Consider the following 57,671-nt stretch of genomic DNA (forward strand, 5'->3'; position numbering starts at 1 on the left):
TTTACTCATACCTAGATTCTACGTCAGTACTTCAAAAAGCATAATCAAAGCCTTGATAAATATGCATTCCTTCGAAATTCAGCTTTCACCCATTGGGTGAAAGAAAAGTGCTCAACATAAAATACTCGAAGAAGATTTAGGCATAGATGTATATTTCTGTGACCCACATTCACCCTGGCAAAAAGGCACATGCGAAAATATGAATGGTTTAATTAGGCAATATTTACCTAAAGGGATTGATTTAAATCAGGCAGATCAGCATTATTTAAATCAAGTTGCCATGTCACTGAATACTCGTCCTAGAAAGGCGTTAGATTGGCTTACACCATTAGAGAAATTTGCTCAGCTTGTTGATTATCATATGGCTTTTGAAACTGTCGCACCTCATGTTTGAATTCGCCCCATATTTTTGCTACAGTGAACCAAATTAAGATCATCTATTTACTAGGCCTCGCATTTGCGGGGTTTTTAATGCTGAATAAAAGGAAAACTTGATGGAATTGCCCAATATTATGCACCCGGTCGCGAAGCTGAGCACCGCATTAGCCGCTGCATTGATGCTGAGCGGGTGCATGCCCGGTGAAATCCGCCCGACGATTGGCCAGCAAATGGAAACTGGCGACCAACGGTTTGGCGATCTGGTTTTCCGCCAGCTCGCACCGAATGTCTGGCAGCACACTTCCTATCTCGACATGCCGGGTTTCGGGGCAGTCGCTTCCAACGGTTTGATCGTCAGGGATGGCGGCCGCGTGCTGGTGGTCGATACCGCCTGGACCGATGACCAGACCGCCCAGATCCTCAACTGGATCAAGCAGGAGATCAACCTGCCGGTCGCGCTGGCGGTGGTGACTCACGCGCATCAGGACAAGATGGGCGGTATGGACGCGCTGCATGCGGCGGGGATTGCGACTTATGCCAATGCGTTGTCGAACCAGCTTGCCCCGCAAGAGGGGATGGTTGCGGCGCAACACAGCCTGACTTTCGCCGCCAATGGCTGGGTCGAACCAGCAACCGCGCCCAACTTTGGCCCGCTCAAGGTATTTTACCCCGGCCCCGGCCACACCAGTGACAATATCACCGTTGGGATCGACGGCACCGACATCGCTTTTGGTGGCTGCCTGATCAAGGACAGCAAGGCCAAGTCGCTCGGCAATCTCGGTGATGCCGACACTGAGCACTACGCCGCGTCAGCGCGCGCGTTTGGTGCGGCGTTCCCCAAGGCCAGCATGATCGTGATGAGCCATTCCGCCCCCGATAGCCGCGCCGCAATCACTCATACGGCCCGCATGGCCGACAAGCTGCGCTGAGCCATGGCTGACCACGTCACCCCCAATCTGCCATCGCGCGATTTCGATGTGACAGAGGCGTTTTATGCGAAGCTGGGCTTTGCGACGAGTTGGAAGGATCGCGGCTGGATGATCCTGCAGCGCGGCGGTTTGCAGCTCGAATTCTTCCCCTATCCTGACCTCGACCCAGCTACGAGCTCGTTCGGCTGTTGCCTGCGGTTGGATGATCTCGATGCCATGGTGGCATTGGTGAACGCGGCGGGAGCCGAGGAAAAAAGCACCGGCTGGCCGCGCTTCAAAGCTCCGCAACTGGAGGCGAGCGGCCTGAGGATCGGCTACCTGATCGATCCCGACTGCACGCTGGTGCGGCTGATCCAGAACCCCGACTGACCGCATGCCCGCGAAAATCAAGATTTGCGGGATCAGCACACCCGAGGCGCTCGATGCGACCATCGCGGCGCGGGCGGACTATGCCGGGTTGGTGTTCTATCCAGCGTCGCCCCGTGCGGTTACGTCGAATGTCGCGGGCGCTTTGACATCGCGCGCAGCTGGCCAGATCGCCATGGTCGGTTTGTTCGTCGATGCGGATGATGCTGTCATCGCCGACGCACTGGTGGCAGCCAAGCTGAACGCGCTGCAGCTGCACGGTTCGGAATCGCCCGAACGCGTGGCCCAGTTGCGCGCGCGGTTTGGCAAGCCGGTGTGGAAGGCGCTGCCCGTCGCCAGCGCCAGCGATGTCGCACGCGCCGCAGCCTATGCCGGGGCGGCGGACTTGATCTTGTTCGACGCCAAGACCCCCAAAGGCGCGCTGCCCGGCGGCATGGGGTTGGCGTTCGACTGGTCGCTGCTGGCCGGATATCGCGGTGCCTTGCCGTGGGGGCTGGCAGGCGGGCTAAATCCGACGAATGTTGCCGAGGCGATTGCGCGCACCGGAGCGCCGCTGGTCGATACCTCCAGCGGCGTCGAAAGCGCGCCGGGCGTCAAGGATACCGACAAGATTACCAATTTCGCCTTTGCGGTGCGCTTGGCCTAAATCGCGTCGATCAATAGGCGTCGTTCAGCGCAAAGATCGGCTTGCGGGTGCGCCACTGCCCTCGGGTGAAGTCGGGAAAATCTAACGTGCGATTGCCCTCAGCAATCGATTGTTCCGACAGAGGCGTGATCGCGCTCCAGGCCAGCGCGTCGTAAATGTCGATTGGCATCGGGGCCTTGGCCTTCAGCGCCTCGACAAAAGCGTGGATCACGAACCAGTCCATCCCGCCATGCCCGGCCCCTGCCGCCAGATCGGCGTAGCGTTTCCATAGCGGGTGATCGTATTTCGCAAACCAGCCCTCGGCAGGCTCCCAGCGGTGCGGCTGTGGGCTCTTGCCCTCCAGATAGATCGACTTGTTGACGTCCATCCACAGCCCCTCGGTGCCTTGCACCCGAAAGCCGAGAGAATAGGGGCGCGGCAGCGAGGTGTCGTGGCACAGCATGATCGTTTCACCATTAGTGCAGCCGATCATGGTGTTGACCACATCACCCAGTGCGAATTTCACCTCGGCGTTGGGATGATCGGCAGAGCCGTTCTTGACGACATAATCATGCAGCCCGCGCGCCTTACAGCCGAAGCCGCCAGCGCCCGCTTCGCCCGGCAACGCGACCTTCAGGGTGCGGGTCTGCGGCGGGTAGCACACGCCGGCATCGGCGCAGCCCTGGTACTTCACGGTCAGGGTGGTCGCGCTCGCGCCGGCCGCGGGCGTGCCGGTGAGGGTGCCGAGCAATTCCTTGCGGTAGGTTTCGACGTCGCCGAAGAATTCGTCGCTTTTATCGTGACGTTTCTGTTCAGGGGCTACTCATAATCTCGTGGCTCGGCGGTTCCCGGCACACCATGACAGTAAGGAAGGACCCTGTGTCTCAACTCTCCCAGCTTCGAAGCCCCGCCGCCGTGCAGGCTGCCATCGATGAGTTCGTGCAACTGGGCCGCACGAAATTCCTGGCGCGCCACGGCTACGGCAAGTCCCGCGACTTCCTGGTACGTGATCCGAAGACCGGCACCGATTGCGATTCCAAGGCCATCGCCGGTGTGGCCTTCGGCAAGCAATTTCCCGAGCAGGGCCCGCTCACTGCTGACAGCTTCTCCGGTGGCGAGACGACCGTCGTTCCGGCGCTGACGCGGCTCGGGTTTCGCATCATTCGCATCGGCGAAGACTGGTCCGAAGAAGAGGTCCTGGCCACGGTCGAAGACTATTTCGACATGCTGCGTGCCGAGGCGGCTGGGGAGCCGTACCACAAGTCCGAGCACAACCAGGCACTGCGCCAACTGCTGAACGGTCGCAGCAAGTCTTCAGTCGAGCTCAAGCACCAGAACATTAGCGCCGTACTCGATGCCCTGGGCCTGCCCTATATCAACGGCTACAAGCCACGCGGCAACAGCCAACTGCTGCTGCGTAAATCCGTACACGCCTACGTTCTGGAACATCAGCAGACGGTCGGCGCTCTTGTCGATGCCCTGGAGGAGGTAAAACTTCCGGGTGACAAAACCTACCGAGCGGCTTTGGTAGAACCACCCGCCCGTGAAGTGCTTGTGCGTACCCCGGCATCTCTACGGCAACGCCTACCGCGAAAGTTCGATTATGCCGCTCGCGATGAAGCCAACCGCAAGCTGGGCCGGGCAGGGGAGCAGTGGGTGATTGGCTACGAACAGCAACGCCTGACCGAGCTCGGCCACCCAGAGCTTTTTCAGCGGCTGGATTGGGTGTCCGACACCCAGGGAGACGGTGCGGGGTTCGACATCCTGTCGTTCGAAGAGGACGCCCATGAGCGCTTCATCGAGGTGAAAACCACCAATGGCGGGGTAGGCTCGTCTTTCTTGGTCAGCCACAACGAACTCGAATTCTCCAAGGAGGCGGGCGATCAATTCCATCTGTATCGCGTGTTCCAGTTTCGGGACGGTCCGCGCCTGTTCACGCTACCCGGCGACCTCAGCCAACATGTGCATCTCAAGCCGACGGACTACCGGGCGAGTTTCCGGAGTTTGGTGGGGTAAAGGCAGGGTTCTGTTGAGCCGAATGGCTGTGTGCGGCCGATTCTGTTGAAAAAGTAGCGGCCTCCCCATGCCGTTGGCAAAATTGCTTTGTCAGCGAGCGTGGGGGCGAACAGCATGATGGGACAGTTACCGGGAGGACAGCAGCGCCTGTTCTACTCGTTCAATCTGGAAGATCACGTCCCGGCCCAACATCTCCTGCGCAGCATCGACCAGTGCTTGGATCTCAGTGATCTACGTGCCTACCTGGCAGATTTCTATAGCCCCATCGGGCGTCCCTCGATTGACCCGGAGTTGATGGTGCGCATGCTGGTCGTCGGCTACTGCTATGGCATTCGTTCCGAGCGGCGATTGTGCGAAGAGGTGCACCTGAACCTGGCCTATCGCTGGTTCTGCCGGTTGGGTCTGGAAGACGAAGTCCCCAATCACTCGACCTTCTCGAAGAATCGCCATGGGCGTTTTCGTGACAGCGATCTATTCCGCTGGTTATTCAATGAGGTGCTGCGGCGCTGCATGGCAGCCGGCCTAGTCAAGGGTGAAGGTTTCGCCGTCGACGCCAGCATCATTAAGGCGGATGCCAGCCGGCAACGTGGGGTGGCGGGAGATGAGGTCGATTGGAACGATCCAAAGCTCAGCAGCCGCGCAGTGCGCGAGTACCTCGAAGCCCTTGATGAAGAGGCGCTGGCTGAGGCTCTTCCCAAGAAAATTTCGCTCACTGATCCTCAGTCCCGTTGGACAGCAGCGCCAGGTGGCCCGGCCTTTTTTGCCTACTCCACGAATTACCTGATCGACACTGAGCACGGTGTGATCATGGACGTGGAAGCTACCCCGGCGCACCGTACCGCCGAAGTCGATTCGACTAGGACGATGGTCGAGCGTGTCGAGGCGCAGTTCGATCTCACACCGGAACGCCTTATCGGCGATACCGCTTATGGCACCGCCCCGATGCTGGCCTGGATGGTCGAAGAAAAGGACATCGAACCGCATGTGCCGGTGTGGGACAAGACCGAGCGCAAGGACGACAGCCTCTCCAGTAACGACTTTCACTGGAGTCAGGACGCCAATGAATATCGCTGCCCAGCCGGCAAACCGCTACGCAGTGAATGGCGCGCCTTCACCCAGCAAAGGTCGCGGGTAACTAAGGCCAAAACCGTCATTTACCGCTCCAGCCAAACCGACTGCGCCACCTGCCCGTTGAAAGCGAAATGCTGCCCCAACACGCCGAATCGGAAGATCGTCCGCAGCATCCATGAGGCTGCCCGCGACGTGGCTCGACGCATCGCCAAGACACCGGAGTACCTCGTCTCTCGCTGCGAACGAAAGAAGGTGGAGATGCTTTTCGCCCACCTCAAACGGATCATGAAACTCGACCGTTTACGACTGCGTGGCCTAACGGGTGCCACTGACGAATTCACCTTGGCTGCGATGGTGCAGAACCTGCGCCGCATGGCCAAGCTTTTGCCTCAAGGGCCACCGCTGACGGGATAGGTATGCCTGCTACGAGCAGAAACCCTCAAATTAACCCTTAAACCTGAGCAAGGACGCTCAGTGAAACGCCGGAAGGCAACTTGAAGTGGCTTGCAGCCACTTCGACAGCAGGCACACCTGATCGGCAGGCTGCCGCTAAAGCTACTTTTTCAACAGAATCGGCCGATTTGTGCCGGTCGTCAAGGACCGCTTCGGATCACTCTCAACCGGATCGCGGGCCAGCTGATTTGCTAAAACCCGCGCCAAACTCAACGAAGGATTTCGCATGATCCGTTTTTTTTGGCGATCACGCTCGGCCTGATGGTTGGCTGCTCGTCGAGTTCAAGTTCGATCTGATCAGTGAGCGGTAGCGCAAGTGGATCGCCTCAGCCAAGCAGCGTTGTTGCCGGCGGCCGGAAGAAAGCCTTGAACTAGTAGCGGAAAGGATGAAACTTTATTTTTACGATTCTCAGCATTTTCCAAGGTTGAGCGAAAATTAGGATGATACTTTAATGATTCCGGCCTCCATCCCCACAAAACGCTTGCAGATGGCAGAATTGAAATAAGTCATTGTTTTAAATGGATTTTTGCAGGAATTGCTACGTTGCAGGGTCCTGTAGTTAGGATGACACTTTATTTTCCTCCCACAGGCCTCGTGATACGCCTATTTTTATAGGTTAATGTCATGATAATAATGGTTTCTTAGACGTCAGGTGGCACTTTTCGGGGAAATGTGCGCGGAACCCCTATTTGTTTATTTTTCTAAATACATTCAAATATGTATCCGCTCATGAGACAATAACCCTGGTAAATGCTTCAATAATATTGAAAAAGGAAGAGTATGAGTATTCAACATTTTCGTGTCGCCCTTATTCCCTTTTTTGCGGCATTTTGCCTTCCTGTTTTTGCTCACCCAGAAACGCTGGTGAAAGTAAAAGATGCTGAAGATCAGTTGGGTGCACGAGTGGGTTACATCGAACTGGATCTCAACAGCGGTAAGATCCTTGAGAGTTTTCGCCCCGAAGAACGTTTTCCAATGATGAGCACTTTTAAAGTTCTGCTATGTGGTGCGGTATTATCCCGTGTTGACGCCGGGCAAGAGCAACTCGGTCGCCGCATACACTATTCTCAGAATGACTTGGTTGAGTACTCACCAGTCACAGAAAAGCATCTTACGGATGGCATGACAGTAAGAGAATTATGCAGTGCTGCCATAACCATGAGTGATAACACTGCTGCCAACTTACTTCTGACAACGATCGGAGGACCGAAGGAGCTAACCGCTTTTTTGCACAACATGGGGGATCATGTAACTCGCCTTGATCGTTGGGAACCGGAGCTGAATGAAGCCATACCAAACGACGAGCGTGACACCACGATGCCTGCAGCAATGGCAACAACGTTGCGCAAACTATTAACTGGCGAACTACTTACTCTAGCTTCCCGGCAACAATTAATAGACTGGATGGAGGCGGATAAAGTTGCAGGACCACTTCTGCGCTCGGCCCTTCCGGCTGGCTGGTTTATTGCTGATAAATCTGGAGCCGGTGAGCGTGGGTCTCGCGGTATCATTGCAGCACTGGGGCCAGATGGTAAGCCCTCCCGTATCGTAGTTATCTACACGACGGGGAGTCAGGCAACTATGGATGAACGAAATAGACAGATCGCTGAGATAGGTGCCTCACTGATTAAGCATTGGTAACTGTCAGACCAAGTTTACTCATATATACTTTAGATTGATTTAAAACTTCATTTTTAATTTAAAAGGATCTAGGTGAAGATCCTTTTTGATAATCTCATGACCAAAATCCCTTAACGTGAGTTTTCGTTCCACTGAGCGTCAGACCCCTGTTCCGGCCCTTCGGGCCGGGGCGGCGGCGGTTTTGCAGGGGTAAGGTGTGAGCCTGATGTCGGGTTCTGGCCAGAACGGGACCCGGCGCTTGCGACGGGGGGAAGCTTTGATTTTATCTGAGCGCGTGGCCGTCAGGCCGCTGCATGCGAAGGCATTATTCATATCCACAAAGTGGCAGAAGACAAAGATCCACTCTGGAATGTAATGAACAGAGCGATAAAAAAGGGGGGTAAGATAATTTTGCGGGTTCCCTGTTTTTCATTTCCGGAAAGCACGACTTATCCCTTTGCGGATTTCTGTGGAAAACCTGGATGATCGATATTCTGTGCCGTCAGGATGGGAAGTTTTACTTCTGAATACTCAGGCAGACAATATGCAGTGAATAATAAATGCGCGACTTTCCCGGAAAAAACCAGCACAAAAAGCCCCGGTCAGGGGCATGTATACAGAGAGAGCTTAGCGGTTTGTGTCGCTGTTAATCCGGCGGTGACAGAGCCAGATCCAACTGATACAGATGCTGTACGGCCAGCTGGGTCAGTCGTTCAGGCGTACACCAGTAGGCTTCATCATGTGAAAGGGTTTTGAAAATCCATTTTTCCATGACATGAAGACGTTCATCTGCCGGTAGCTTAATCAGGTTGTTGGCTCGCTTGCGTTCAGCCCCTTTCTTCCGGCGGTAAGTTAGGGCATCACGCCGCTTCTGACCTGACCAGCACTGTCGGGCCTTATGCGGGGTAATATCATCATGTTCGGTCATCGCACCTTCATGAATCAGTCGTTCACGCTCAGGGCTGAGACGAAGCTTCTTCTCCTGCTCTTTCAGCAGTTTGTCCATATTGACACCCAACATCTTAAAACCTGCGGGAGTGATATAGACATAAACAGGGAGCCAAGAGCGTGATTCACGATCCCAGATACGTTCTTCTGCCAGACCCAGTACGCCAAAGCGCACTTGTTCTTCAATAAGGCGTGATAAGCGTGACACCGTCACCTCGGTTTCCGGTATGACGTTGCCTTTAGCGTCTTTCATGCTCAGTTCTTTCGCCAGGCGAGAAATACACATGCCGACCGTGTGCTTGCCGGCATCGCAGAAACTGACGAGCAGGGGCCAGAGGGCATCAATAAGGCGCTGACGTTCGGGACGGAAACCGTATTTTCGGCCTGCCTTCCGGCGACCGGTAACGTAAAGAGGATGGCGCGAGACGTGACTACGCAGCCGGGACTGCCCAGTCGTCCTGTCAAACATCACCAGCCGGTTGTAAGCATGACCCAGTTCCCCGGAAAGCTTTTTATAATGCGCCGGGCGATACCACACGGGAAATTCACATTTGGAGCGAGTTGAATGGTCACCGCGCGTACGGCGGGTCCGTTTTTTGGCTGGTACGATGAGAAAATCATCCTGAGTTCCGTCATCGACTCCCTGCCAGAAACGGGTTAACTCATCGGCCGGAAGTTCAGACCAGTGGACAGGTTTTTGATTGTCATTCACGGCGGCCTGTTCTTAAGGCGGCCGGGTGTTGTTTTCTATGGTGCATGCGTTATAATCCTTCACAGGCATCGCGCCTGCTTTTGGACCCCCTGATATCTGACGATTCCGCCAAGTTTCAGACAGATTTCGGGGGGTTTGTGCATTCAGGCTCCGGAAAACCCCGTCACCTGCTCCTGAACGTTTTAACGGACACGTCCTGTCTCTGTTTGTTTACGGAAGTCCGCATTTCTTCCGTAAAACCATCTTCTGCCACCCGCCTGCCTCACCACAAAGCAGTCAAACCGTCAGTTTGAGTTAGGTCACAAAAGTAATCTGAATCAACAATCTGTCCCACCACAAGACGATCGCTGACGATCCGAATACTACCTTCTCGTCAGTTAATTTTCCAGATGTTAGACAAGATTACCATCCATCGTCTGCTTGCTGATTGCCCTTAAGGCCTTTTTAAGAGGCTGAGTTCGCCTTAGCCAGGGCGTTAGGTGTAATCAGGTAAGCCTGCAGAGAGAACAGAGATTTGCAGGCAGGACGTTTAACTCAAATAGTTAAAAGGCAGATATTTCGGATCATAACTGCACTGACAAAAATGTGTATAGCTTTTGCTATACACTATTACTGTGTTATGCTTGTAAAGCAATTGCTATACAAGGAGTGCACTAATGAAATCAGATGTTCAACTCAATCTTAGGGCCAAAGAATCTCAAAGAGCACTCATCGATGCTGCTGCAGAGATCCTCCATAAATCACGTACGGACTTCATTCTGGAAATGGCGTGCCAGGCTGCGGAGAATGTGATCCTCGATCGGCGCGTATTCAATTTTAACGATGAGCAGTATGCAGAGTTTATCGACATGCTCGATGCGCCAGTTGCGGATGACGCTGCAATCAATAAACTCCTGGCAAGGAAACCTCAGTGGGACGTGTAACAGCACCGGAACCGTTATCCAGCTCACATCAACTGGCTGAGTTCGTCAGCGGGGAGGCCGTTCTCGATGACTGGCTTAAACAGAGAGGGTTAAAAAATCAGGCTCTTGGTGCTGCCAGAACGTTCGTTGTTTGTAAAACAGGTACCAAACAGGTTGCCGGTTTTTACTCTCTGGCCACCGGTAGCGTAAACCATGTTGAAGCCACTGGAAGTCTCAGGCGCAATATGCCTGATCCAATCCCAGTAATCATACTTGCGCGCCTGGCTGTCGATGTCTCATTCCGAGAAAAAGGGCTGGGTGCTGATTTACTCCACGATGCAGTATTGCGCTGTTATCGGGTCGCAGAGAATATAGGCGTCCGTGCGATTATGGTTCATGCTCTGACAGAAACAGCCAAAGGTTTTTATCTTCACCATGGTTTTAAGGAATCGCAAACCCAGGAGCGAACTCTGTTTCTCAAATTACCACAATAGAAACTAACTAAAGAAAGGAAACTTGGGTGATGCGTAACTCATTGAATATAAATTATTATTTTCGTGTATTTAACATAATCTTTGTTAAGCGAACTGGGTATGTAATAGCTAAATTGAGATGTCCGTCTCTGACTAGATACATGTCCACGCTACAGTTTCACGCCAGCGATCACTGCTTTCAAAGGGTGAGACTTATGACGACATACGGAACGGAGTTTTCTCTATGAACGATGTGAACCGACTCAGGATCCTTCAGGATGTTATCGACCAGCGTCTCGCGGCCAGTCGGCTGGAAGTTTCTGACAGGCACTGTCGCCGTTTGCTTGGGCGTTACCGCGAACACGGGCCACTTTCGCTGGTTAACAGTCGGAGTGGCCAGCGTGGTAACCGGCAGCTGATGCCAAGCCTCGCTGAACGTGTACTGCGTATTATCCGCGAACACTACGCTGATTTGGTCCTACTTTAGCCTGTGAGAATGATGCAACTAGTTGGCTGATGCAGCTTCTGTTCGTCAGTTCTGACTCCACTTTCACCTATTTTGAAGCCACCCGGGCTATCTGGAGCGTTACGGTAAGCCTCTTGCGTTCTACAGTGACAAGGCCAGCGTTTTTAGGATCAACAACAAGCAGGCCACCGGCGGAGATGGCCAGACTCAGTTCGGCCATGTCATGAACGAGCTGAACCTGACCGGTATCTGCGCCAATACCAGTTCAGCCAAGGGCCGTGTTGAGCGGGCTCACCTGACGTTGCAGGACCGCCTGGTCAAGGAGCTGTGGCTGTCCCGAGGCCGCAAACGCCTTTGCAGAAGAGTTCATGGCTGACTACAACAGCCGTGACGGGTAAACGTCGTCCAGCTGTTTACCTCGTCGAGAATTTCCGTGATTTTAGGTCGCGGTAGCATGCTGTAAACCAGTTCTGCCAGAGGTGAAACCTGCACCGGAACGCAGTTATTCAGCGGAGAGACTTTTACGCCCTTGTCGGATATTTCCACATCAGGCAGTTCACCAAGGGCAGCCATGGCATTGACCTCTTCAAGTCTGGACTGAAGAAGAGTCATACGGCTGGCAATGTACTCATGATAATCAGCAGATACGGGCAGTGGCAGCGCCGGTGTGAGTTTGTCAAAGTCCTTTTCGGGAATGAGGTAATCATCAAAATTTTTGTAGCGGCGTGAGCCTTTAACCCAGATGTCCCCGGAGCGTAACGCCCTCTTAAGCTCGCTGAGCGCACAAAATTCATAGTACTGCCGGTCAATACCCGCAGGTGTAATCACCACCCTGCGCCAGCTTTCAGGGACAAACTCAAGCGGCGTAGTCGCCGGAACTTTACGTGACTGCTTCCGGTACATATCCTTGATCACAACCAGCGCATCGGCCAGAGGTTGTGCTGCCGGGGGTGCGACTAACTGTAAAGCGGACAGCATGCGCGGGGCATATTTCCGTAATGTGCTGTATTTCTCAGTAATAATATGCAAAGGGTCAAAATTATTTTTTCTGGCGAGATGGCGTGTTTCCTCCAGACTGGCGACAAATTCGGGCCACGGGGGTATGTTTTCTATTGCGAGCCATGGATCGCCACCGGAATCGCGGGCATCAGACAGCACCTGACCGACATCGATGTACTGCCTCAGTTTAAACTGGATCAGCTTTCCGGTCTGTTGAAGGCGCTCAGCCTGTATTCTTTTGGCTTTGCTGAACAGGCTGTTCAGCATTCGCTCATGTAGCTCAATCACTTCGTCTGTCAGTGTGGCTCTGGCTTCTTCCAGCACGCAGACCAGGATTGCATGACGGCGGGCTGCTGAAAATCGGATCAAATCCCGGCTACTCATCTTTCGGCCTTCCCACGCCAGTCTCAGCAACCGGTTCTGATGAATGGTACGATCTATAATGTACAGACGGAAAACGTGAATTATACCGGTCTCCCTTAACCTTCCGTCCACCACAAGACATCAGATCAGGTCTGCACGCTGATTTGAGATAAGGCCATAATTCAAAGTTGTAGCAATGAAAACGCCTCACCACAGGGTTCTCATAACTAGATGAATCTACCCAATTGATGCGTAACTTTCTAGTGACATGAATCGTTTTTCTTGGTCTCTGAATGCATAGATATTGTCAAAGGATGCTAACTTTATCCTCTTCGAAGAATAGCGTCTTTCAGTGATAAGAAGTCATCCCAATACCTGAAAAGGACAGGTTGTCCTAAGTTAGCTATTGGGAGAGCAAAAGCTAACTTGAAGTTAAGGAGTACGTATATATAACGCCAATTCCAGCACTCCTTTTTTTGGACTTCTCAGGGAAATCATAAATAGCGCCAACCTGTTTTTTTGGTTCATTTTTATGATAATTATTAATTAGGAATATACAAACCCCTACGGCTGAAGGCTTTGTACCTATGGGTGTAATTACGACTTTGGAATTTGTATAGGCCAAGTTGTCTAATAATTCATTTACTGCATAAGGATTGGAGCCAGGGTGTATTATTAATTCAGAGTTGAGATAATCAAAGTATCTTAGATGCTTTCTAATTGAAATGTTTTCCCACCCAGGTTTATAGGCTGGTAAAGAAATATGAGCTGAAAGCCTCTTATAACTCGCTCCATCATCATTTTCAATGATTTGTCCTAGTCGAGAATTTTCAAAACCAAGAAAAGTAACAAGAACAGCTTTGTCAGACGAGCTTGACTGGTTATCTATGCTAAATGCAGGCAAAGCTACAAAAGAGTGACGCCTGTCGCTCAACATAAATTCAATCTCAGTGCCAGCATCCTTTTCTTTAGAGTACTCTAGAGGTTCTACATACAGAACCACAATTTGAGTTGCAATGCCTGACCTATTTATTGAATCAAGTAAATATAATAGCTCAGGGAACCCAAGAGAGGTTGCATCTATTAAAACTCGTCCGAATCTTTTGTTTATGAAAAATTCATGCAACTTAAATATTTTATAATGAGTTCCGTTTACAATTACAGAGTACTTATCTTTATCATATAGTATATTGAACCTAGGGTTGATTTTGATTGAAGTCTCTACAGTTGATGTGCGATCATCAAGCGTTTCACCAAAGAAAAAAGCATCGAAAGACTCACTGCATATAGATTCAAGATTTTTCTCTTTCTTGATTTTATCAATGTTTATCATAATAGACCTATCTGCTTTCCGAACTCACCTTTGGCTATGTCCGCCAATTCAATGCCTTCATCAACACCCCAGTTTTTACCAAACTTTTTGAGTAGGTCGTTGAATTTATTGTCATCAGCTGTAAAGATAATAGATACTTCTTCTCTGCTTAATTTTAACTTTTTCTTTTTTCTAAAACTTATCCCAAAATGTGCTGAGAGAACAGGGTGAAGCAAATAGTCTTTGGTTTCTATAGTGTCCGGGGCTTTTGATTTGGTGCTATCCTCATCAATCAATACGGACCAAATTAGAGCCTCATTGAGCAATTGTCTAGTGTGAGAGTCAAGCTCTAGATGTTCAGATAGGTCCATTGTGAAATGATTTATCTCGACCTCACTTTGGGTCTTCCGGGAGTGACTATAACTGAATATTTTTCCTAATCTATTCGCTATTCTTTTTAAATGGGCTCCATGTGCCCCCAGGTCAGATATTTTTTCAAGCTCTAAGTCACTAGTACGTTTTGTAGCTGATGCTTGTATTTCAACTGGCAATGGATTCAATGCATGTTCAATAAGTATGTTATTTTGTTCTCCTTTTAGTACTGACTGATGACATAGCTCGAGGAAGTGTCTGATGTTGCCTTTTGATAAATGTACGTATTGTTCATATCCAGCATAGAGTGGGCATGGTTTTTCTGGCGTTTTTTTGTATAAAAATAATATAACTCCCACTAGATTATTCGGAATCCATGAGTTGTATTTACTGTATTGTTTAAGTTTGTATTTTTCAAATTCCTTCAGAATTTCGGCAGGAGTGTCTCTTGTTCTGTTTAACAATACCGCATTAACGATTGAAGCTTCTGGGAAATCCTTATCAATAAAAACACCCACAGCGGGATTTTTTTTCAGCTCAAAATTCTTCAGTCCATCCAACATCAATTTCTTCAAGTGCTTCATGAAAACTTCAGAATTAATTATCTGAAATGCTATATCTTTATAGCTTAAGCTTGGTAAAAATGTGGTTCCTATCTCTCTGATTTTACTCTTATATTTTGGGTTGTTTCTTTGGGACGTATTGCTTTTATTTCGCATGAATTCATCAAAATACTGGTCATGAAGATGTTCAGCAAGTCTCATCATCAATATTTCGCCGGCAAATATGTCAAAGTCCTTTATGTAATGCTCATCTAAATTTATAGTTCTAAAGTCGTTTCGTTCAACGACCTTTTCCCTACTCAGCGTTTCATGCGACACCTCAGCATTTCTTTTATGGGCAACACTAAATATCAATGGGGGTCGACCATGCTTCATGAGAGTATTTATTATCTTTTGCTGTTGAAGTGTCAGATTTTCAAATTCATCAATAAACACATGATAATTTATATGTTTAAGTTCAGGGATTTTTTCTTTTATACTTGATATTAAAATATCTAGTGTGCTCTTAACATCAAGACGAACAGGAGGTATTTCTTGAATTGGTGCATTTATCCAATTACACAATGTAAACATTGTGTTTCGAAGTTCCTCTTCCGCATCAATTACTTTAAGGTGTAATTTGGTATTTATAAGGGATTTGGATATTATTCCAGGTAACGCATATGATTTAACGGTTTCTTTGTTTTCAACTGGTGATGAACTAGTTATAAGAGTCCGCATCAGTCCGCAAAACTCAAATAAAAGAGACAAAGTCATATACGAATGGAACGCCGATGCCCAGTGCTTGCCCAGCCAGTTTTCAGATAAATGCTGTGTAAAAGATGTGTCTGGCCTCCAATATATACCTATATTTTGAATATTACTTAAATCAACTTTTTCATCTTTCTTTTCGCTAAAAATAGTAGGGTAACAATGGTATTTGAGATACATTGTTTTTCCTGAACCACGACCACCAACAATAACGCATGCTTTTGTGGCATCACTAATATCCATAGCTTCGTATGCCAATGGCAAAACATACTTATCATACACATCGTCAGGAAATTCTTCAGTTCTGTTTTTAGCAAAAGCTTTACTTAGTTTTGTCATGATTTCACCTTTTAAACAAGCCTGACCATCCGTTGCCTTTATGCATAAGCATAGCTAAGTTATTATTCGGCGTGGAGGCATTAAAAACATAAGTGAGCTCTAACTTCCCAACTCCCAAATTACCATGTAAATTTATCCTGTTTTCTTTACAAAGATTAAGATAAAAATCCCTAAACAATTCTGGTGTTAACCCTGGTGTATATCTTAAGAAATCATTTGATCCGCAAAAAAAACTATTCGAAGGTTCTATTTTTTCAATGGGTAGGATAGTTAGATTGTTGTATTTATTTTGTAGGGTTTCAACTGCCTCCAAAACCGCAGCAAATGGGATGTAAATAATATGAGCATTCAGTTTCGAGAGTTCCCGAACCCGATAAAAAGTATCAAACTGCTCTCCTGTTCCTATAATGTCATCAAAAAATATTATAGCTTCAATCCCTTTTTCGACATGTTCTTTTATATTATGTGAGTTTATTGTCAAGTTACTATCGAAGAACTTACTTTTTAAAAAAGAAAGAATAGTACTACTACTTTTAACCCCTTTATCGTCAATATCTTCTATTGCACTGAATCTAAAACGTAAGTTGCGACATTTCGTTGAATTGATATCGACTAACCATTCTTTGATACTCTTGAAATCGTATATACCTTTTTCCTCTAAGATTTGCGGTAATACTATTTGGAAAATATCCTGCCCAATGGTAAGCATCGAATTTTGATTTCTAAATATCAAAGAATGTAATATTGCAGCTGCTAGATACCGCTCTTCTCGTTCTTTAAAATTTTCTATCCAGGCATCAAGTTCTCTTTGTGTAATATTATCCCAGTATTTTAATTCTATAAGTTTTCTGGCTCGATTGAATACCGTTTCAATATGATCATCTAAGGATTTATTTATTTTCATATTATACGCCTATAAATATGGGTATTTTTTTTATTTCTTGTATTGTTAAATGTAACGCGCCTACACCTTTAGCCGCAGCACCTATCCATTTCCTCCCAAAATCCGAGCTCAAAGTGTTGATGATAAGATTCCGATTATTTTCATTAAGCGGTTTTATCAAAACAACACAATCCGATATTATATAGTAGCCTTTTTTAACAATGCCAAATCTTCCTATTACTCTGGTGCCAACACGTGCTAAAACAATGTCGCCTGGACCTGCAATAGTATGTACTGAATCTTTAATTTGCTCTGCGCCCATGTCAAACAACTTATTCATACCGTTCATTGACGTTGTATGAATGATAGGTATTTTTGTTGGCTGGCTGTTACCGTTATACTTGCCTCGTTTTATTATATAACATAATGTTTCCATCGGGGCGGTATTTATATGTTGAGGTTTAGAATTGTATCTGTAATCTCCTCTGAAGCAAAAGCTCTCGTTAGGAATATTTATTTCTTGCGAATTCATAACAAAACTTTTTATGATTACTGTATCAGATGGTTTTGCTTTTTTTAATACTATAATATGCGTTCTGGCTTCGGTTCCAATAAAACTTGATTCAGGTATTTCGCAAACACTTATCAGATTATATTTACTGCATAATATTTTACGTAAATCCGAAAAGCACTTATTTGTTATAATTCCATCTGGTACGATAAAGGCCAGCACTCCATTTTCTTTCAATAGATTAATTGATTGTAAAATGAAAACAACCTCGGCCCTTACCGTTTTTGATGTCAATTTCAAAGAAAATGATGCAAATAACTCTTTAATATATTTGTTAGTTTTGATCGACTTAAACGGAGGATTCCCAAGAACAAGACAATACTCTTTACTATATAATTTTGCTTGTTGATAACAAGAAAGAGTTGTCGAATCAGTTAGGTGGGAGATGTATTTCTCTTTAAGAATTCCTACGTTGCGCTCATCAATATCAAACCCTACAATTAATGCATCTTTAAATTTTACACTCGCCGAGTTTAATAAAGCACCTTCACCAGCACTCAAGTCAATTATATTTTTATACTTTATATTTTGGGGGATTGAGTTCAACAAGAAATCCCCCAGACTTTCTGTTGTGTAATATTGAGAATGTTTTTTTTTAAGATATGGATCGGGGCTTAAAATCATATATTATGCCTGAGGGGGTATAGCTACCGCACGGATTCTACATTTTAATAACATTATACCATTTTAAAGTCAATTAATCTTTCGTTTGAGTACTTGTTATCTGTGCTTTACCACGTTTAGTAAACATCCCCAGCTTTTCATATCGCGCTACAATATTTTAGAACATCTACTTTTTAAAATGTACCTTTGAAAAAGTAGACTTTCTGCGGTACGCTTTGCGGGACTGATTACCCCCGATTTTCACGCAGCGCGCCGGACCGTTTCCGGCCGGACCGGAGCCTGACATGACCCTGATGACGGATGACGAACAGGACCTGAATCCCTTCCCGGGATCACTTTCTTCTGACCCAGCGTATTTCCCGGCCCTGTCAGGCGCTGACGCGCCCGTGAATCCGGCCCGGGCCTATCTGCTCTCCCTGAATTCCCCCCGCAGCCGGCAGACCATGGCCTCGTTTCTCGGGATTGTGGCCGGGATACTCGGTGCCGCCAGCCCCGACCTCTGCAGCTGGGGCAGCCTGCGCCGGCATCACGTCATGGGCATTACCGAGCTGCTGCGCGACACCGGCCGGGCCACGGCCACCGTCAACACCTACCTGTCAGCCCTGAAGGGGGTGGCGAAGGAAGCCTGGATGCTCCGGCTCATGGACGTCGAGAGCTTCCAGCACATCCGGGCGGTGCGCAATCTTCGCGGCAGCCGGCTGCCTAGCGGCCGGGCCCTGCCGCCGGAGGAGATCCGCGCCCTGTTTGCTGTGTGCAAGGCCGACCGGAGCTGCCTCGGGCCGCGGGATGCAGCCATGCTGGCGGTGATCCTTGGCTGCGGCCTCCGCCGGTCCGAGGCCGTAAGCTTGGATCTTCGTGACGTTGTCACGCAGGACCGGGCCCTGCGGGTGCTGGGCAAGGGAAACAAGGAACGGCTGGCCTACGTTCCGGTCGGGGCGTGGCAGCGGCTGCAGTTCTGGATCGATGAAGTCCGGGGCGAGACGCCCGGGCCGCTGTTCACCCGCATCCGCCGCTTCGGGGATGTGACCATGAACCGGCTCACCGACCAGGCGGTGTACCATATCCTGCAGGTGCGCCAGGGTCAGGCCGGAATAAGTAAGTGCTCGCCGCATGACCTTCGCAGGACTTTCGCAACAGCCATGTTGGATAACGGGGAAGATTTGATTACGGTAAAAGATGCGATGGGCCACGCCAGCGTCACCACCACCCAGCAGTACGATCGCCGCGGGGAGCAGCGCCTGCAGCTCGCTCGTGATAGACTCAACCTTGTGTAATTTTTTAGGGCTAAGCAAACACTAATAAGGGGACTGCGCCCCCTCTAATTTCATATTAACACGATACTCGGCAGACTTTCCCTGTCGTAGTCAACAGCCATCGCCCGATGGAGGCAGGGATAAACGCTGACTGCCCGACGTGAAGCAAAAGGCTCTCGCCGCTGGCATGACTTAATGTCGCGTCCCCCTCAATCACTAACACAATTTCAGCGCTGGATGTCATTACCATTTGATTGTCCACCGCAGTGAAAATACTGAAGCGGAAATCCTCAACCGGAACAGGATAGCGCGCTTCTGCGGCATGCTGCTCCGGTAACATACGCAGCGAGGCTGCCGCGGTCGGTGTGAAGTTGGTGCACTGAATCAACTCGTCCAGATTGATCTTCTTCGGGGTGAGTCCAGCGCGTAGCACGTTGTCGGAACTGGCCATCACCTCAATTGCCGTGCCGTGAACATATGCATGCAATGTACCCGGAAAAAGAAACATCGCTTCGCCGGGTTGCAGAGTAATACAGTTGAGGAACAGCGGCGCCAGCACGCCAGTATCATCCGGATAGTGTTGCTGTAAGCGCCGGAAAATCCCGCCAGTCACCTCACCGTAAAGCGCCTCTCCCCGCGCGACCGCCTGCGTGATGGCCTGCGTTTTGAGGGCGGGAGGGAGTTGCATTATGGCGGTGAAGAATGTGCGTAATCCTTCACTGTCCGGCTGGGCGAGCAAACTTGTGGCGATGATCTTTAGCTCGGGGATATCCAGGGCAGCCAGGTTCGCGGCAATCGTTTTCGCATCACGAAAGCCGTTCATCGCCACAAATGGGGTGATGGCGTAGACCAGCTCCGGTTTGTGGTTCGCGTCGTTATAATCCGGCGTTCCACCATCCTCTACCTGCTGCACGCGCGTAAACCCACGTTCAGCCTGCGCTTTAGTGGGGTGAACCTGAATGGACAACGCCCTTTCAGCGGCAAGGATTTTCAGCAAAAAGGGTAAGTCTTTAAAACGCTTATGCGCTACCTCGCCAAGCATTGCCACTGGTTCTGAAGCCAGTAAATCAGAAAGCGCCACCATTCCCTGCGCGTTATTCACATATGAAATCCCTGCCGGATGAACCCCCATCCACAGTTCGGCCTGTGGTTGATTGTCCGGATTCAGAATGTTGAAACGCTGATTTAGCGCGTGTCGGCTTCCCCAGGGATAATTTTTTACTACATTGGTAAGCGGATAAAAGCAGGCCCGACTCATGAAGGCGTGTCCTCGCTGCTGAACTGGTTGCTAAGCGCCAGCTCCCGGAACCACAGGGCATTGCGCTTTATGCTGCGCTCACCCGTTTCGAGATCCAGCCGATAAAATCCGTAGCGGCGCTTGAAGGCATTTATCCACGACCAGTTATCGATAAACGTCCACTGATGAACGCCAAAGCAGTTTGCTCCATCGCGAATGGCATGGTGAAGTTGAACCATGTGTTCTTTCATTAAATCGATGCGGAAACTGTCATCAATGACACCGTCGGCTTGTACCGGACCTTCTGATTCCAGATCCATCGCGATACCTATCTCAGCGAGATACCACTTAATATTGCCGTAATTGTCGCGAATATTGCGGGCAATATCATAGATAGCAACAGGAAGGATTTCATTATTATCGCGGTAAGGGTTAAAGCGTCCGTTCGGATCAACGTAGTTTTCGAAGTAATATTCCGGGGAGAAGTATTCGAGCGTGTAAGCTGATTCTCGCGCCTGAACGCGTCGCGGTACGTAATAGTTCACGCCGAGAAAATCAATTCTGGAGTCGGTAATCAGGCGAGCGTCTTCCGGGGTGGCTTCCGGCAGGCAATGATGAAACGCCAGAAGCTCACACAGCTCTTTTGGGAACTGGTGTTTAACCAATGGATCAAGGAAGCTGCGGTTAAACAGCAGGTCTGCATACCAGGCCGCTTTTTTATCTTCCGCTGAATCACTACGTGTGTAGGTCGGCGTCAGATTCAGCACCACGCCAATTTCACCGCTCTCTGCTCGCTCACGAAACACCTGCACCGCTTTCGCATGGGCCAGCATAATGTTAAATGCTACCTGTGCCGCCAGCTTTCCGTCCTTTTTGCACGGATAGTGGAAGTCATACAAATATCCGCCTTCCACCGGGACAATCGGCTCGTTGAAGGTGATCCAGTATTTCACTTTGTGGCCGAACAAAGAGAAAGCGGTACGCGCGAAACGGGCAAACAATTCCGCTACATGCGCAGATTCAAAGCCACCATATTTTTTCTGCAGTATCTCTGGCATATCAAAGTGATACAGGTTGACCATCGGCTCGATACCGTTGGCGATCATCTCATCGAGATAGTCGTTATAGAAGCGAACGGCATCGGCGTTCGGCTCTCCGGATTCAAAGTCGTCGATCAGGCGTGACCACTGGATAGAGGTCCGGAAAGAGTTAAACCCTGTCTGCTTCATCAGGGCGACATCTTCTTTATATTTGGTGTAAGTCTCGCAAACACGTTGGGGGCCTGTTTGCTGATAAAAACGCTGTGGTTGTTCGGAAAACCAACTGTCCCAGATGGAACAGTGCGGTTTACCAGCCGTGCCTTCGGTTTGTGGGCCAGATGCCGCAGCACCCCATAAAAAACCTTCCGGGAATGTATACCGGGTCATAACTCCTCCGCTAATAAAAAAACCGCGCCCGATGGACGCGGTCAAAATAACTACTCTGCATTTATTTCGATAGATTTGATAAACATGTAGCCCCAGTCGCCGGCGAAACGACCAAAGTCAATGCTGTTTTTACCGGCTTTTAGCGTCACCGGGATCTCTATCTGATGGCCTTTTTCGTCAGTCTGAGGGAACTCAATAGCAACTGGTGCCCCCCCGTTCACCACGAAAGAATTCTTTTTTCCACCCCACTTAGCATTAAAATTGACGCGCAGGGTATACAGTCCTTCCCATGGCGCGTTCACCTGCCAGTTCACCTTATCCCCTTCGTTGGCAAAGGGGCCAAGGAAGCCGTCATCGCCGATGGAGAGTACATTTTCCTTACTCTTTACCGCATACAACTTCCCTTTTTGTACTTCCAGCACACCTCCGGCAAAGTTGCAGTAATCCGCAGGGGTTTGACCCTCCGCCTTTTTAACCGAGACTTTGACGGTTTTGCTGCTTTTCAGCAGTCCATCATCGGCGGTAAAGGTGAGAGTATAGTCACCAGGAGCCGAGAACCATGCGCGGGTTTGCGCTTTCGTCGCATCACAGAAATGTACGTTCGCATCATCCCTGCCAGCCCAGCCAACCTTTACCTCACGGCCCGGCAGGTTGTCGTCCGTCCACTCTGCATGCAACAACACCCCTTTATCCTGAGAAGTTGTCAGCGAATCTTCCACAGTGACTATTGGAGCCTGGTTCTGCTTTGTGTGTTTCACACCGATCACATTGGAGGGCTCAGATGCTCCACTCTCGTTCTTGGCAATCACACGGTAATAGTAAGTCTTACCCAGTTGCAAACTGCGGTAATCATCACGGAACAGATTCATGGTTGCCGGGTTCCACTCATTTACTCCGTCTGAGATGTTCTCTCCAACCCGCGTCCATGGACCGGTCTCCGCCTCGGAACGTTCAACGTCATAGCTACGACCAACGGCTGCCCCCATCCAGTTGATGGCGAACGGAGAATCTGTCGCACGTAGTGCGGGTGCATCAGGAACCGGCAACGGCGGAACCTGGCTCAGGCCTGACATTTGCGCTGACGCCTTCCTTACCAGATCCACTACTTCCGTTTCCTGGTTGGCTTTCCCTTCGATCGGGAAGCCAGGCAGGTGGTAACTGTAGTGGCCGGTATACTCTTTGTGCCAGTAGAATCCGCCGTCATGACGATGTCCACGGAAGCCCCAGATGAAGCCTCCCACTGCTTGCGCACCATTCACGTCGGTGTGGACAATTGCCTGCATGATGTCATTAAGCTGCGTATGGTCGAGCAGGCCAAATTCCCCGACCAGATAGGCTTTCTTACCGCTAATAGCGGTCAGGTCTTTACGCACCTGATCGGGATGATTGTTATCGGCATTGGTGTAGTAATGATTGCTGACGATATCGACGTTCGGATCGCTTAACGCAAATTCGTTAATCTTCTTGTAGGTACCATCAACGATCAGCTGATTTGGCGCCCATTTGCGGATCCACGCCGCCGTCTCATGCAGGAACGCGGCATTGGTGTCCTCCAGTTCGTTGCCTGTTTCCCAGGCCATGATCGCCTTCTCATCAGAATAAGCACGCCCCGTCACGGTGTTCGTACGGGTGATAACCTGGCGGATAACGTCCTGATAGGCTCTGTAGGTTTTGCTGTCGGTGCGGTAAAAATCTTCTGGCTTTTCATTGTAGAAGGCCGCAAGTTGCTCACGTCCTCCCCACCACCACCAGTGATCGATAAAAGGTAAAATCAGGCGTAACCCCTGTTTGTCGGCTTCGGCGATCATGTTGTCATAGACCTTCATCGCTTTTTCATTAAGCCGAGGCATACCATCCGTGCTTTGCGGGGCCAGGATGTGCGTTTCGCGTTCACAGGCAGTATCGTTTTCCTGTTGAACGGAGAGCACATAAACACGCTGCGCTTTCGCACCTGTTGCCACCATGGCTTTGATCCAGTTCGCCTGTTCTTCCGGCGTCGGCCATTTGAAATATTGCCCCCAGCCGCGCGGGTCAGCTTTACAGACACCGCGGGCATCATCTTCGATGCGATGCAGTTCCGGTGCGTGAATGCCAGCAAAACGGAAGGTCGTTTCACCGTCCATTAGCTTCGCGCCATCACGCGTAATGAAGTGCTCGAAATGCGACTGTTCTGCCGCCATTGCTCCCGCGCAGCCCAGCGCAGAGAGCAGTGAAACTAACAATATTTTTTGGATAGGTTGAATCATTTTATTCTCTCCTTAGAACCACACTTCAGCCTGAACGCCGAAGTTCACCGTGTCACTCTCACCGCTGCGGCTATAGCCACCGGCGGAGAGAGTGTTGGTATCCCAGTTATAGTTACCGTCCAGGGCATCAGAGACGCCTTTATCCCACTTCGCGTAGGTTACAAAGAAGCGCAACTGTGGCCGATTCCAGTATCCCGATTCAAAGGTCAGCGTCGGGGCGATGGTCACTTTGGTCAGACCGCCTTTGCCTTTCCCGTTGACGCCTTTATAGTTTTCGTCATCGAGATATTCGTAGCCCAGCTCATACTGCATGGCGAAGTTTTTGGTTATCTGATGATATGGACGCACTCCAGCAACCCAACTGGTACGGCCCCAACCATCAGCATCGCTGCTCCACCAACGGTAGTTTTTGTCTTTCTGGTAATAAGCAAAGGTCGATATATCGACTCTGCCCAGAGAAGCCATGCTGTCCAGGATCACACGCCAGGATTGGGTATCATCCAGGTTTGCCCAGCCCCAGCCGTTTTTGCCCAGCGAGTCACCCGCCGCTAGCCCCCGGCCGTACTGCATCACCACTTTGGAATATCCCCCCGTCAGACCCCAGAAACCTTCAAAGTTGTAGACCCCTGTAACGCCATAGCCTTTTTCGGCAGAGGTAGGGTGGTTTTCATTGCGGTTCATGTGGTGGCCAATCAACTCCAGGTCAAAGCCCGTGCCGCCAATTTTCTTCAACCACAGGTTGAGAGAGTAGTCATCCGGGTACCCCTGATCGCCTTTATCTACCGGGTACGCTTTGGCTTCATCTGTAGTAGAGAAGGCGTAAACGCCCGCATCGAAACGCGCGAAGCCAAGATCGAGATTGTCAAAACCGCCGCCCGTACCGTTGTACTGAATGTACTCCCAGTCAAACTGGTGGCTGGAGGTGTTCGAGCTGCTGTAACGTTTGCCGCCCCAGAACGTCACATCTGGCGCAAAATCCAGGTTGCTTAATTCAACGTACCCTTCACGGAACTGTACCTCTTTGCCGTCATCGTCCTGACAGTTCCAGTCGGAGGTGCATTTGCTCTGATGGGTAATATTGGCCTGAATTTTGGCAACCGGACCGGCGTCAGATTTCAGCGTCACCTGCGGGATCAGTTCAATCTTCGTATCTTCTTCATTGCCGAGACGCCATTTGCCGTCCGGCATCAGGCCGACAGAGTCAGCACGGTTGCCATCGGAGTTCGCCAGAATGCCCGAACGCATATAACCGTGCAGTTTAAAGTCGTACTGCTCTGCCTGCGCGATACCGCAGACAGCCGCGTTGATGAGAAGAGCCAGAGGTATTAATCGGTTCAACCTGTTCATAAATTTCCTTTTTCTTTTTCTGAGTGAAAGAGCGTCTTATGGCGCGACTGGAAATCTACGGATCAAAAATGGAAATGTACATCCAATTATGGAAAGCGCTTTCCGTAATTGCCGGTTTAAATCACATAATCAAAAATAATGGGAAATAAATTGTGATGCTGATCACACAGGTTCGAAGGGGGGGAATTTAAAAGCCAGCGGCTTACGCGCGCTGGCTGGAAAAGATAAGGGAAAGCGGAGGATTATTTGCTTTCTGATTCTACCAGTTGCCGTTCATAAACGTTGAAAAACGGGCGGTAAATCATCCAGGCATTGAAGAATGCGAACAAACACATAAACAGGTTCTTCCAGCTGCCGTTTGCTGACCAGGCGGCACCCAGCGGGGCGGGCATCGACCAGGGTAACATCGCAACCGCGCGGTCAAGCACCCCAAGGTGAGTAAGATACCAGGCAAGACAAGCATTTATCACTGGAACACAAATAAATGGAACTAAAAACAACGGATTAAGGATGATCGGAAAGCCAAAAAGTACTGGCTCATTAATATTAAACAACGAGGGAATAAGCCCGATTTTACTGACGCTTTTTAACTGACGCGAGCGACTACGCAGGGCCATGAAGATCAGCGGCAGCGTTGAGCCAATCCCACCGATTAGCAGATAAAAATCCCAGAAACCCTGCAGATAGATATGAGGTAGAGGCGTCACGTTATTCGCCAGCGCCTGTTGGTTTTCAAAGAGATAAGTCATCCAGAAAGGGTTCATGATACCGGTGACAATCAATGCGCCATGTATGCCGATAAACCACAGTAAGTTGCAGATAACAATAGAAATAATAAGAGCGGTGAGCGTATCTGAGGCGATGATGAGCGGACGAAAAGCTTCGCTTATCATGTCCGGTAAAATCATGCCGGTGTTCTGCTTCAGAAGTGCATTAACCAGGGTAATAGAAAGCATGATGGCGAGCAGAGGCATCAGAAGCTGGAAACCATTGCGCGTCATCACCGGAACCTCCTCCGGCAGGCGGATACACCAGCCACGCCGGTAAAAGAGCCGCATTACTTCAATCGTGTAGAAGCTTGATATTAAAGCGCTAAATATCCCAATCCCACCAAGAAAAGCATTGCTGTTATCCGTCTCTTTGAAACCGATAAATACCAGAAAGGCCAGGCATCCCGTCAGGCCAGAAAGCCGTTCCGGCAGCTGATACTGCTTGCCCAGACTGGCACTGGCGCCAAAAGCAATGATCAGCGCTACGAGCCCAATGGTCAATTCAAACGTCGGCAGCAGCATCGGCCGAATGGCCTGATATGCCGCGCCATACCACGCACCGGGATTAACGGAAAATGGCGGAAAGATAAGGGGAACCATCACGCTACCCACTATGACAAACGGCATCGCCAGCGCAAAGCTGTCCCGCATCGCTGTTATGTGGGGGCTGCGGGTGAGTAGGTTGGCAAAAGGAGTAACGCGCTGCTCAATCAGTGTCACAGCAACATTCATAAACTGAATGCTCATAGCGAGGCCTATAGAGGACAGGAAAGTTCGGCGATCATCCCCTACATCCCGACAAAGTAAAAGCCTGCATCAGGTGATCGCGCTCACATTTAATGGATCCGCATACGGAAAGCGCTTTCCGTTATGAATCCGTAAAGATTATAGTCCGCTCATCGTTATTACCTGGTCAGGAGTTTTTATGAAGAAAATCATGCTTTGCTGTTCCGCCGGAATGTCTACCAGCCTTCTGGTTAAAAAAATGTTGGAAGAGGCTGAAAAACGCAGCTTATCCGTTGATATCAAAGCCTTTGGGGTCGCGGAGTTTGAACAACAGGTGGGGAATTATCAGGTGGTGCTGCTGGGACCACAGGTGAAGTACATGCAAAAAGATCTTCAGAACAAAGCCAACCCCTATGGAATCAAGGTCGAGCCCATCAACATGATGGATTACGGCATGCAAAAGGGAGGCGCAGTTTTAGATTTTGCCCTTTCACTGATTGAAAAAAATAACTAAAGGACATCAACATGAGCGCCCTGTACTCTAAATTAATCAGCATGATAGAGCGAAAAATCACGCCTATGGCTGGTGCAATTGGCCAGCAAAAGTATGTCACTTCGATCCGTGACGGGTTTATTCTTGCCCTGCCCTTTATGATTGTCGGCTCGTTTATGCTGGTGTTTATATTCCCGCCCTTCTCACCAGATACCAGTTGGGGCTTCGCCCGCGCCTGGTTGCAGTTTTCATTAGACCATCGTGAAAACCTGATGTTGCCGTTTAACTTCAGCATGGGGATTATGACAATATTCATCTCAGTGGGTGTGGCTGCTAGCCTGGCACGTCATCATGGGCTGGACCCGCTGACGTCTGGGATGCTGTCGCTGATGGGCTTTTTACTGGTCGCTGCGCCCTTAAAAGATGGCATGGTATCAACAGCCTATTTTTCCGGGCAGGGCATTTTCACCGCACTGCTGGTGTCGATTTATACTACCGAACTGTATGCTTTTCTGCGTCGCAATAATATTACTATCCGTCTGCCGCCTGAAGTGCCGACCGGCGTAGCCCGCTCGTTTGAGATTTTAATTCCGGTGCTGGCGGTGGTACTGACGCTGCATCCGCTGAATCTGTTCATCGAAGCGCAGCTCGGGATGATTATCCCGGAAGCTATTATGTCGTTGGTGAAACCGCTGGTCGCGGCTTCTGATACATTGCCTGCCATTTTGCTGTCTGTTTTGGTGTGTCAGATCCTTTGGTTTGCGGGTATCCACGGTGCGCTGATCGTTACCGGCATCATGAATCCATTCTGGATGGCAAACCTCTCTGTAAACCAGGCCGCGATGGCCGCAGGAACGGCGATCCCCCACATCTATGTGCAGGGGTTCTGGGATCACTATCTGCTGATTGGCGGTGTAGGCTCTACGCTCCCGCTGGCGCTTTTGCTTATGCGCAGCAAAGCTGTACATCTTCGCACCATTGGTCGTATGGGCGTCGTTCCCGGCCTGTTTAACATTAACGAACCGATTTTGTTCGGTGCGCCTGTGATTATGAACCCGCTGTTCTTCCTTCCATTCGTCCTGGTTCCGATGGTCAATGCCACGCTGGCCTGGTTTGCGCTGGATTTGGGTCTGGTCGCACGTGTGGTCTCAATGACACCCTGGACAACGCCAGCCCCAATTGGTGCCTCATGGGCCGCCAACTGGGCATTCAGTCCGGTCATCATGTGCTTAATCTGCATGGTAACGGCGGTCATTATGTATTACCCATTCCTGAAAGCTTATGAAAAACAGCTTCTTAATCAGGAATCTGGTGAAAAAGAGCAGGCCCAGCCTGTGGGTCAATCTGAAACTGCATAAACGTATTTACTGCCAGAGGATGTTATGGAATTAGAAGAACAAATTATGGGCATCATCATTAATGCCGGACAGTCCCGCAGCCTGTGTTTCGAAGCACTTCAAAGCGCTAAAGCAGGAGACTTTGCCGATGCGGATGAAAAAATGAAACAGGCGCAACATTTCGCACGTGAAGCGCATCTGGTGCAAACCCAACTTATTGAAGCCGATGAAGGCGAAGGCAAAACCAAAATGACGCTGGTGATGGTACATGCCCAGGATCACCTGATGACCTCCATCCTCGCCAAAGAGCTCGTCACCGAGCTTATTGATATCTACAGAACTCGTCATTGAGTGTTGCGTGATTTAAGAGAGGCAATGCCTCTCTTCTTTTTTCAGGAGAAGCATTATGTACCATCTCGGCCTGGACATTGGCGGCACCAAAATGGAAGCCGTCTTGCTGGACGCTACCGGCGCTGTTGTCCTGCGTGAACGCCGTCCAACTTACAAAGACAACTACCGGGGATTTCTGGATAACCTGACAGAGATGATCAATGGCATCCGCTCCGCCACGCAGGTCGACTTTACGGTCGGCGTAGGTTTACCGGGGGCGATCGATCCTCTGAGCGGACTCATTAAAAACTGTAACTGTCTGGTGCTGAATGGCGAGAATTTAAAGCGCGACCTGACGGTGTTGCTCGATCAGCCCGTCTTTCTGGCCAATGATGCCGACTGTTTTACCTTGTCTGAGGCCGTTGATGGGGCGGGTAAAGGATACGGTACGGTGTTTGGCGTCATTGTGGGTACAGGCTGTGGTGGCGGTGTGGTGGTCAACGGCCAACTACTAAGTGGACCCAATGCGATTGTGGGCGAATGGGGTCATAATCCGCTTCCCGGCTGGCGCTACGAACTGGATGGCCCGGTGGAGCCCTGCTATTGCCAGCATGTAAACTGCGTGGAAAGCTATATTTCAGGCACTGGCTTTAGTCGTCGTTTCAATGCTCGTCATGATACAGCCTTCAGTTCGGAGGTCATTATGGCAGCGGTACACGAGAAGGAGCCTCGCGCGGTGGCGCATTATCATCACTTTATTGATGCGTTTTCCCGGAGTATTGCGGGTGTCATCAACATCCTTGACCCCCATGCCATCGTTCTGGGAGGAGGACTGTCGAACGTGGAAAGCCTGTACCAGGATCTTCCAGAGGCCGTTGGCAAATACATTTTTTCACCGACTTGTCGGACTGCCATCGTTAAAGCCAGGTTTGGCGATGCCAGCGGCGTTCGCGGTGCGGCATGGTTGCCTTTACGGAGCACAGGCAACTGAACCAGGTGGCTAAATCCTGCCCGTACTTATGTTATTATAGGGAGAACACCGTAATACAGACGACACCATGACAACCATTGATGATGTTTCAAAATTAGCCAATGTTTCCCGGGCTACCGTTTCGCGCGTGCTGACCGGAGCACGTGGCGTTCGTGAAGAGAGCCGCGAGGCCGTATTACGGGCGGTAGAAGAACTCAATTACCGTCCCAGCTTTGCTGCGCAAAATCTGGCGAGCAATACGTCAAATCAGGTCGGTATGGTTCTCCCCGCCCATGAGGCTGATTTTAGCGCAATCCTGTTGCCGCAACTGTCCCTGGCGGTTAAAAATCTGAATAAGTCGCTGATTATTCAATACGTTAATAACGTATCGGAACAGCAGGCTGCCATTGAAAGTCTTCAACATCAGTGTGTCGCCGTCGTGACGCTGGGGAAACCCGGCGGTGAGGTTGCCAGCAACGTAATCGCTTTTGATGATTTTTCGACAAAAGGCAGTGCCAGCCAGGGCTATAACTACGCTTTTGCCACCGAAAGTGCCTGTCGATACGTGCTGGGAAAAGGACATCGTAACATTGCCCTGCTGATGGAAACTGAAGATGACATTGCCAGCAAACAAATGCTGGAAGGGTATCGCAGCGTACTACAGAACTACTCTTTGCCGTTTAACCGTCAGTTGCTGGTCATGGCGAACAACAATATCGAGCAGGCGCTGCTGACGCTAATTAATAGCTTTACGAAATACACAGCGATTATCTCCAAACGTGACAGTTATGCCGCTGAAGCAATGCGTTTACTGCGTGAGTTTAATATTTCCATCCCACAGGAAGTATCGCTTGTGAGTCTTGAGGATTCACCGTTGGCACCCCTGCTCTATCCACCGTTGACCTGTATCGCCTACCCGGTTGGGCAGTTACTGGAAGACTGCGTAAAACGCATTAAGGCATTGATTGAAGGCCATTCTGTTTTTGTAGCAGAAGGACGAACGTTAACAGGAAGGCTGGTTGTACGTTCTTCGGTATCAGATGTAGTCACCTGACAGGTTAATTATGAGGAAACCTGCTATGATGATTAATACATTATCGTGCCAGGTTCTCTATTCGCTCATAATAGAATTTAATATTAGACAGGTGCGGGCGCCCCCCTGTGTCTTGTTACCAATTAATGGCATGCAAGTATACTAATAGAGGCTTCAATTGGGTTGCCGCTCCGCAAAGAGGAGGGCCTGCTAAGATGATACTATATAATCCCTACATCATTATTTATTCAACATTGAGATGATGTTCACGCTCATTCACTAATTTGAACCTCTACTTGATAGTTCGTTGCCGGCATAAATACTATGTTTGATTGCACGCTTCAGCTGATTTTTATTAAGAAAGATACAGCCACGCTTACCTGGTATGGATAACTTATACTCTCCAGTAAAAGGAATGGGGTTAATTAAGTACCAGCGACCTTTATAGAAAATCCAGTTCATTTAAACCTCACTTAGCGTAAGGTTCATTATAGCTTAATGGTAAGGTAAAGAAATCCCCTCAATATGGGCAATTCTCACGTTTTATTATAAAAATCTTTAAGTATAATTAATAGATTGTGGCTTTATCCTTGGTGGAAAAAACCACAACTTATGTATGATTAATTAAATATTGAAACTAAATTATTTAACTGGCGAGTTTGCTCCGCCAGAGATGTCGATGCAACAGCTGATTCTTTAACGAGGATAGCATTCTGTTGGGTTGTGATACCCATCTCTGAGACTGCATCATGCACATCAGAAAGCCATTTGCTTTGTTTATCAGACACCTTGGCTATATCTTCTATAATCAAATTAACCTGCTGTATGGAAGAAACAATTTGTTCCATCGTCTGCCCTGATTGCGTAACCAGAGAAACCCCATCTTTTATATTAAGAACGGCATCGCTTAATAAATTTTCTATTTCTTTGGCAGCTACAGCACTACGTTGAGCAAGGGTTCTTACTTCTCCGGCGACTACAGCAAACCCTTTTCCATGTTCGCCTGCACGAGCCGCTTCGACAGCTGCGTTAAGTGCAAGAATATTAGTTTGGAAAGCGATCCCATTAATTACATTGGTGATATCGGAAATTTTTGAAGAACTTTCTGAGATCGTTTTCATTTTTATAATCACGTTCTTAACAAGTAGACCCCCATTTTCTGCGTTGGCCGAGGCGGCATTAGTTCGAACACTTGCATACTCTGCATTTTGTGCATTATTTTTCATAGCATCAGAAAGTTGCTTGATATTATTATTTGTAAGCACTAAAGCTGATGATTGTTGATCTGTCCTAACAGAAAGATCTGAATTTCCTAAAGAAATTTCTGCAGATGCTTTAGATACATTATCCACGCCGACTTTCACTTCATCTATGATGTGTTTTAGGCGATCATTCATTATACCGATAGAGACTAATAATTCCCCAAATTCGTCTTTTCTTGTAGATACAACAGATGCGGATAAATCACCAGAAGCAATTCGACTTGAGATATGAAGCGTTTCATTGAGAGGTTTTGAAATATGTCTTGTCATAAAATAAGCAATGCATAATGCAATAACACTACCAGAAACCGAAGCAATCAGCATGATAGTTTTAGCGTTATCAATGACATTTTTGGTTTGCATGTTTTGATGCTTTAATAATAATTCCATTGCAGCATATGTTTCGTTGGAACCCTGATTAAGCTTTTCAAATAATTGATTTTGTAGAGCTGAGTTTTTCCTAAACTCAAGAGTATTGCTTATCATTGCTTCAGCATTTTTTTTAAGTTCTGCAATCAATTCTTGTGATGAATTCATACTGCCAGAATTGTAATTATCGGATTCTTTGATAATGTCTTTTAACGCATTTTCAATTTTAATGTAAGATGCTTCATTTTTACTTGCAACGAGATCCGCTATTCTGAATCTTAAGTCTTTCAATTTAAGATTTATATATGATGAAAAATCATCCAGACCAACATCAAAACCAGCGCTCCTGCTTTTATTGGTTAATTGTTCTCCGACATCAAAAATTGCAGATTTTTGCAAACTCAGTTCAATAATTCTTCCCGTTTCAATTGAACTAACAAAGTTATCTGAGTTTTTTTTATATTCTGCCGATGCAGTATTTAATTTTTGGTTTATTTCACCGCCAACATTATCTCTATTGTCAACTTCAAGTAGCCTTACATGCTCAATTAGGGTATCGAGCTCCTTTTTCTGAAGCTCAGCATATTCGAGGCTTTTCGTATATCTGAAATTTACATTATAAAGCTTTAAATTATCTAAAAGCTTTGAAATTTCTGTTGTTTTATTTTGCCTAGCGTTATTATTGCTGATGGATTCCAGGCCATGGCTAGCAATTGCGTATATAAAGAACGTTATTATAATGAGCAATATATAACTTACTAATAATTTTCTGCTGATCTTGAGGTTTTCAAACCCAGAAGAAACCTTTGTGGAAATATTCATTCTTTCATCCCTATTTCTATATTTTTTACTATAATCGTCATTATCGGCATTTACTTTAATGAAATTATCCTTTCTGTGATTGCCATCACATTGATTTCTTCTTGAGCGAATGCGCAAACGGTTACCTGCAAAAAGCAGGCTTAAGAACTATCTTGCATCTGTGTTTTGGTAAATAAAATATAGTTTTTTAGCTCGTTAGACATTTAAGTCATTTCTATGGTGGTTCAGACATAGGGCATAGCGCACAGCCTATAACCGAAATTATCTATTTTACTATTGTTTTGTAGTTATTTTTTCCAATGGATGTTTGAAAGTCTTAGCTACTAGATGGGATTTTTAAAATAAAAAAAACAGGATTTAATATACTCCAACATGCCAGTGTTTCAACCTTTAGCGATTTACTCTCCAAGTTATATTGGACAGCTTCGTTACACAGCCTGCTCGGTGGCCACCAGCTGATACTAGGACTCACTGAAATACACCCCATAATATTCGGGAGCGCCAGGCGTATTTTTGCAAGACATTATCCTGCGGTACTCACGTTCAAATTTGTTTAGAACAGTTTTAATGCGTGAGTTGTCTCAGGTGAAAAATCGCTTCAGACATTACGATTATTGTGGTCCTGATGCTTTTTTAATGGCCGCTTCCATTGTTTCTCCAGGTACGGCTCCTGCAAACATCGTGATATTTTTCGGAGTGCCGCCGGTTACTGGCATGACAACGATGTCCGGCGTGCCGGTCAGACCCAGCGCTCTGGCCAGTGCGTCATTTTTCTCCAGCGCTGATGTAAAACTCTCTTTGCCGGCGTTATGCCAGCCAGCTTTTGCAGCGGCCCGATCGATGCACTCATTCGTCAGTTTCCCTTCGTTGTTGCCGGTGGTATAGACTGCGTTGTGATACGTGATATAGGCCTCTGCCCCTTTCTCTTTCCAGACCGACAGTCCGCGTTCGGCGGCCGCCCGGGAGTTTTCCCAGCGATCGGCAAAAATGGGCCACTCTTTAAAGACGTAACGCACGTCCGGATGAGTCTTCATCACCTTTACAAGCTCCGGCGCCATCGAGCTGCAGTGAACGCACTGGTAATCGAAGAACTCGATGACGGCCACCTTTGCGTTCTCCGGCCCGAAGGCCGGCGTATCCGCGTCGTTCAGCAGGGCCGCCTGGTTATCCATGACCCTGACGGCAAACTGCAGCTGCTGTCGCGCCTCCTGCTGCGCCTGCAGCTTCTGGCTGACCGCGACCAGGACCTCCGGGTGTGACACCAGGTATTCTGCGGCAATTTCCCCGATTCTGGCCTCCTGCGACGGGGTAAAGACCGGCTGCGGGGCTGAGGCCTGCGCAACTGAATTAGAGTAAATGTATGTTGTAACTATAAGTATAGCTAAGGTATTCAGTTTCATGCTGTGCTCTCTTGTATGTTCTGATTAACGTTCTTTCTGAATAGTGCGGGTGAGGGTCTGCTCTTCGATTTCCGGCAAACGGCCACGCCCGCTGTCACTGGCCTGGCGAATCATATCCTGCTCAGTCCGGGCAAGATCCGCAACGATGCGGGAGGCCCTGCTCTCTTCACCGGCGGATTTATCCGGTACCGCGATGTCCTTACGCACACTGTCTGCCAGTTGCAGCTCGCGCCCGTCCGGCTGCTCACGCTCACGCACGCTGGCCAGAACTCCGTTGTCAGGTGTCAGCGGCACCGTTTTTTCCGGATTCAGCTCTTCCGGGCGCAGCTTCACGGACTCTTCTACCGGCAGTACGATGGCGCGGGCGTCGTCCTGCTGCTGACGGACAGCTTCCTGTTCGCGGGCCTGTTCTGCCAGCTTCAGTTCGCTCTGACGCTGCAGTTCATCCTGCCCGGGCAGGTTGCCGACGTTAAGCCGTATCTCTTCATCCCCGCGTACACCCCCCGTCACTTTCAGCAGATGGGCTGAAAGCGGCTCCTGACCGGTCTGCCACACCACCCCATCCTTCGGATGCGTTCTGACGGCATCCAGCGCGGCCGCCAGATCGTTTACCACGACCGTATTGCCGGACTGGCTTCGCTGCAGGACCGCACCGCGTGCCCGCTCCGTCATCACCATGCGCGTATCGCCCTGCGTCAGCCTGCCCTCCGGGCTGGAGACCAGGGAGACCAGCGCCAGGCCCGCGCTTTTTCCGTTGTTGTCATACACCGGTAACGCCAGCGCCGGCTCCGGAAAACGGCGGGTTGCCGGAATAACCTTCGCCGTCAGTGAGGCCTCGCCCATGCCCTGATGCCTCACCCAGGCACGACCAATGGCGGTTTTCGTGACGGGCTGGCCCATCGCCCAGATGGCTTTTGCCTGCTGGCGCTGCGTTTCGGGAGCCAGCGCCTCATGCGCGGTTTTGATATCACGCTCCGGTTTTGTGACAGCCTTTGTCCAGTCCTTCTTGCCGTCGGTGTATATCTGGACATGTTCTTTCGCACGCGAGGCCGTGATGTAAAATGCACGACGGGTGGCCAGCATTTCACGCCCGCCACTGGTCCCCTCGAGTGAGATAACATAATCCGTGCTTGTTCCCTGAGCACCGTAGCCGGTTACTGCCCAGGCATAGTCAACATGCTGCTGTGCCCGGATATCTTTGGGAATGATGGTCACCACCCCGTCCGTTCCCCGCAGACGAATATCCCCTGTGTCGCTGACGGCGTCGACGGTGAATCGCTGGTTCGCCGTCATGCCCTGCTCGCGATCGGTCGCCGTGAAGCGCAGCTGATCCCCGGAACGGACTTCAATCGTTTTGCGTTTAAACAACTGCACATCACCGGTAATAAGCTCTTTTGGCGAGTACAGTCCGATTTTGCCCTCTTCGTCCCGGACCGTGATCGTATTGCCGTTGCGGTCTACAGCCAGCACATCCTGATAGCGGTCGCCACGCTTCACCACCATACCTGACGCCCAGGGCTTCATCTGGTTGAACTCATGACGGGTGTGAGCAATTTTATCCAGCACCGGTATGGTGATGGCTTTTTCACCCAGCTCCCCGCGCCTGCCAAGCTCTGCATGAATGCCGGCATTGACCGCCCGGCGGTCAGCATTCAGCTGCGTGATGATAAGCGTGCGCGCCCGGGTGTCCGGGGTCCGCTCCGTCCAGTCACGGACGATATCCTGTACGGGAGAGCCCGTTTCCTGAAACGCGCTCCCGGGAGCCTGCGCACCGGCTTCACGGGAAATCCGGTCAGCGGGCTGCGCTTCAATACGCTTCAGCGCCGCTTCAATACGGTTATCGATGATGTCATGCACCGCGCCGCGCAACTGCACATCCTTCTGGCGCACAATCTCTTTCATGATGGCCACGTCCATCGGGCTGCGCTCCTGCATCAGCCTGAACGGGGCCCCGGAGTCCACAGCCTCAAACTGGGCGATATCCCCCATCGAGACCGCCCGGCCACCGCCTGCGGCAATCGCCTGAAACAGCGCAGCGGTGTCCTGGTTACCGGCCATCGAGGATTCATCGATCAGGAACATCTGCCCTTTGTAATCCGGCTTCTCTCCGGCGGCAGTGGCCTGATCGTGCTCCACGATGAAGGATTTGATGGTCCGGGCCTGCACGCCCACGTCACTCATTTCCTTCACCGCCTGGTGCGTGGGGGCAAGCCCGGTCAGTACCGGGCGCGCATCTGCCGGTAGCGTGTCGAGGGCTGCCATGACCGCCTTCATCTGCGTGGTTTTACCCACCCCGGCATAGCCCTGGACACCCGTAAACTGATCGGTGCTGCCAAGAACCAGCGAGGTCGCCGCTTTCTGCCCCCTCGTCAGGCCACTCAGGACATCAGCCGGCACCTGGTCAAGCAGCGGCTGCTGCGTGTTTTTTCCTTCCTCCACCACCCTGAGAATGGCTTTTTCCATCTCCCACGTGGACCGGGCAACCAGCTTTGGCTCGCCGCCCACTGAGACCTCAAGCAGATCCCCTTTTTTCACCATTGTCCTGATTTGGTTGTCGATAGCGTCAAAGTCCGGATGGAACTTCTCTGCATCATCGGCAAGCTTCAGTTCACTGAAGGTCACGTGGCGCTGGTCGTTTACTGCACGCCACACCGCCAGTTCCGCATCACTTTGCACGTTATCCCGCAGGGTGCTGACCGCCTCGCTGACGTCGTCCTTACCGCTGAGGGTGCGGACCAGCTGTACCGGAGACGCGTTCGTTTTCATGCGCTGCAGTCGGGCTTCAGCCCGGTCCTGCACTTCGGCGGTGAACACTTCCGCACGGTGGCCACTCTGTGCCAGCGAGTTCATGGTCTGGGTGGAGATATCGCGGGTGTTCAGCGCCGCCAGTACCACGCCCGTGTCGTTATCCCGCCCGCCCGGGGCGCTGACATAAGCGTGCGTCACATACAGCGGCTGGTCTTTCGGCAGCGTCAGGGTTTCATCACCCCGCTTCACCTCAATGCCCTTACCGGAAATGGCGGTCACCTCCAGGCGGTCTTTTGCCTTCAGGCTGTGTTCGCGGTCGCCCGCCACGGCCAGCAGTTTCTCACCGGTTGCCACGTGCAGGGTTTCACGGCTGAACAGCCGCCAGTCGGCGCTGACCTCCCTGATTTTCATCCGCGTCAGTACGCCGTCGCCATCAATGAGGGAGAGGACGCGCGTGTCATCATGCACCCGGTCAATCACGTAGGACTTACGCGATTTTGCATCCCGGCGATCCTCAAGGACCATGCCGGGACGGTACGAGCCGGGCATGCGGCGGGTTTTACTGTCGAGCCAGACCGGCTGCCGGGCTTCAATCTCCGCCCCGTCGCGTCCCAGCTGGCCGGCATTCTGCAGCGCATCCCGCACCAGGCCGGTCAGCTGCGCCTGCTCCCGTTTACCGACCACCACGGCGGTGACGTTTTCACTGCCCCCGCTCAGCTCCGCAAAGCGGTTCGCCAGCGCTTCATAGCGGTCGCGTTTGTTGGCAATACTGATCACTTCGGCTTCCAGCCCGGGTGCAGGTTCGGTCCGGCGGGACCGGGCCACGCCTGCAGACTCCAGCACCGACATGGCATTGCCGTTCGCCTGGCGCCCGGCGCTGTCGAGAAAGACCAGCTGTGCATCCTGCGCACGCGCCTCCCCCAGCAGGACCAGCGTCTCCTTGAGCCCCAGGCGCTCTGCCCCTTCGATAATCAGCGTGCTCTGGGGTTTGAGGTGAAAATCCCCGCTCAGAATATGCTGTCGGCTGAGCAGCCGATCACGCAGCGTGTCAGATTTGGCCAGCGAAATGGCGCGCTCGGCAGAGCTGGCCAGCACCTGAACGTCGCGACCGTTTGCGGTGGAAATACCGGCCAGCTGCACGGTCAGTTCGCGGATCCCGGCCACCCCTGACGGGGCATTCATCAGGACCAGGGCATCCGTTTCTGCCACCGCCAGCGCCGGTGGCGCGTACTGCGCCGGCCGGGTAAAGCTGACAACTCTGGTGGATTTGAGGTGCTCCTGGCTCAGGGCCTGAATGGAGAGTTCATCCAGCAGGTGAATGCGGGAGGTGAAGACCCCCTTTTCGCTGTCCAGGGGCACAATCATGCCGTCCTTCAGGGCCGCATCGATGGCCATACGGATATCCCTGATCTCCGGTAGCTGTTCGCTCAGCTCTGCGGTGGTCAGCATCAGTTCCCCGAAAGTAAACCGCGTTCTGGCGTCACTTAACTGCGAGATGGCCAGCCGTACCGCCTCCGCGAGATCAGGCTGAGGGGTGTCCGCGTGGAGATCCCGCGCCGGGAAGGACACGCTGCGTTCCGGCGTTTTTTCGGGTTCCGTCAGGGACGGCTGACGCAGGGTGTCAGCCAGGTGTGATCCGGGCTGGCGTGCCGTGTCGTTCCGCTCCGCCGGCAGCGCCGGTAATTCAGGATTTTTTCCCGTTTTATCTTCCGGTGCGGACCGCGTCACCACACCGGGTTCTGCCCGAACGGCGGGGACCGGTGTAATCCGTTCTGGCGGCCGGGGCGCATCGCGAATCCCGGATTCACGCGGGACCACGCTCTCCTGATACGCTTTCAGATCAAACCCTTTTTCCTTCATCTGGCCGAGCCAGCGCTCCATCAGACGCAGGCGGGACGGATCGACTTTCGCCTGACGCGTATCCTTCGCCGCCACATCGCGGCTGCGCAGCGTGGCCTCTGCCCCGATAGCCCCCTCAATTTCACGGCCACGGGAAGAAAACTCTTCCCGCACGTCCTCCGGCACCCCTTTAATTTCCCACATGCCATGTTTACCCACTTCCTCCACTTCATGGCCGAGGGCTTCCACGCGCTGGCGCAGGGCGCTGCGGTAAATTTTTCCGAGCGTGACCTGCATTTTCATGACCGTTTCGATAAAGCCGGCGTTGTGGATGTAGTCGGTGGCCAGCGCCTTCCATTTGCCGTCATCCTCCGTCATGTTGGCGATGAGAAGGTGGGTGTGCAGCTGCGGGTCAAGATTGCGGGAAGTATCGTGAGTGAAGGCAGCAGCGACCATTTTCCCGGTATGAACGATCGAGGTGACGCCGTCTTTGGTATTGCGTGCGGAAATCAGCTTTTCCACATAGCCTGCCGCCACCCGGACGGCATGGTTATGGGCCTCAACCATTTCCTTATCCCCGCCGATCAGCCCCAGAATTGATACACTCTTCGGCGCGGAAAAGGTCAGGTCATGACCGGGACGGTGTACATGGTTGCCGTTTATCTCCCTGCCCAGGCGCGAACCGTCCGGCAGACGGCCCTCGAGCACGACCGTCAGGTCACCTCCCCGGACATTGCCCTCGAGGCCCAGCTCTTTTGCGCCTTCCCCCAGCCAGAGACTCTGGAGATTGCCGAGAAAATAGTAGTTATCGGAATTGCTGTAGTAGCCGGCGGCCGAGCCTGCCGACGCCACGGGGGCGACTGACATCATAGTTCAGGTTCCCTGTCGTAATAGTGTTGATCGTTCTCGTCGTAACCCTGGTCACCCGCGTCACGGTGCAGTAAAATGTTCTCTTCCTCCTGCGCCAGCTGCCGGTTCGTTCGGTGCGCTTCATCCGGACTTTCCGGCGTGACGGGCTTACCGGCTGTCGTCACGCTCAGGCCGCCATCGGGCAGCGCGGTCACCTTCATCTCAAGATTCATCGACTCGCCGCCATTGCTGTCCCCGGTCCCGGCGTTGTTTTCTGACGTTGCCGGACGCTGACGCGCTTTTTGCAGGATGCTGAGGACAGAGGTGGCTGGCTGCTCTGCAGCGGTAGTGAGGTTGCGAAGGCGCTGCAATGCAGCTGGTAGCGTCGCCTGCTCTGCAGGTGTTTCAGCAACATCTGGCTCTGAGGACGTGGACGGCAAAGATTCATCAGTCACGGCGGCTTCCGGAGACGAACCGGCAGGAGAATACCGCCCGTGATGCAGCGAAATTACGTTACTTTTCTCAGACGAAGTGACAGGAGCTGTCACCATGCTGTGGTTGTCAGGTGCAGGTTCCGCGATCGTCGCGTGCGCTTCGGACATGACGGGCACCGCCACCGCTCGCAGGTTGCGTATAACCGGCAAGACACGGGCAGGTTTCTTCCCTGCTGCAGGTTCACTGACCGGCTTTTCCTCGCGCGGTGGTAACGTTGCAGGCGCGCCGGCGGACGATACCGGGGCAGTGCTGCCGGCAGCCGGGGTGGATTCAGTTCCCTTCTCCAGCACTTCATCACCGGTCGGGAACGTCAGTCCCGCTGCCGTTGCGGCACGTTCATTCTCCTGAATGACTTTCTCCAGCTCCGGGCTCAGCGCGTCGCGAATATTGCGCTCCTTCAGCCCGGCGTGGCGTTTTTTCAGGGCGCGGTACTTCAGCTTCAGGCGCACAACCGGATACTCACCAGGGAGACGGACGTAAAAGCTGAGGTTCGGCAGGCGCATGATCTGCTCGTAGTCAACCACGGGCTCGTTCACTTCGTCCTTGCCGAGCGACACACCGTCACGCACCTGGTCCAGACCATAGCTGTTCTGCTCGCGGATTTTCCTCCTTCGCTGGTTGCCCAGCTCCTCTTCAACCACTTTGGCCATCTCCGCACTCGGTGAACGCCCGTACATACGGGTGTTCATCAGGTCAAAGATGCTTTTGGCCAGCTCGCGACCGTAGACATGAACCAGCTGCGCCATGTTCTGCATGCCCAGCACGAAGCAGCCGCCGAACTTACGCGCTTCCGCCAGCGTCTCGGCCAGCTCCGGAATACGCTGCAGACTCGGTGCCTCGTCGATAATGAACCACACGCGCCTCTCGCTGTTTTCTCCCATGCTCTGCAGCATCAGCGTGGCCAGGGATACCCACAGCGAGATCAGCGGCCGCACGCTTTTACGATGACGGGCCTGGGTGGAAATAAAGAGCCAGCTGCTGTCATAACGCTCCTGCGTCATCCATTCCCGGATGGTGAAAGGCGGTTTAGTTCCGTCGTCCAGTCCCTGCAGATAGCGAAGCGCTTTGGCGTAGTTCGTCACCACTGAGCGAATGGAGATGGCGGTTTTCTCAATTTTCTCTTCGACCAGGTTGGCCGACGGGGTGTTGGCCAGATAGTCACGCAGGCTTTTCATGCTGAGCGACAGCAGGGTTTTAAGGAATTTTTCAATACTGCGCTGGGGATCGGCTGACATGCGGATCGCCAGGTCAGCAAAGATGGTTCGCGAACTGGACACCCAGAACGGGTCCGACTCACCTTCCACCGGAATGAGACTGGCGGCCAGGTTGTCGTAGTCGACCGCATCAATACACTCGCCCCACATCTGCCAGTTGGCACAGCGCTCGTCATGGGCATTCAGGATGAAATCGGTGGACGGGTTGTAATGGGTTTCTGTGAAGGTACAGCCGGAATCGTAGATGATGGTCCGGTCACCACGTTTGCGGATGTGATCCAGAAGCCAGCGGATGAGGGTCGATTTACCCACCCCGATGGTGCCGTGCATCAGGAAGTTCAGCACCTCCGCCATCCTGACCATGTGCAGTTCGCCCACGCGCAAATCGGACAGCTCACCGCTTTTACGCAGCAGGGTATTCACTTCGGCAGGTCTGTCGGTCAGCTGCATGCCGGAGATGTATTCGTCCTCGCTCTCTTTACGGCCGATATCGGCAATAAACCAGGTTACGCCCATAAACACCACCATACTGAAGATGCCGCTGGCTCCGGCTGCCCACTGCAGCTCGCTCAGCACCTGGTCGCCCATCGCCTGCATATATGGATCGGTGTATATCTGCGGCAGAGTCATCTTGAGCACCATTGCCGTTGCGGTCGGGGCATACCAGTAGTGAACGTCATAGATTGTTGGCGTGCCCGTTGTCGGCATCAGATCGATAAAACTGCTGTTCATCCAGGCGAACCACCACAGCGAGCCGTTATTCAGCGTCTCCCCGGGTATGTGCCAGAAAAAAATGGCGGAGGTCAGCACGGCGAAAAGAATGAACATCCAGAAACCGATCCAGTTATTCACCTGAAGGAACATGCGCCAGCGGTAGGCAGTCATCTGCCCGCCCTGGGTGAGGTTTTTACCAGCGAAGCTCATAGAAATTGTCCGGCAGTCATCGCATCGCCTGAAAGGCAACGTGACAGAGTGGAAGAGTAAGAAAGCGATCCCGACGCTCGCCGCAGACATGGCTGCGTCTGGCGCAGCTACGTGAGGAAGCGAAATATCCGGGGAATTACAGAAAGCACTGACGCGCCTGACCCGTAACGGGGAGCCAGGCTAATGAGAACGGGCCGTGGCAGGCACCACAGCCGTCAGGTACTACATGATGCCGGCGATGGACTTCGCCAGCTGCGCTTCAAGCACAGGTTTAGCCTCTTCAAACTTGAGGTTTACTTTATTCGCGTTGGACACCACACGGGTCTGGTATTTAGCACGATTGCCCTGTTCGGTACTGGTCTGGACTTTAACGCCAGAATTACCCTGCTTCAGGGCAGCAATATTGTCAGTGGTGACGGTAGCCTTGCTGCGTTCGGAAATCTGCAGATCGGTCACCATCGTGTAATTGACGTCTTCCACCATTGCATCCGCAGCCATGCCAATCAACCCGCTCGCCAGACCAACGCCCAGCGTGGCCCCGGCTGAGGTCGAGTTATAGGCGGTGATACCCGCTCCCAGAGCGGCGCCCATTGCGGCACCTTCATAACCGGTTTTCAGGAAGCCCTGAGATTCACGCAGATCCATTTTCTCGGCTTTCAGCACGTTGGCCTGGATCCAGTAGTAGGCGCTGTCCGGTGAGCTGGAAACCCGGTAGCCTTTCGCGGTCAGTTCGCTGGTAATCTGCGCCTGCAGGCCTGACATATCCTTATCGGAAGTATTACGGATCTGCAGATAAACGGTTTTCTCGGATGACGGCTCCAGCCAGATAGTTTCACTCATCTGGGTTTTGACATCGAGATTACGTTTCTTCACGGCGGTGGACATGGCACCGCAACCAGAAAGCGCCAGAGTTGAAGCGACCAGGCCTACTACGGCTAATTGTTTTAATTTCATGAATTCATCCTGTGTATAGTAAAACATCCCGGTTAGCACTTTCGCCCTAACCACAATGTTATCGGCTGATTTGTAAGAAAATTTACACTTGAGGGATTAAAAAACCCGCGCTCAGTAGGATGAGAGCAGGTTTTTATTTACTGAATGAATACAGATTTACTTAATTAAGGATTTTTTTCAGCTTATCAGTTAGAGCGCCAACACCGTATTTAGTAACTTGTAGATTTACGATCAGGCTAGCAACGAATGTTGCTAAAAACATAATTATAGGAATTGAGAAGAGAAATATCTCATTTTTAAAGCACGCCAAACTTAAGGCCAGCAAGAGAATTACATAGATAAAAACACCCTTAGCGAGTCCTTTTTTGAAAGTAGCGATCAAAGAGGTACTATTTCTAACCTCAACAGGAATTGAATGATAAAGGCTTACATATGGAAGAACTATTATCATTTGTGCGAAGCCAATCACTACTGACATATAAATGGGTATTGCGTCACCTGAAATAATACCATCAACTAATAAGTTAACGGACAACCCTTGTTTACTTAAGTTAGCGCAAACAGCCCAAAAGGTTATAGTCGAGAAAATGACTCCTATCAGCGGGATAACTGACGCTACTTTTAATGCATCCAATGTTGATGGTACTGGTCGATTCGCATCTGCAACCCCATCTAATATTGCTTTAAAATCACGATTAACATTGTTGAAAGTTAGCATTTAACCCCACCTTTTCCTTAATTCTTCAAGGTTCTCTTTATGCATCTCAATTTCATCACGCTCACGGAATGGCATTGCTTTCTGTTTCAGTTCCTCTATCTTCTTACCTTCATGAAACTGGGATTTAATGTTCTCCATCTCATCTTTAAATATATCACTGGATGCCTGAACAGTGGATCGATTTTTCCCAATTTCCCCAGCAGATTCGTTGATATTCTGCTCATTAGCAGATCTTTGTTCTGCGACACGACGCTGAATTTCATTCTGCGGCGAAAAACCTAAGCCCGACCGCTCTGCGAGCTTCGCCTGGTTTTCAGCAAGCGACTTTTGCATACCTTCGGCAGTTATGCGCCCGTCTTGCAGGTTCATCTTCACTGGCTCCGTTGTATGGCGTGAAGCTGGCTCCACTTTTTCCTGCTGTCCTGTTGCCAGTTCTGCATGGTGAAGATGGGAATCTTCACGACCGGCGGTTTGCCCGGTAACGCCCGGCTGAGCCTGCTGACCGTTATGCTGTGCCACCGTTTGCTGCTGACCACCCGTTTCTTCAGAATTTACGCTGTGCTTCCCGGCAGGGTGTTGATCGCGTGCAGCATCATGTGATTCATGCATCATGCTTTGTACGCTGCCGTCTGGTTGCACAGCTGATGTTTCGCGGGAAACGACCTGATGTGTCTCCACTCCTTCCCGGCTATGCCCAACATTATCACCCCGACCCGCAACATGCCGCGTCTGCCCGTGACCGGAAAGGGTATTCGCTGTACCTTCCGCCTGATGCAGGTTATTCCCGGTGCCCGGAACTAGCTGAGATGAAGATGTGCCAGGATGGCCATCTGACGTGAGCAGTTTTCCGTTAGTCTCTGCATTACCCTGACCGGTTTGCTGTGTAGACGTGTGCAGCTGGCTGTCAGCTGTGTTCCGGGTCGCCGTCTGAATGCCAATACCAGACGGTCCGTGAACCGTATCCTGTACGGCATTGTCCACGCTCAATCCAGACGACTCTCTTTGCCCGGTATTTCCCGGCACTATTGTTTGCCGCCTGTTCAGTTCTGTATCACCCCGGCTGCCGTCAGCTTTATGGTGGCCAGCGGGGTACTGCTGACCGCTGTATGATTCGCCCTGGTTCTGCTGGATTTCGTGTGTGTTCCGGTTTGTAGTCAGCATGCCGCTTCCGGACTGCCCCTGAACCGCATCCTGTGACGAACTTCCCACATTCAGCCCAGAAGAGCGTTGTCCGGAATGAATTGCAGTCAGTGGCTGCGATCCGCCACGGTCTGCATGATCCCAACTGTTTTCCGTGCCCTGGCCGGCAGCTTGTCTCTGCTGAGTGTCAAACGAGCCAGGCTGGAGCTGCTGGCTTTCATGTATGTTTCGGGCAGCACTGTGCATGCCATTACCGGGCAAGCCAGGAACCATTTCCTGCGAGGAGGTTCCGGCATTCAGGCCGGAACTGGTTATTTGCCCGGACGGCATATCGGTACGCTCATAAGATGTTGTCTGCTGGCCATTCAGGTACATGTTGCCACGTCCGTCTCCTGTACCCGGGTAGCCGGACTGACCCTGCTGAGTATCATCCTGTCCGGTCCGGTACTGAGGACTGTCCGGACTGAACCGCGATGCGCCTGGCAACGTATTGCTTGCCATGCCCTGTGGTTCATCCTGGACGCTCAGGCTGTCTGAACCTCTCTGCCCGGGGATTATCCCGGCGCGCTCAGAAGACAGGCTCTGTCTGCCGCTACCCTGCGGATTTTCAACATACTGGGCATTTACCGGCCGTTGTTCATGCAGCTGTTCGGAATGCCCATACTGATTACCCGAGCCGTTACGGGTTCCGGTCTGCATTCCGCCGCCGGTGTGGCCGGTCATTGAGGCCTGATACGGCTCCATACCGCTGCCGGATTGCGACGTGCCAGACGAGGTCTGCTGCCCTGTAACCAGATATTCAGCTGCTTCACCCCCGCTGCGGGTACTACCTGCCGGCAGGGACCCTGCCTGATACGTACCGGCTGACACCGGCTGCTGTCCCTGACTGCTGTTCCCCGGTGAGTTATCGCGACCCACATCCTGACGAACGATGTGCTCACCACTGAAGGCAGCATGTCCTGCTCCACTGCTCAGGTCAGAGCGCCCCTGCTGATAATCCCCCATAATTTCGGGTTTGAGCCGTTCGTTCACAAACTCCATAGCCGCTTCCCGGGAAGAAGGCGCGCTGGTAAGCATGCCCTGTGCCTTATCGCCGTATTTACCCGCAGCCCAGTCCACAAATTCCTGGGTGTAATTAGTATCGAGGCTGGCACTCTGGTTCTGGGCCAGCGTGGCCATACGGCTGAACTCGTTACTTTGCGTGGAACTGGTGGTGTACTGATGGTACTGGCTCTGGGCATCATTCAGGGTCGAGGCAAACTGCTGCACATTGCTGGTCGCGGCATTCTCGCTATGGTTTGAACCATCCGTCACACGGCTGCTGGTCACCATATCCATACCCTGGCGGAAGTCATTTACCGCCTGGCTGTTTCTGTCGTGACGCATATCCTGAGTATCGGAATGGGTTTCCTGGGTGCCGTGAGAGCTTCCACTTGCACCCTTAACCTCGGCTCCACCATGTCCCTCAAGCGTCACGCCCGTGGCCCATTTACCAATTTTGCCAAGCGCCTGATCGCCGGTATTGAACTTCACACTCGCCCCGGCATTGACGCTGCCTTCAAGGGATTTGGACATCAACTGGTTGTAGGCATCCTGCGTGGAAATATTATTAGCCTTCGCATAATTTTCCGCCGCCGACATCATCATGCTGGCACCACGCGTCGCATTGGTGGTCTGGCTGTTTTCACTGCCCCGGACCAGGCTGTCGCTGGTTCCACTCTGGCGGGACAGCTGGGACAGCTGGGACCAGCCGCTGGTGACGCTGTGGTTGTAACCATCCAGTGCAGTTTTAGCCTGCACATCTGACTGGCGCGCGGACTCCTGGAATCCACTGCTGGCCAGCTGGCTGAGCTTCATGTTTACTGGCAGATTCGACATCGCGCCGGAACCGTCAATGACCGTATGGCCACCGGCCGTCATGGTCTGGGTGGAGCCATTATCCGCCTGCCAGGTCTGCTGCCCCTGGCGCTGCATCAGGTTGGTGTCCATCTTGTTCTGGCTCAGGTTGTCCATCGACATATTATTGAATGACCAGTTGCCGTCTGATGCAGTCGATGCCACACCCGCTGACCCGAACGCCGCCGAGCTGAGCACGCTTCCCGCCACCTGTGAGCCGATGGCCGCGGCTCCTTTGGTCAGGTAGAACGCCAGGATTGGGATGGACATCGCGAGATAGCCCGCCAGGTTCGCCACATCGGAATGCTGCAGCGCCACCACGTCGGTGTTAGCCAGTACCAGCGCGGTTCCTCCCGTTTTCGACTGCAGCCAGTAATTCGAGGCATAGTTCATAATGGCGAACATAACCGGCCACATCTGGAAGTAAATAAACCCGCCCACATACAGCTTCAGGGTGTTCAGGCCAAACAGGCTGTGGTTGGCCGCAGCCAGGGCAATCATGAGCGGGAACAGGCACACCAGGATCAGCATCAGCAGTGACTGCGCAAAGGGCAGCGTGCGGGTGGCCAGGACGTTACCGGCGGCCCAGCTGAGCCGCTGTTTCGTTGCCGCATTTTCGCTTGCCAGATTTAACAGGTTAGCCGTGTCTGACGAGCGGGCTGCAAACCCTTTTATCCCCTGGCGTACCGCGCTGTTGGTAATGTTGTTCTTCATGATCTGCGCGGCACTCATGCCCCCCGCGTAGAAGTAGCCATAGCTTTCTCCCATCGCATTCGCCAGCAGGGTGGCGCCGTTGACTTTCGTGCCAAAGATTTTACGCGCCAGCATACTGAACGTGGCACTGGCGGTGTTCGCTTCGGTATTGGCTAAGGCGCGGATCTGCGTGGCTGCGTCCCGGCAGGTCAGGAACTCGCGTGTGGCTGACGTGGTTTTAAAGATGCCCCGCAGCGGGCTTGGGTTACTGGTGATAAGCCCCAGCGGATCGGAGGAATTAAGCAGCTCATTCACGGTGTATTTATGATTAAGCAGGATATCGCCAATCACGCAGTTTTCCACATAGTCCGGCAGCATCTGTGACAGCTCCGGATTTTGCGTGGTGAAGTCACTGGTTTCCGCCACGATCTGCGAACCAAACAACATCCCCGTCTTGCTGTAGGTGATGGAATCAGGCCGCGCCATCAGGGTGTCGTACACGGAGGCGATTTTGAATCCCACACTTGTGGTCAGGGAGGCGATCGCGGCCAGACCCACCGGAACATTATCCGTTTTCCAGACCGCCGCGGGGTCTGAGATATCAATCACCTGCACGGAGCGTTTGGGTACCAGCAGGATGGTGTTGATCAGCATAAAAATGGCCAGCCACTGCACAAACACCATCGGGTTACGTTGTTTTATAAAGGTCAGCAGTACCGCCAGCACCGCAAAGGTGCCGGCCATACGCATCAGGGTGCTGAACGTGTTCATCCCGATCAGGGTGACGACGGCATCCAGTGCCGTTTTCCACATTCCCCCGCCATAGATAGTGTAAATCTGAAGCATCAGCGAGCACCCCAGCGGTAGTTGCTCTGATACGAGCCAGAAACGATTGTGGATACCTGCTGCTGCAGGTACTGCATGTTACGGTCAATGCCATCGAGCGCATTCTGATCGGCAGCCGACTGCAGCTTCATGTCGGCCAGCAGACCCTGGGCGTGGACCACGTTGTCACGCAGTCGGGCGGCCGCTTCCTCCGGGAAGTTCTTGCCGGCCAGCGACAAACTCGCCTGCTTAACCAGCTCCTGCAGATACTGGATCATCAGGTCCTGGGCGATGAAATCGGACACCTGCAGCAGATAGGTCGCGCTCATGCCCATGCTCTGGGCATTGGTCAGGTATTTCAGGACCGGTACCGACGTGGTGTTCACAAACCCTTTTTCCTGATCGCTGAGCGCTGTGTCATCCACCAGTTTGTTCTGCATCGAGAGCATGAGGTTTTTGACCAGCGTCACCAGGGCGTTTGATTCACTGATCGTCAGGTTTGTCACCACGGGTGCCAGGCATAGCGTCGCCTCATCACAGCCATAGACTTTCGCCGTTCCCCCACGCATCAGCACCTTGATGAGGTCCCGGTTATCCACTAAAGGCGTCAGGATAGTGACGCCCCCGCTGTTGTTGAAAATAATGGAGCCGACCGTACTCATGACCAGCTCTTTCAGCGCCCGATCGCTGCTCAGCAGACCGTTTCTACTGAGCGTGTCCCAGATAAGGTTTTTATTCTTCAGGACCTGATCCTTCTGCGCGTCACTGGCGCGTGCTGTCACGTTGTTGCCCTGGCCTCCCACGGTGCAGCCCTGACGGGAAGCCGCCCAGTCGGAGAACATATTGGTTTCGCCCGCAATGTCCTGACAGATTTTTTGCTGGGAAACCTGCGTCACCGGCCAGAGACCGCCAATGATGCCCTGGGCAGCCTGACAGGAACTCATGTTCGAGGAGTTCACGTCGCTGGCGAGTTTCTGCAGGAAGTCCTTCGCCTGCTTCAGCTCCGGCACCATCGTCTGCAGCCCCAGATCGAAGGCATACCCGGCCGCGTTGCTCATGATTTGCTTCACAAAGCGCTGAATTTCTTCCCCGCTAATCATGCTGAACGCCCCCAGATAGGCATCGATGCCGCCGCAGCCGGCGTTGAGGGAGGGTAGCTGCATGGAGATAAGCTGGACGTTTTTAACGGGGTTACGCAGGTAGACAGAACCGCCGGAGAAATACCCGGCCGCCTGTCCCTGCCAGGCCTGGGCCTGAGAGACGTTGCCGCTGTAGCCCAGACTGTCGAAAAAGCCGTTCAAATCGCCGTTCACATCGGCCTGAGCCGGCAGTGCGGCCAGACCTGTCAGAAAAATCGCGGCGGCCGTCAGCCATGACTTAACCATACCGGGCCTCCTTTGCAGGCTTGTCTTTCAGTGCCAGACGCAGGGCATAATGTCCGGCGGTGGCGAGCATAAATCCGGCGCTCAGCGAGATGAACAGCAGGACCGGCAGGTCCTGAAGAACCGTGGTCATATCCGGTCGGGACAGGGCCCGCAGGAGCCGGGCGGCGAGAAAACCATAGAATGACGCGGACACGAGCAGCGTCACGCTGAATAACAGCCACACGCGCTCGGTACGCGATAACGCATACGAATTTGTAGTCATTTAGTAGTCCGGATGTATTACATATGAAAGTCGGATAGCAGGCAGCACGCTGCTATCCATTGGTTCGTCTGGGGGATTTGCTCTTACAGAGCTAAGGAATGTTTAAATGAGGAGATGAGGAACTAACCCTGTTTGTTGCAGGATGTTTACGTTTTTGTTCTGCCTGCCATGCGTTTAATTGCAGGAACAATACAGAGGTCTGTAAACGCCCACAAAAGGCCAAATATCAGTGCAAGATAAGCCTGAGAAAGAAACCACTCCATTACAGAGCTTTCTTTATTAGTTACCATCCAGGCAGGCATATCGTTAAGAAGAACGTATAAACCAAACGTACTGAACAAAACAGCACCAAAAGTCATTAACAGGCGCTTACCTGCATGAAGAATAATTGTTCTGATTTTCATCTGAATTATCTCTGTTATTAAATGGATATTTTTGGCAAATGCATTATTGCGGAGTAACTTCGGTGTTTGCCGACATCGGCGGCAGCATGCGGGGATCGAGGTTGTCCATATCGGCCTGGACCAGGCTGGCCATACGACTTTCCAGCGACGGTATATCCATCACCCCCTGTGTCAGCGGATAAGCCTGAAGGGTGTTGACGTTCACGACAAAGGCCGTCGGCGTTGCGATTGGCAGGCCGTTACCAAAGAAGGTGACAATTTCATCGGCAATGGGTGACGCCGGGTCTGTTTTACGCGGAACCAGAGGATGGGGATAAGACACATCCCCGCCGCCGTCCAGGGTATAAGGGTAAACCCGGATATTGTGCTCATCGGCCCATCCTTTCAGCTGCGGGTCGAACTTCGCACTGTACTGGCAGTGTGCCTGCATGAAGAGGACCACGGCGTAGTCCTTCATACTGGCCTGCCTGCCATCCGGCAGCTGCATCAGGCTGGGTGGTGGCGCAACCGGGCTGGCTGCAGGAAGGAGATCGACCGTCTGGCCAGCTTTTTCCGCCTCAAGGGCCATCAGCTCTTCCCGTGCCCCGGCATGTGCCAGCACGGGCAGGACCATCAGAAGTGCCGCCAGGGTTCTACATTTCATGGCCGGATACCCCGTCGTGCTTTGTCCGCTGTGCCCTGAAGGCGCGAATCCCCCCCTGCACAACCATCCCGGCCGCGACGGCCCACAGCGCGTAACTCAGCCAGACAAGCCCGGTCTGCGTCATCGTGACGGACAATGTCATCAGCTCGCTCAGGACGAGCGCCATCATGCCCCAGAAAATGAGGCCGGCGAAAAAACTAACGTTCATCATGTTGCTCCTTTTTCTGCAGAACACAGGCATTGCGGGTAACGGATTCGGGGCGGTGAAGACGAAGAAGAGACATAAAACCTAAAACTGCGCCGAACAGCGCGGCTATCAGCCAGAAGTTGAGCAGCGTGGCATCCATCGGCTTTATCCAGAGGTCCAGGTCAACGGGTTCGCGGTGACATGAGGATATTGTCGGAACCTGATAGGGGAGCGGGTTGATATCCTCTCCCGGGTTGGGTACCTGCGGCTGGAGTTCCGGCGAGCTGTATGCGATGCACTGCATCACCTTGCCGGCTGGCGCCCCTTCCGTCAGGTTACGCGCTTCCTGGACAAACTGCTCCGACAGCGACCCCTCCATCGCGATGTTCACCACGATGCCATACAGCAGCAGGGCAGGCCCGAGGACAAGGGAATACAGTGCCAGCCGCCCTGCATCACGGATGAGGGTGAAAAGTGAATTTGACATGAAAGACTCTCAGGAATTGGGTTTAAAGCCGGTGGCCACGTTGAGGAAGCGCTTCGACAAATCGTCCTGTGTCATAAAGCCCCAGGAAAGCGCCCGGTAGTTTTTACTGACCGGATCCACGAGGAACAACGCTGGGTAGTGTGTGATATTCATGGACCGGGACTGCCCGGTATCCGGGCGGCTTTGCGGTAACGTTGCGGCCACCTGACCGTCCACCGATACAGGGATGAGCGAAATACCGTTCATTTTTGCAAAACTGGCCACCACACCCGCCATCTGCACATCGATCGGGTCGCCGCCCCGGTAAAAATAAAACAGACCATACTGCTGAGACAGCTTCGTGACCGCGTCCTGCTGCTTCTGCTGATCCCGGGTCTGCACAAAGGGTGCCATGCTGTTGTAGTGCGGGTATTCCAGGTTGTAATCCAGCTCCGGATGGCTCAGCTGCGCGGCCGCGAAAGACTGGCTGAACATGGAAGCCCGGTCGGTCCAGAATTTCTGCCAGCGCAGAAACGTCGCCGTGTTCTCCCGGGTGGGATACAGGATGGCGCGGTTAAGTGCCTCCATTGTGTAACCCCGCAGCACCGTCGCCTGCTCCCGGGCGGACAGTTTACTCAGGTCAGGAACAGTGCGGGGCGCAGGCTGCTGCGGTTTTTCAGGGCGCGGCGGGGGATCTTTCGGCTCGTTGTACCAGAACCAGCCCGTAAAGGGTTTGGCCGGTGTGATGATCTCTTCAGCCACTACCGGCCTGCTGATAAAGGCGACAAACAGGATGCTCAGAAGTCGTTTCATTTCCCCCCTCCCTGCTGATTGACCTGGGCGGCGATGCGGTCCTTGATCTGCTGCACCTGCGCGCTGGTATCCGGAACCCGCTGGTTTTTCATCAGGTCTTCATAAAAGTCGGAGAAGTTAATCAGATCAAAATTAATGGACTGCAGCTCCGGTACCGTAATCCCCCGGCAGTCCGGGTTGTCACCGCTGCCGAAACGCACGCCCAGCTGATCGCGACGACCCTGCTCCTGAATAATACGGGCCAGTTTTCCGTCAAACACACAGTACACCTGACTTTTCTGGATACAGGTGCCGAGCACCTGGTGATCGCAGCGCTCCCCGACACTGACCGTAATTTTTTTGGCTTTCGCTTTTCCGATTGCCATTTCGTCACTGTTGCACGCCGAAAGGCCCGCATCCTGACCCCACCCTGAGTCCTTGCAGCAGTTGGAGAAGCCGGCAAACGCCTTGCGGCAGCTCATTGCCCTGCCGGTAAAAGCCCGGACGTCAATCGTGCTGTTGGCGTCACGCACATTCTCAGCGGCAGACGCCAGACCGGCCAGCTTCGCGACAGCTGTATCAAAGCCGCTACTTCCCGCCCCGTTCGCATCGTCACAGTCACCTGATTTGCAGATGTAATCCCCGCCACAAAGCAGGCCGCCGGACTGGTGTGTGGTCTGGCACTGATACGTATAGCTCATATGGGTACACTGCCCGTCCGTCGACTCGGTGCAGGTCGACCCCGCAGCCGTGCAGGAAGGGTTACTCATCAGTGTCCCACAGTTTCCTGTTGATGCTGAGGGGACAACATAGTTGTCCGTATACTCCCAGCAGTCGCTGTAGACCTGATAGCTCTGGCCGTTGCTCTCGACGGTCCTGTTCCCGCCAGGCGAGGTGCAGGTCGCTGTGGTCATTGTGGCCCGGGACAAATCCAGACCACAGGACGACGTCCAGGTGACGTTCGGGACAAACGTCGTCTCGTTGGCGTTCATCACCACTGTCAGCGTGAGGCTCGACGCCCCGGACTTGAAGTCTGCAATCTGCTCACGGGCATGTTTCGCACAACGATCCTTATTGCCACTGGTACATCCTTCGCTGGTATAGATACCAACAGGCAACGACGTGCCCTGCGCCACGGCAGAACCCGGCGCGCCGGGCAGATCGTAAGCGAACTGTTTACCTCTCAGGTTTGTACTCAGGCCCCACCACGATATTTTCCCGACATTCGTTTCGTGATCCACCCAGCTGAGATGGGCGCTGATAATCGGGCCTGTCGCGGGTGCGTTAAATACAATTTCGAAGGATGAGCCGCCGCCGTGATTAAAGGTGGCATCGGCAGCGGTCAGGGTGAAGGTTTTCTGGACACTGGTGGTGGTGGAATACCCACCGGCGGTTGCCGTTCGGGTACAGGCTTCCACGGAGGCCACATCCTTGTCGCAGCTGTAGCTCTGGAAGGTGGTTTTAGACACCGTCACTTCACTGCACTGCTGTGCGGTCCCGTTCAGTACCCCGTCGGCGCTGGCTTCCGCATTTTTACCGATGGTGATAAAGGGCGCATCCGGATCGATAGCCGGTACCGGATTGGTGTTACCGGAACTGATAACCGTCTGCGCCGCATCATTGCCCGAAAGGGCAGCCTGTCCTTTGTTCGCCAGTCCACCATCGCCGCCCGTGACGCCGTTGTAATACCCTTTTTCTGGCGGGTCAGGCGTATACCCGGGAATGCCCCCCGTCACCGCACCCGGGTTTTTAAGGCTACCGGTACCCGCGCCGCTGTTGTTTTTGCCAAAGCTGGCTCCGGCATTAAACCCGTCATCAGCCGCAGCGGGGAGCACCGGGAGTAACATCAGCGCAATCAATGCAAAATGTTTCATTTACTGCCTCCCGCCAGAAGCTGTCTGGCCGTAGCTGCACACTCGCCACTGCGGGCCACTTTCTCCAGTGCCTCCTCCAGCGGCAGACTGCCGCGGATCACGTCATAATGTCCCGGACAGGTCACAACGAGCGCGGGCACGACGTCAATGTGGTAGTCGCTGTACAGCGTGGGGTCAATCTGCACCCCCACCGATTTGTCCTCCTTGCTGAGTTCGAAAATCGCCGCTGCCGTCTGGCGCATATCGTTATTCAGCAGCCCCCGGATCGTCGCGGGGATACTGAAGCGCCTTGCATCCTGCAGCATGGGCAGCAACCCCTCACGGGGAAGGCCGAGACTCACAAAGTAAATGGCAGGGAACGCCCCACGCTCAGCCTGCCCTGACTGCTGTGCGGCTATCTCGCCCTGCAGACGGCTAATCAGATCGTTCTGCGCCGCCGGGAGGGTCACTGTCTGACCGCCCAGGTTATTTTTGAACGCGCTGAATGCCTTTTCCTGAGAGGCGATCCACGCCTTATCGTGCGCCGTGAGTCCTGCCGGGTCACTGGCCTGTGAAGAAGGCGTGCAGCAGGCCAGAACGCTGAAGAGCAGCGCCCGGAGATAAGCTGTTTTCATATTCAGTCCTTACAGAAAGACGCAGTTACGTTTGCGCCAGAAGAGATAGCCGAAGTTCTTTTTGGAGGACGGGGAATTGTGCGTGGTGCCCCACAGCTGGGTGCTGGCCCCGAAGGGATGGCAGTTGCCGGTTTCGGGGTACATATTGACCATCTGATAGCGCCATCGCTCTTTCGGGATTATCGGGGAAGGATACTGATTACAGACAGCGTTATCCGCGCCAACGGAGTTCCAGACCAGTCCTTCGCGGTGCATCTTGAACGCCATCCTTTCGCTGACCAGCAGGGACGACTCCAGGGGCGAGAACTCTCCGCTGGTATACCCTGTCAGAGGGTATATGGACCCCTGGCTTCCGGCACACCAGAAAAGGGCTGAAAGCGGAAGCCCTGCGGAACTCGAAACGGCATCAGCTGCGCAGGCCCCCTGGGCGACCAGATTGCCGAACAGCGCGGCTTCCGGGTTAATCAGCATCGACAGCGTACTGTCATTCCACAGGGGATCCACTTCCGACAGATACGCAATATCCATATCTCCGGTCTGCAGGCAGCCGAGACTGGTAATAATATTGAGCCAGAAAATGAGCGGATATTTGTACCAGTGGACATGGTAGAACGTCCCGGCTGCGGGCCGGTCACTCTGGCCGGCCGTCCCGGTCCCGGTTCGCCCGAGATTGATTTTGAACCCGCCCATATTGACCATGACGCCCGGTTCACGGGTCACGTCCACCATCGACATCGGCTCCCAGAACCCGATCGCCAGACCGACACGGTACAGCACCCCCATCGGGCAAATCTGAATGGGTGACGACGGGTTGGCGGTATCCGGTTGCGGCCCCGAGGCCAGCTGAATATTACCGAGCGTCATCGGAAACAGGCATTTCCAGCACACATCGGAAATAGGGTTAACCCAGCGCCCGTCACCGGCATTGCTGGCGTGAGCCGCAGGCGCAGGCGTCAGCGCCCACAATACCAGGGCAAGACAAAAGGCAGAAAACCGGGAACAGGATTTCATGGTAATCAACTCCGTGACAGCCGCAACCACCAGACGGGTGAGAAGGCCATAGATAAAAACGAATGGATTGTGGCTCAGTGCGTGGCGGCTTTTACGATGATGGCCAGACGCTGTTCCCGCGACATTTCGTACAGGGCTAGAATGGCACCGCGAAGCACGGATGAAGGGCTGTACAGCGGGTTATCGGTGAGAATTTCATCCAGCCGCAATGCCGAATGTTCGTCATGGCGTACCGCTGTGATGGAAGAAGTCCGGCCCTTTTTACGGTCAGGGTCTTTTTTCATGGCGTTACCTTTTCGTAATGAGATTAAAGCGGGACGGGGTCAGACCCGCAGGGAAGGGGTATGGATAATGAGAATTACTGCGACCGGGTGATATACCAGCCCTGCCGCTCACTGCCCCGGATAAGCACACTGAGCCACATGCCGGTGTACCCCTCTTTCGTTGCGGCATCTTCGCAGTCGTTCATCGCCTGCTCAGACAGTGACGGAGAGGTATACCCCTGCCGCGCCCGGAAAATCTGCCGACTGATGACACGACGGTCGGTGTCCGGCAACGTCATGCGCAGCGATTCATCGCGCGTCAGTTCATAACCTGCCGCAAACAGGGCCTTTTCCATTTCAGCCAGCATCACCTGGTAATACTCCCGGTTGGCGAAGGTGTACATGGCATCGGCATGCTGACCGCTGCCAAATGCCGGAATGGCAGGTTTCACCTCCCGGAAGCGCCGGTCACGCCGCGCCTCCGCCAGATACTGTAGAGCCAGCCACCCGCCGGTCAGCAGCACCACCGCCACGATACCGGTCAGGCTCTCACTCTCGCGCAGGCACGCCACCACGCCCTGCAGACCGTCTGCGGGGGCAAGGCAGCGGATCACAGCCATAAGCCCATCTCCGCCATTTTTTCCCGGATAATCCCGACGAGGTAGTCAGGGAAACGTTCATCCCGGCTTTCCGGCTCGACCAGCTCCATATCGTTTT

Annotated in this window: 42 protein-coding genes and 7 pseudogenes (1 of these 49 running past the window's edge); 16 read left to right on the forward strand and 33 right to left on the reverse strand. The window is 52.2% G+C overall.

The genetic code is table 11. The features are described 5' to 3' along the window. Window positions 1–112: 112 nt before the first annotated feature. From ACT3IC_RS22575 to ACT3IC_RS22590, 4 genes and pseudogenes are all read left to right on the forward strand, one after another. Window positions 113–394: pseudogene (locus ACT3IC_RS22575) on the forward strand (IS30 family transposase); the annotation flags it as partial. A 100-nt stretch (window positions 395–494) separates the two neighbouring features. Beyond that, on the forward strand, window positions 495–1,307 hold the full coding sequence (locus ACT3IC_RS22580) for a subclass B1 metallo-beta-lactamase NDM-1 (protein ID WP_004201164.1): 813 nt from the start codon (window positions 495–497) through the stop codon (window positions 1,305–1,307). A 3-nt stretch (window positions 1,308–1,310) separates the two neighbouring features. Continuing rightward, on the forward strand, window positions 1,311–1,676 hold the full coding sequence (gene ble / locus ACT3IC_RS22585) for a bleomycin binding protein Ble-MBL (RefSeq protein WP_004201167.1): 366 nt from the start codon (window positions 1,311–1,313) through the stop codon (window positions 1,674–1,676). Between the two features lie 4 nt (window positions 1,677–1,680). Continuing rightward, window positions 1,681–2,319 carry a phosphoribosylanthranilate isomerase gene (locus tag ACT3IC_RS22590; RefSeq protein WP_004201168.1) on the forward strand — a complete coding sequence of 213 codons (639 nt, stop codon included), beginning with the start codon at window positions 1,681–1,683 and terminating at the stop codon, window positions 2,317–2,319. A 10-nt stretch (window positions 2,320–2,329) separates the two neighbouring features. On the opposite strand, the gene ACT3IC_RS22595 is transcribed toward ACT3IC_RS22590, so the two are convergent. Together ACT3IC_RS22595 and ACT3IC_RS22600 are read right to left on the reverse strand one after the other, a co-directional pair. Next, a complete protein-coding gene (locus ACT3IC_RS22595) occupies window positions 2,330–2,962 on the reverse strand; it encodes a hypothetical protein (RefSeq protein WP_328265669.1) in 633 nt (210 codons plus the stop codon). Beyond that, window positions 2,939–3,088 (reverse strand): annotated as a pseudogene (locus ACT3IC_RS22600) (protein-disulfide reductase DsbD domain-containing protein); the annotation flags it as partial. The pseudogene ACT3IC_RS22600 and the gene ACT3IC_RS22595, both read right to left, overlap by 24 nt. A gap of 89 nt (window positions 3,089–3,177) precedes the next feature. Between ACT3IC_RS22600 and ACT3IC_RS22605 the strand changes: the two are divergent. From ACT3IC_RS22605 to ACT3IC_RS22615, 3 genes are all read left to right on the forward strand, one after another. Beyond that, window positions 3,178–4,314 carry a protein NO VEIN domain-containing protein gene (locus tag ACT3IC_RS22605; protein WP_000080861.1) on the forward strand — a complete coding sequence of 379 codons (1,137 nt, stop codon included), beginning with the start codon at window positions 3,178–3,180 and terminating at the stop codon, window positions 4,312–4,314. A 114-nt stretch (window positions 4,315–4,428) separates the two neighbouring features. Next, entirely contained in the window at window positions 4,429–5,799 is a 1,371-nt protein-coding gene (locus tag ACT3IC_RS22610) for an IS1182-like element ISCfr1 family transposase (RefSeq protein WP_000971921.1), read from the forward strand. A gap of 820 nt (window positions 5,800–6,619) precedes the next feature. Then, entirely contained in the window at window positions 6,620–7,480 is an 861-nt protein-coding gene (locus ACT3IC_RS22615; RefSeq protein WP_000027057.1) for a broad-spectrum class A beta-lactamase TEM-1, read from the forward strand. A 625-nt stretch (window positions 7,481–8,105) separates the two neighbouring features. Here the strand turns inward: ACT3IC_RS22615 and repA are convergent. Continuing rightward, window positions 8,106–9,119 (reverse strand): plasmid replication initiator RepA, encoded by a 1,014-nt coding sequence (gene repA / locus ACT3IC_RS22620; protein ID WP_473479542.1) that lies wholly within the window; start codon window positions 9,117–9,119, stop codon window positions 8,106–8,108. A 634-nt stretch (window positions 9,120–9,753) separates the two neighbouring features. Between repA and ACT3IC_RS22625 the strand changes: the two are divergent. From ACT3IC_RS22625 to ACT3IC_RS22635, 3 genes and pseudogenes are all read left to right on the forward strand, one after another. Then, window positions 9,754–10,042: pseudogene (locus tag ACT3IC_RS22625) on the forward strand (type II toxin-antitoxin system TacA family antitoxin). Beyond that, complete coding sequence (locus ACT3IC_RS22630) at window positions 10,030–10,515, forward strand: GNAT family N-acetyltransferase (protein ID WP_473479545.1); 486 nt, start codon at window positions 10,030–10,032, stop codon at window positions 10,513–10,515. The pseudogene ACT3IC_RS22625 and the gene ACT3IC_RS22630 overlap by 13 nt, the downstream one beginning before the upstream one ends. Window positions 10,516–10,738: 223 nt before the next feature. Beyond that, window positions 10,739–11,355, forward strand: a pseudogene (locus ACT3IC_RS22635) (transposase family protein); the annotation flags it as partial. Here the strand turns inward: ACT3IC_RS22635 and ACT3IC_RS22640 are convergent. The 5 genes and pseudogenes from ACT3IC_RS22640 to ACT3IC_RS22660 form a co-directional block, all read right to left on the reverse strand. Beyond that, window positions 11,348–12,400 (reverse strand): annotated as a pseudogene (locus tag ACT3IC_RS22640) (Tn3 family transposase); the annotation flags it as partial. The pseudogenes ACT3IC_RS22635 and ACT3IC_RS22640 sit on opposite strands and share 8 nt — an antisense overlap. A gap of 343 nt (window positions 12,401–12,743) precedes the next feature. Then, entirely contained in the window at window positions 12,744–13,655 is a 912-nt protein-coding gene (locus ACT3IC_RS22645; RefSeq protein ID WP_473479547.1) for a hypothetical protein, read from the reverse strand. After that, window positions 13,652–15,658 carry an ORC-CDC6 family AAA ATPase gene (locus tag ACT3IC_RS22650; RefSeq protein ID WP_473479550.1) on the reverse strand — a complete coding sequence of 669 codons (2,007 nt, stop codon included), beginning with the start codon at window positions 15,656–15,658 and terminating at the stop codon, window positions 13,652–13,654. Before ACT3IC_RS22650 ends, ACT3IC_RS22645 begins: the two co-directional genes overlap by 4 nt. A 4-nt stretch (window positions 15,659–15,662) precedes the next feature. Then, a complete protein-coding gene (locus ACT3IC_RS22655) occupies window positions 15,663–16,562 on the reverse strand; it encodes a phosphoribosyltransferase-like protein (RefSeq protein WP_473479554.1) in 900 nt (299 codons plus the stop codon). 1 nt (window position 16,563) lies between these two features. Then, window positions 16,564–17,736: an N-6 DNA methylase gene (locus ACT3IC_RS22660; protein WP_473479557.1), complete on the reverse strand. Its 1,173-nt coding sequence runs from the start codon at window positions 17,734–17,736 to the stop codon at window positions 16,564–16,566. A 284-nt stretch (window positions 17,737–18,020) separates the two neighbouring features. On the opposite strand from ACT3IC_RS22660, the gene ACT3IC_RS22665 reads away from it, so the two are divergent. Continuing rightward, window positions 18,021–19,010: a tyrosine-type recombinase/integrase gene (locus ACT3IC_RS22665; protein WP_473479560.1), complete on the forward strand. Its 990-nt coding sequence runs from the start codon at window positions 18,021–18,023 to the stop codon at window positions 19,008–19,010. Window positions 19,011–19,065: 55 nt separating this feature from the next. On the opposite strand, the gene manA is transcribed toward ACT3IC_RS22665, so the two are convergent. From manA to ACT3IC_RS22690, 5 genes are all read right to left on the reverse strand, one after another. Continuing rightward, window positions 19,066–20,247, reverse strand: coding sequence for a mannose-6-phosphate isomerase, class I (manA, locus tag ACT3IC_RS22670; protein WP_473479563.1), 1,182 nt, complete (start codon window positions 20,245–20,247; stop codon window positions 19,066–19,068). Beyond that, window positions 20,244–21,653 carry a glycoside hydrolase family 1 protein gene (locus tag ACT3IC_RS22675; RefSeq protein WP_473479782.1) on the reverse strand — a complete coding sequence of 470 codons (1,410 nt, stop codon included), beginning with the start codon at window positions 21,651–21,653 and terminating at the stop codon, window positions 20,244–20,246. The genes manA and ACT3IC_RS22675 overlap by 4 nt, the downstream gene beginning before the upstream one ends. A 50-nt stretch (window positions 21,654–21,703) precedes the next feature. Next, complete coding sequence (locus ACT3IC_RS22680) at window positions 21,704–23,899, reverse strand: CBM35 domain-containing protein (protein WP_473479566.1); 2,196 nt, start codon at window positions 23,897–23,899, stop codon at window positions 21,704–21,706. A gap of 12 nt (window positions 23,900–23,911) precedes the next feature. Further along, complete coding sequence (locus ACT3IC_RS22685; RefSeq protein ID WP_156263872.1) at window positions 23,912–25,246, reverse strand: maltoporin; 1,335 nt, start codon at window positions 25,244–25,246, stop codon at window positions 23,912–23,914. A gap of 242 nt (window positions 25,247–25,488) precedes the next feature. Continuing rightward, window positions 25,489–26,763, reverse strand: coding sequence for a PTS sugar transporter subunit IIC (locus ACT3IC_RS22690; protein ID WP_156263873.1), 1,275 nt, complete (start codon window positions 26,761–26,763; stop codon window positions 25,489–25,491). 178 nt (window positions 26,764–26,941) lie between these two features. Here ACT3IC_RS22690 and ACT3IC_RS22695 point away from each other — a divergent pair, with 178 nt between their 5' ends. The 5 genes from ACT3IC_RS22695 (at window position 26,942) to ACT3IC_RS22715 (ending at window position 30,926) form a co-directional block, all read left to right on the forward strand. Then, a complete protein-coding gene (locus ACT3IC_RS22695; RefSeq protein WP_156263874.1) occupies window positions 26,942–27,256 on the forward strand; it encodes a PTS sugar transporter subunit IIB in 315 nt (104 codons plus the stop codon). A gap of 11 nt (window positions 27,257–27,267) precedes the next feature. Beyond that, a complete protein-coding gene (locus ACT3IC_RS22700; protein WP_473479571.1) occupies window positions 27,268–28,593 on the forward strand; it encodes a PTS sugar transporter subunit IIC in 1,326 nt (441 codons plus the stop codon). Window positions 28,594–28,617: 24 nt separating this feature from the next. Further along, window positions 28,618–28,923 (forward strand): PTS lactose/cellobiose transporter subunit IIA, encoded by a 306-nt coding sequence (locus ACT3IC_RS22705; protein WP_156263876.1) that lies wholly within the window; start codon window positions 28,618–28,620, stop codon window positions 28,921–28,923. A 55-nt stretch (window positions 28,924–28,978) separates the two neighbouring features. Further along, complete coding sequence (locus tag ACT3IC_RS22710; RefSeq protein ID WP_156263877.1) at window positions 28,979–29,893, forward strand: ROK family protein; 915 nt, start codon at window positions 28,979–28,981, stop codon at window positions 29,891–29,893. A gap of 67 nt (window positions 29,894–29,960) precedes the next feature. Beyond that, window positions 29,961–30,926, forward strand: a complete 966-nt coding sequence (locus ACT3IC_RS22715; protein WP_473479576.1) for a LacI family DNA-binding transcriptional regulator — start codon at window positions 29,961–29,963, stop codon at window positions 30,924–30,926. Between the two features lie 599 nt (window positions 30,927–31,525). Here the strand turns inward: ACT3IC_RS22715 and ACT3IC_RS22720 are convergent. From ACT3IC_RS22720 to ACT3IC_RS22815, 20 genes and pseudogenes are all read right to left on the reverse strand, one after another. Further along, complete coding sequence (locus tag ACT3IC_RS22720) at window positions 31,526–33,475, reverse strand: methyl-accepting chemotaxis protein (RefSeq protein ID WP_473479579.1); 1,950 nt, start codon at window positions 33,473–33,475, stop codon at window positions 31,526–31,528. A gap of 494 nt (window positions 33,476–33,969) precedes the next feature. Beyond that, entirely contained in the window at window positions 33,970–34,758 is a 789-nt protein-coding gene (locus tag ACT3IC_RS22725) for a DsbA family protein (RefSeq protein ID WP_473479582.1), read from the reverse strand. A 24-nt stretch (window positions 34,759–34,782) separates the two neighbouring features. Next, window positions 34,783–40,215, reverse strand: a complete 5,433-nt coding sequence (gene traI / locus ACT3IC_RS22730; RefSeq protein WP_473479585.1) for a conjugative transfer relaxase/helicase TraI — start codon at window positions 40,213–40,215, stop codon at window positions 34,783–34,785. Continuing rightward, window positions 40,212–42,827, reverse strand: a complete 2,616-nt coding sequence (traD, locus tag ACT3IC_RS22735) for a type IV conjugative transfer system coupling protein TraD (protein WP_473479588.1) — start codon at window positions 42,825–42,827, stop codon at window positions 40,212–40,214. The genes traI and traD overlap by 4 nt, the downstream gene beginning before the upstream one ends. Window positions 42,828–43,049: 222 nt before the next feature. After that, window positions 43,050–43,781, reverse strand: a complete 732-nt coding sequence (traT, locus tag ACT3IC_RS22740) for a conjugal transfer complement resistance protein TraT (RefSeq protein WP_473479591.1) — start codon at window positions 43,779–43,781, stop codon at window positions 43,050–43,052. Between the two features lie 160 nt (window positions 43,782–43,941). Then, window positions 43,942–44,499 carry a hypothetical protein gene (locus ACT3IC_RS22745; RefSeq protein ID WP_473479594.1) on the reverse strand — a complete coding sequence of 186 codons (558 nt, stop codon included), beginning with the start codon at window positions 44,497–44,499 and terminating at the stop codon, window positions 43,942–43,944. Between the two features lie 1,923 nt (window positions 44,500–46,422). Beyond that, a pseudogene (traG, locus tag ACT3IC_RS22750) lies at window positions 46,423–49,074 on the reverse strand (conjugal transfer mating-pair stabilization protein TraG); the annotation flags it as partial. Beyond that, window positions 49,074–50,438, reverse strand: a complete 1,365-nt coding sequence (gene traH / locus ACT3IC_RS22755; protein ID WP_473479597.1) for a conjugal transfer pilus assembly protein TraH — start codon at window positions 50,436–50,438, stop codon at window positions 49,074–49,076. The gene traH and the pseudogene traG, both read right to left, overlap by 1 nt. Continuing rightward, entirely contained in the window at window positions 50,431–50,700 is a 270-nt protein-coding gene (locus tag ACT3IC_RS22760; protein WP_473479599.1) for a hypothetical protein, read from the reverse strand. The genes traH and ACT3IC_RS22760 overlap by 8 nt, the downstream gene beginning before the upstream one ends. 146 nt (window positions 50,701–50,846) lie before the next feature. Next, complete coding sequence (locus ACT3IC_RS22765; protein ID WP_473479602.1) at window positions 50,847–51,104, reverse strand: hypothetical protein; 258 nt, start codon at window positions 51,102–51,104, stop codon at window positions 50,847–50,849. Between the two features lie 43 nt (window positions 51,105–51,147). Continuing rightward, window positions 51,148–51,729 (reverse strand): annotated as a pseudogene (trbB, locus tag ACT3IC_RS22770) (F-type conjugal transfer protein TrbB); the annotation flags it as partial. A gap of 7 nt (window positions 51,730–51,736) precedes the next feature. Then, complete coding sequence (locus ACT3IC_RS22775) at window positions 51,737–51,958, reverse strand: hypothetical protein (protein ID WP_473479605.1); 222 nt, start codon at window positions 51,956–51,958, stop codon at window positions 51,737–51,739. Next, on the reverse strand, window positions 51,945–52,421 hold the full coding sequence (locus ACT3IC_RS22780) for a hypothetical protein (RefSeq protein WP_473479607.1): 477 nt from the start codon (window positions 52,419–52,421) through the stop codon (window positions 51,945–51,947). Before ACT3IC_RS22780 ends, ACT3IC_RS22775 begins: the two co-directional genes overlap by 14 nt. A 9-nt stretch (window positions 52,422–52,430) precedes the next feature. Further along, window positions 52,431–53,213 carry a type-F conjugative transfer system pilin assembly protein TraF gene (traF, locus tag ACT3IC_RS22785; RefSeq protein ID WP_473479610.1) on the reverse strand — a complete coding sequence of 261 codons (783 nt, stop codon included), beginning with the start codon at window positions 53,211–53,213 and terminating at the stop codon, window positions 52,431–52,433. Beyond that, window positions 53,210–55,066 carry a type-F conjugative transfer system mating-pair stabilization protein TraN gene (traN, locus tag ACT3IC_RS22790; RefSeq protein WP_473479612.1) on the reverse strand — a complete coding sequence of 619 codons (1,857 nt, stop codon included), beginning with the start codon at window positions 55,064–55,066 and terminating at the stop codon, window positions 53,210–53,212. Before traN ends, traF begins: the two co-directional genes overlap by 4 nt. Next, on the reverse strand, window positions 55,063–55,680 hold the full coding sequence (gene trbC, locus ACT3IC_RS22795; protein WP_473479615.1) for a type-F conjugative transfer system pilin assembly protein TrbC: 618 nt from the start codon (window positions 55,678–55,680) through the stop codon (window positions 55,063–55,065). The genes traN and trbC overlap by 4 nt, the downstream gene beginning before the upstream one ends. Before the next feature lie 9 nt (window positions 55,681–55,689). After that, on the reverse strand, window positions 55,690–56,691 hold the full coding sequence (traU, locus tag ACT3IC_RS22800) for a conjugal transfer pilus assembly protein TraU (protein WP_473479617.1): 1,002 nt from the start codon (window positions 56,689–56,691) through the stop codon (window positions 55,690–55,692). A 74-nt stretch (window positions 56,692–56,765) separates the two neighbouring features. Further along, the gene (locus tag ACT3IC_RS22805) at window positions 56,766–56,975 is read right to left on the reverse strand and encodes a hypothetical protein (protein ID WP_172693786.1); all 210 of its coding nucleotides are present in this window, start codon (window positions 56,973–56,975) and stop codon (window positions 56,766–56,768) included. A gap of 74 nt (window positions 56,976–57,049) precedes the next feature. After that, a complete protein-coding gene (locus ACT3IC_RS22810; protein WP_473479619.1) occupies window positions 57,050–57,574 on the reverse strand; it encodes a hypothetical protein in 525 nt (174 codons plus the stop codon). After that, window positions 57,565–57,671, reverse strand: the 3' portion of a protein-coding gene (locus ACT3IC_RS22815; protein ID WP_473479621.1) for a hypothetical protein. 190 nt of this gene lie beyond the right edge of the window; the window shows 107 of its 297 coding nt (coding positions 191–297); the start codon falls outside the window, past its right edge; it ends in the stop codon at window positions 57,565–57,567. Before ACT3IC_RS22815 ends, ACT3IC_RS22810 begins: the two co-directional genes overlap by 10 nt.

Source organism: Leclercia sp. GHBNCSD, assembly GCF_055805075.1.

What these genes read in the sequence shown, in the direction of transcription:
- ACT3IC_RS22580 (WP_004201164.1), top strand. Translation starts at nt 495, where the DNA reads ATGGAATTGCCCAATATTATGCACCCGGTCGCGAAGCTGAGCACCGCA.
- ble (WP_004201167.1), top strand. Translation starts at nt 1,311, where the DNA reads ATGGCTGACCACGTCACCCCCAATCTGCCATCGCGCGATTTCGATGTG.
- ACT3IC_RS22590 (WP_004201168.1), top strand. Translation starts at nt 1,681, where the DNA reads ATGCCCGCGAAAATCAAGATTTGCGGGATCAGCACACCCGAGGCGCTC.
- ACT3IC_RS22610 (WP_000971921.1), top strand. Translation starts at nt 4,429, where the DNA reads ATGATGGGACAGTTACCGGGAGGACAGCAGCGCCTGTTCTACTCGTTC.
- ACT3IC_RS22615 (WP_000027057.1), top strand. Translation starts at nt 6,620, where the DNA reads ATGAGTATTCAACATTTTCGTGTCGCCCTTATTCCCTTTTTTGCGGCA.
- ACT3IC_RS22645 (WP_473479547.1), bottom strand. Translation starts at nt 13,655, where the DNA reads ATGATAAACATTGATAAAATCAAGAAAGAGAAAAATCTTGAATCTATA.
- ACT3IC_RS22650 (WP_473479550.1), bottom strand. Translation starts at nt 15,658, where the DNA reads ATGACAAAACTAAGTAAAGCTTTTGCTAAAAACAGAACTGAAGAATTT.
- ACT3IC_RS22655 (WP_473479554.1), bottom strand. Translation starts at nt 16,562, where the DNA reads ATGAAAATAAATAAATCCTTAGATGATCATATTGAAACGGTATTCAAT.
- ACT3IC_RS22660 (WP_473479557.1), bottom strand. Translation starts at nt 17,736, where the DNA reads ATGATTTTAAGCCCCGATCCATATCTTAAAAAAAAACATTCTCAATAT.
- ACT3IC_RS22665 (WP_473479560.1), top strand. Translation starts at nt 18,021, where the DNA reads ATGACCCTGATGACGGATGACGAACAGGACCTGAATCCCTTCCCGGGA.
- manA (WP_473479563.1), bottom strand. Translation starts at nt 20,247, where the DNA reads ATGAGTCGGGCCTGCTTTTATCCGCTTACCAATGTAGTAAAAAATTAT.
- ACT3IC_RS22675 (WP_473479782.1), bottom strand. Translation starts at nt 21,653, where the DNA reads ATGACCCGGTATACATTCCCGGAAGGTTTTTTATGGGGTGCTGCGGCA.
- ACT3IC_RS22680 (WP_473479566.1), bottom strand. Translation starts at nt 23,899, where the DNA reads ATGATTCAACCTATCCAAAAAATATTGTTAGTTTCACTGCTCTCTGCG.
- ACT3IC_RS22685 (WP_156263872.1), bottom strand. Translation starts at nt 25,246, where the DNA reads ATGAACAGGTTGAACCGATTAATACCTCTGGCTCTTCTCATCAACGCG.
- ACT3IC_RS22690 (WP_156263873.1), bottom strand. Translation starts at nt 26,763, where the DNA reads ATGAGCATTCAGTTTATGAATGTTGCTGTGACACTGATTGAGCAGCGC.
- ACT3IC_RS22695 (WP_156263874.1), top strand. Translation starts at nt 26,942, where the DNA reads ATGAAGAAAATCATGCTTTGCTGTTCCGCCGGAATGTCTACCAGCCTT.
- ACT3IC_RS22700 (WP_473479571.1), top strand. Translation starts at nt 27,268, where the DNA reads ATGAGCGCCCTGTACTCTAAATTAATCAGCATGATAGAGCGAAAAATC.
- ACT3IC_RS22705 (WP_156263876.1), top strand. Translation starts at nt 28,618, where the DNA reads ATGGAATTAGAAGAACAAATTATGGGCATCATCATTAATGCCGGACAG.
- ACT3IC_RS22710 (WP_156263877.1), top strand. Translation starts at nt 28,979, where the DNA reads ATGTACCATCTCGGCCTGGACATTGGCGGCACCAAAATGGAAGCCGTC.
- ACT3IC_RS22715 (WP_473479576.1), top strand. Translation starts at nt 29,961, where the DNA reads ATGACAACCATTGATGATGTTTCAAAATTAGCCAATGTTTCCCGGGCT.
- ACT3IC_RS22725 (WP_473479582.1), bottom strand. Translation starts at nt 34,758, where the DNA reads ATGAAACTGAATACCTTAGCTATACTTATAGTTACAACATACATTTAC.
- traI (WP_473479585.1), bottom strand. Translation starts at nt 40,215, where the DNA reads ATGATGTCAGTCGCCCCCGTGGCGTCGGCAGGCTCGGCCGCCGGCTAC.
- traD (WP_473479588.1), bottom strand. Translation starts at nt 42,827, where the DNA reads ATGAGCTTCGCTGGTAAAAACCTCACCCAGGGCGGGCAGATGACTGCC.
- traT (WP_473479591.1), bottom strand. Translation starts at nt 43,781, where the DNA reads ATGAAATTAAAACAATTAGCCGTAGTAGGCCTGGTCGCTTCAACTCTG.
- ACT3IC_RS22745 (WP_473479594.1), bottom strand. Translation starts at nt 44,499, where the DNA reads ATGCTAACTTTCAACAATGTTAATCGTGATTTTAAAGCAATATTAGAT.
- traH (WP_473479597.1), bottom strand. Translation starts at nt 50,438, where the DNA reads ATGGTTAAGTCATGGCTGACGGCCGCCGCGATTTTTCTGACAGGTCTG.
- ACT3IC_RS22760 (WP_473479599.1), bottom strand. Translation starts at nt 50,700, where the DNA reads ATGACTACAAATTCGTATGCGTTATCGCGTACCGAGCGCGTGTGGCTG.
- ACT3IC_RS22765 (WP_473479602.1), bottom strand. Translation starts at nt 51,104, where the DNA reads ATGAAAATCAGAACAATTATTCTTCATGCAGGTAAGCGCCTGTTAATG.
- ACT3IC_RS22775 (WP_473479605.1), bottom strand. Translation starts at nt 51,958, where the DNA reads ATGATGAACGTTAGTTTTTTCGCCGGCCTCATTTTCTGGGGCATGATG.
- ACT3IC_RS22780 (WP_473479607.1), bottom strand. Translation starts at nt 52,421, where the DNA reads ATGTCAAATTCACTTTTCACCCTCATCCGTGATGCAGGGCGGCTGGCA.
- traF (WP_473479610.1), bottom strand. Translation starts at nt 53,213, where the DNA reads ATGAAACGACTTCTGAGCATCCTGTTTGTCGCCTTTATCAGCAGGCCG.
- traN (WP_473479612.1), bottom strand. Translation starts at nt 55,066, where the DNA reads ATGAAACATTTTGCATTGATTGCGCTGATGTTACTCCCGGTGCTCCCC.
- trbC (WP_473479615.1), bottom strand. Translation starts at nt 55,680, where the DNA reads ATGAAAACAGCTTATCTCCGGGCGCTGCTCTTCAGCGTTCTGGCCTGC.
- traU (WP_473479617.1), bottom strand. Translation starts at nt 56,691, where the DNA reads ATGAAATCCTGTTCCCGGTTTTCTGCCTTTTGTCTTGCCCTGGTATTG.
- ACT3IC_RS22805 (WP_172693786.1), bottom strand. Translation starts at nt 56,975, where the DNA reads ATGAAAAAAGACCCTGACCGTAAAAAGGGCCGGACTTCTTCCATCACA.
- ACT3IC_RS22810 (WP_473479619.1), bottom strand. Translation starts at nt 57,574, where the DNA reads ATGGCTGTGATCCGCTGCCTTGCCCCCGCAGACGGTCTGCAGGGCGTG.